This window comes from Cupriavidus sp. F041 (assembly GCF_057814235.1).
The window spans coordinates 3,231,224-3,286,887 of record NZ_JBVASY010000001.1; the positions used below are offsets into that span (position 1 = coordinate 3,231,224).

The 55,664-nt window shown below is 65.1% G+C and carries 55 protein-coding genes and 2 pseudogenes (2 of these 57 running past the window's edge); 24 read left to right on the top strand and 33 right to left on the bottom strand.

The window, feature by feature from the left end; all coding sequences use genetic code 11:
• The 3 genes from serA to ACZY0R_RS14845 form a co-directional block, all read right to left on the bottom strand.
• On the bottom strand, nt 1–222 hold the 5' portion of the coding sequence (gene serA, locus ACZY0R_RS14835; RefSeq protein ID WP_045237537.1) for a phosphoglycerate dehydrogenase. It extends 990 nt beyond the left edge of the window; only the first 222 of its 1,212 coding nucleotides appear in the window; the start codon lies at nt 220–222; its stop codon lies beyond the left edge, outside the window.
• Nucleotides 223–455: 233 nt separating this feature from the next.
• Nucleotides 456–743, bottom strand: a complete 288-nt coding sequence (locus ACZY0R_RS14840; RefSeq protein ID WP_488859111.1) for a hypothetical protein — start codon at nt 741–743, stop codon at nt 456–458.
• 15 nt (nt 744–758) lie between these two features.
• Entirely contained in the window at nt 759–1,268 is a 510-nt protein-coding gene (locus tag ACZY0R_RS14845) for a S1C family serine protease (RefSeq protein WP_488859112.1), read from the bottom strand.
• A 347-nt stretch (nt 1,269–1,615) separates the two neighbouring features.
• Here ACZY0R_RS14845 and ACZY0R_RS14850 point away from each other — a divergent pair, with 347 nt between their 5' ends.
• Nucleotides 1,616–1,801 carry a YjfB family protein gene (locus tag ACZY0R_RS14850; protein ID WP_045237536.1) on the top strand — a complete coding sequence of 62 codons (186 nt, stop codon included), beginning with the start codon at nt 1,616–1,618 and terminating at the stop codon, nt 1,799–1,801.
• On the opposite strand, the gene ACZY0R_RS14855 is transcribed toward ACZY0R_RS14850, so the two are convergent.
• From ACZY0R_RS14855 to ACZY0R_RS14885, 7 genes and pseudogenes are all read right to left on the bottom strand, one after another.
• Entirely contained in the window at nt 1,768–2,265 is a 498-nt protein-coding gene (locus ACZY0R_RS14855) for a hypothetical protein (protein WP_488859113.1), read from the bottom strand. The genes ACZY0R_RS14850 and ACZY0R_RS14855 overlap by 34 nt on opposite strands.
• A 22-nt stretch (nt 2,266–2,287) precedes the next feature.
• A complete protein-coding gene (locus tag ACZY0R_RS14860) occupies nt 2,288–2,479 on the bottom strand; it encodes a hypothetical protein (RefSeq protein ID WP_045237534.1) in 192 nt (63 codons plus the stop codon).
• Entirely contained in the window at nt 2,479–3,555 is a 1,077-nt protein-coding gene (locus ACZY0R_RS14865; RefSeq protein WP_488859114.1) for a plasmid mobilization protein, read from the bottom strand. The genes ACZY0R_RS14860 and ACZY0R_RS14865 overlap by 1 nt, the downstream gene beginning before the upstream one ends.
• A gap of 220 nt (nt 3,556–3,775) precedes the next feature.
• Nucleotides 3,776–4,342 (bottom strand): annotated as a pseudogene (locus ACZY0R_RS14870) (hypothetical protein); the annotation flags it as partial.
• Nucleotides 4,343–4,644: 302 nt separating this feature from the next.
• Nucleotides 4,645–5,001: a hypothetical protein gene (locus ACZY0R_RS14875; protein ID WP_488859115.1), complete on the bottom strand. Its 357-nt coding sequence runs from the start codon at nt 4,999–5,001 to the stop codon at nt 4,645–4,647.
• 27 nt (nt 5,002–5,028) lie between these two features.
• Nucleotides 5,029–5,603, bottom strand: a pseudogene (locus ACZY0R_RS14880) (MgtC/SapB family protein).
• Between the two features lie 525 nt (nt 5,604–6,128).
• Nucleotides 6,129–7,349, bottom strand: a complete 1,221-nt coding sequence (locus tag ACZY0R_RS14885; protein ID WP_488859116.1) for an MFS transporter — start codon at nt 7,347–7,349, stop codon at nt 6,129–6,131.
• Nucleotides 7,350–8,043: 694 nt separating this feature from the next.
• On the opposite strand from ACZY0R_RS14885, the gene ACZY0R_RS14890 reads away from it, so the two are divergent.
• Both ACZY0R_RS14890 and ACZY0R_RS14895 read left to right on the top strand, forming a co-directional pair.
• Complete coding sequence (locus ACZY0R_RS14890; RefSeq protein WP_045237530.1) at nt 8,044–9,000, top strand: chemotaxis protein; 957 nt, start codon at nt 8,044–8,046, stop codon at nt 8,998–9,000.
• A 554-nt stretch (nt 9,001–9,554) separates the two neighbouring features.
• On the top strand, nt 9,555–10,466 hold the full coding sequence (locus ACZY0R_RS14895) for a glutamate/aspartate ABC transporter substrate-binding protein (protein WP_488859117.1): 912 nt from the start codon (nt 9,555–9,557) through the stop codon (nt 10,464–10,466).
• 207 nt (nt 10,467–10,673) lie between these two features.
• On the opposite strand, the gene ACZY0R_RS14900 is transcribed toward ACZY0R_RS14895, so the two are convergent.
• Entirely contained in the window at nt 10,674–11,567 is an 894-nt protein-coding gene (locus tag ACZY0R_RS14900) for a MurR/RpiR family transcriptional regulator (RefSeq protein ID WP_488859118.1), read from the bottom strand.
• 279 nt (nt 11,568–11,846) lie between these two features.
• Between ACZY0R_RS14900 and ACZY0R_RS14905 the strand changes: the two genes are divergently transcribed.
• Nucleotides 11,847–13,343: an N-acyl-D-amino-acid deacylase family protein gene (locus ACZY0R_RS14905; protein ID WP_488859119.1), complete on the top strand. Its 1,497-nt coding sequence runs from the start codon at nt 11,847–11,849 to the stop codon at nt 13,341–13,343.
• On the top strand, nt 13,340–14,683 hold the full coding sequence (locus ACZY0R_RS14910) for an aspartate aminotransferase family protein (protein ID WP_488859120.1): 1,344 nt from the start codon (nt 13,340–13,342) through the stop codon (nt 14,681–14,683). Before ACZY0R_RS14905 ends, ACZY0R_RS14910 begins: the two co-directional genes overlap by 4 nt.
• Before the next feature lie 96 nt (nt 14,684–14,779).
• Here the strand turns inward: ACZY0R_RS14910 and ACZY0R_RS14915 are convergent, their stop codons facing one another.
• The 6 genes from ACZY0R_RS14915 to ACZY0R_RS14940 form a co-directional block, all read right to left on the bottom strand.
• A complete protein-coding gene (locus tag ACZY0R_RS14915) occupies nt 14,780–15,508 on the bottom strand; it encodes an amino acid ABC transporter ATP-binding protein (RefSeq protein WP_488859121.1) in 729 nt (242 codons plus the stop codon).
• A complete protein-coding gene (locus ACZY0R_RS14920; protein ID WP_488859122.1) occupies nt 15,489–16,145 on the bottom strand; it encodes an amino acid ABC transporter permease in 657 nt (218 codons plus the stop codon). Before ACZY0R_RS14920 ends, ACZY0R_RS14915 begins: the two co-directional genes overlap by 20 nt.
• On the bottom strand, nt 16,142–16,807 hold the full coding sequence (locus ACZY0R_RS14925) for an amino acid ABC transporter permease (protein WP_488859123.1): 666 nt from the start codon (nt 16,805–16,807) through the stop codon (nt 16,142–16,144). Before ACZY0R_RS14925 ends, ACZY0R_RS14920 begins: the two co-directional genes overlap by 4 nt.
• Before the next feature lie 117 nt (nt 16,808–16,924).
• On the bottom strand, nt 16,925–17,707 hold the full coding sequence (locus ACZY0R_RS14930) for a transporter substrate-binding domain-containing protein (protein WP_488859124.1): 783 nt from the start codon (nt 17,705–17,707) through the stop codon (nt 16,925–16,927).
• A gap of 66 nt (nt 17,708–17,773) precedes the next feature.
• Nucleotides 17,774–18,499, bottom strand: coding sequence for a GntR family transcriptional regulator (locus ACZY0R_RS14935; RefSeq protein WP_488859125.1), 726 nt, complete (start codon nt 18,497–18,499; stop codon nt 17,774–17,776).
• Between the two features lie 200 nt (nt 18,500–18,699).
• On the bottom strand, nt 18,700–20,193 hold the full coding sequence (locus ACZY0R_RS14940) for an efflux transporter outer membrane subunit (protein WP_488859126.1): 1,494 nt from the start codon (nt 20,191–20,193) through the stop codon (nt 18,700–18,702).
• Nucleotides 20,194–20,333: 140 nt separating this feature from the next.
• Here ACZY0R_RS14940 and ACZY0R_RS14945 point away from each other — a divergent pair, with 140 nt between their 5' ends.
• The 4 genes from ACZY0R_RS14945 (at nt 20,334) to ACZY0R_RS14960 (ending at nt 23,958) form a co-directional block, all read left to right on the top strand.
• A complete protein-coding gene (locus tag ACZY0R_RS14945) occupies nt 20,334–20,867 on the top strand; it encodes a winged helix-turn-helix transcriptional regulator (RefSeq protein WP_488859127.1) in 534 nt (177 codons plus the stop codon).
• A gap of 31 nt (nt 20,868–20,898) precedes the next feature.
• Complete coding sequence (locus ACZY0R_RS14950) at nt 20,899–22,008, top strand: HlyD family secretion protein (protein WP_488859128.1); 1,110 nt, start codon at nt 20,899–20,901, stop codon at nt 22,006–22,008.
• Complete coding sequence (locus ACZY0R_RS14955) at nt 22,005–23,636, top strand: DHA2 family efflux MFS transporter permease subunit (RefSeq protein WP_488859129.1); 1,632 nt, start codon at nt 22,005–22,007, stop codon at nt 23,634–23,636. The genes ACZY0R_RS14950 and ACZY0R_RS14955 overlap by 4 nt, the downstream gene beginning before the upstream one ends.
• A gap of 112 nt (nt 23,637–23,748) precedes the next feature.
• The gene (locus tag ACZY0R_RS14960; protein ID WP_488859130.1) at nt 23,749–23,958 is read left to right on the top strand and encodes a hypothetical protein; all 210 of its coding nucleotides are present in this window, start codon (nt 23,749–23,751) and stop codon (nt 23,956–23,958) included.
• 21 nt (nt 23,959–23,979) lie between these two features.
• Here the strand turns inward: ACZY0R_RS14960 and ACZY0R_RS14965 are convergent, their stop codons facing one another.
• The 6 genes from ACZY0R_RS14965 to ACZY0R_RS14990 form a co-directional block, all read right to left on the bottom strand.
• Complete coding sequence (locus ACZY0R_RS14965; RefSeq protein ID WP_488859131.1) at nt 23,980–24,690, bottom strand: TetR/AcrR family transcriptional regulator; 711 nt, start codon at nt 24,688–24,690, stop codon at nt 23,980–23,982.
• A gap of 77 nt (nt 24,691–24,767) precedes the next feature.
• Complete coding sequence (locus tag ACZY0R_RS14970) at nt 24,768–25,757, bottom strand: tripartite tricarboxylate transporter substrate binding protein (protein ID WP_488859132.1); 990 nt, start codon at nt 25,755–25,757, stop codon at nt 24,768–24,770.
• Nucleotides 25,758–25,781: 24 nt separating this feature from the next.
• Complete coding sequence (locus ACZY0R_RS14975) at nt 25,782–27,728, bottom strand: acyl-CoA synthetase (protein ID WP_488859133.1); 1,947 nt, start codon at nt 27,726–27,728, stop codon at nt 25,782–25,784.
• A 2-nt stretch (nt 27,729–27,730) separates the two neighbouring features.
• Entirely contained in the window at nt 27,731–28,537 is an 807-nt protein-coding gene (locus ACZY0R_RS14980) for an enoyl-CoA hydratase/isomerase family protein (RefSeq protein WP_488859134.1), read from the bottom strand.
• Between the two features lie 31 nt (nt 28,538–28,568).
• Nucleotides 28,569–29,753 (bottom strand): acetyl-CoA C-acyltransferase, encoded by a 1,185-nt coding sequence (locus tag ACZY0R_RS14985; RefSeq protein ID WP_488859135.1) that lies wholly within the window; start codon nt 29,751–29,753, stop codon nt 28,569–28,571.
• A 355-nt stretch (nt 29,754–30,108) separates the two neighbouring features.
• On the bottom strand, nt 30,109–30,660 hold the full coding sequence (locus ACZY0R_RS14990; RefSeq protein WP_488859136.1) for a TetR/AcrR family transcriptional regulator: 552 nt from the start codon (nt 30,658–30,660) through the stop codon (nt 30,109–30,111).
• Nucleotides 30,661–30,943: 283 nt separating this feature from the next.
• Between ACZY0R_RS14990 and ACZY0R_RS14995 the strand changes: the two genes are divergently transcribed.
• The 8 genes from ACZY0R_RS14995 to ACZY0R_RS15030 all read left to right on the top strand — a co-directional run bounded on the left by ACZY0R_RS14995 (nt 30,944) and on the right by ACZY0R_RS15030 (nt 38,735).
• On the top strand, nt 30,944–31,411 hold the full coding sequence (locus tag ACZY0R_RS14995; RefSeq protein WP_052685927.1) for an SRPBCC family protein: 468 nt from the start codon (nt 30,944–30,946) through the stop codon (nt 31,409–31,411).
• Nucleotides 31,412–31,511: 100 nt separating this feature from the next.
• Nucleotides 31,512–32,021, top strand: a complete 510-nt coding sequence (locus tag ACZY0R_RS15000; protein ID WP_488859137.1) for a (2Fe-2S)-binding protein — start codon at nt 31,512–31,514, stop codon at nt 32,019–32,021.
• Nucleotides 32,014–34,389, top strand: a complete 2,376-nt coding sequence (locus tag ACZY0R_RS15005) for a xanthine dehydrogenase family protein molybdopterin-binding subunit (RefSeq protein ID WP_488859138.1) — start codon at nt 32,014–32,016, stop codon at nt 34,387–34,389. The genes ACZY0R_RS15000 and ACZY0R_RS15005 overlap by 8 nt, the downstream gene beginning before the upstream one ends.
• Nucleotides 34,386–35,270 (top strand): FAD binding domain-containing protein, encoded by an 885-nt coding sequence (locus tag ACZY0R_RS15010; protein ID WP_488859139.1) that lies wholly within the window; start codon nt 34,386–34,388, stop codon nt 35,268–35,270. Before ACZY0R_RS15005 ends, ACZY0R_RS15010 begins: the two co-directional genes overlap by 4 nt.
• A 74-nt stretch (nt 35,271–35,344) precedes the next feature.
• Nucleotides 35,345–35,896, top strand: coding sequence for a DUF302 domain-containing protein (locus ACZY0R_RS15015; protein ID WP_488859140.1), 552 nt, complete (start codon nt 35,345–35,347; stop codon nt 35,894–35,896).
• A 28-nt stretch (nt 35,897–35,924) separates the two neighbouring features.
• Complete coding sequence (locus ACZY0R_RS15020) at nt 35,925–37,112, top strand: thiolase family protein (RefSeq protein WP_488859141.1); 1,188 nt, start codon at nt 35,925–35,927, stop codon at nt 37,110–37,112.
• 93 nt (nt 37,113–37,205) lie between these two features.
• Entirely contained in the window at nt 37,206–37,754 is a 549-nt protein-coding gene (locus ACZY0R_RS15025; RefSeq protein WP_488859142.1) for a winged helix-turn-helix transcriptional regulator, read from the top strand.
• A gap of 42 nt (nt 37,755–37,796) precedes the next feature.
• On the top strand, nt 37,797–38,735 hold the full coding sequence (locus ACZY0R_RS15030; protein ID WP_488859143.1) for a 2-dehydropantoate 2-reductase: 939 nt from the start codon (nt 37,797–37,799) through the stop codon (nt 38,733–38,735).
• Here ACZY0R_RS15030 and ACZY0R_RS15035 read toward each other — a convergent pair.
• Complete coding sequence (locus tag ACZY0R_RS15035; protein WP_488859144.1) at nt 38,732–39,697, bottom strand: AraC family transcriptional regulator; 966 nt, start codon at nt 39,695–39,697, stop codon at nt 38,732–38,734. The genes ACZY0R_RS15030 and ACZY0R_RS15035 overlap by 4 nt on opposite strands.
• A 140-nt stretch (nt 39,698–39,837) precedes the next feature.
• Between ACZY0R_RS15035 and ACZY0R_RS15040 the strand changes: the two genes are divergently transcribed.
• The gene (locus tag ACZY0R_RS15040) at nt 39,838–40,374 is read left to right on the top strand and encodes a carboxymuconolactone decarboxylase family protein (RefSeq protein WP_488859145.1); all 537 of its coding nucleotides are present in this window, start codon (nt 39,838–39,840) and stop codon (nt 40,372–40,374) included.
• Nucleotides 40,375–40,482: 108 nt separating this feature from the next.
• On the opposite strand, the gene ACZY0R_RS15045 is transcribed toward ACZY0R_RS15040, so the two are convergent.
• From ACZY0R_RS15045 to ACZY0R_RS15085, 9 genes are all read right to left on the bottom strand, one after another.
• Complete coding sequence (locus ACZY0R_RS15045) at nt 40,483–41,568, bottom strand: phosphotransferase family protein (RefSeq protein ID WP_488859146.1); 1,086 nt, start codon at nt 41,566–41,568, stop codon at nt 40,483–40,485.
• A 68-nt stretch (nt 41,569–41,636) separates the two neighbouring features.
• Nucleotides 41,637–42,422 (bottom strand): SDR family NAD(P)-dependent oxidoreductase, encoded by a 786-nt coding sequence (locus ACZY0R_RS15050; protein WP_488859147.1) that lies wholly within the window; start codon nt 42,420–42,422, stop codon nt 41,637–41,639.
• An 87-nt stretch (nt 42,423–42,509) separates the two neighbouring features.
• A complete protein-coding gene (locus ACZY0R_RS15055; RefSeq protein WP_488859148.1) occupies nt 42,510–43,979 on the bottom strand; it encodes an NAD(P)(+) transhydrogenase (Re/Si-specific) subunit beta in 1,470 nt (489 codons plus the stop codon).
• Complete coding sequence (locus ACZY0R_RS15060; RefSeq protein ID WP_488859149.1) at nt 43,976–44,311, bottom strand: NAD(P) transhydrogenase subunit alpha part 2; 336 nt, start codon at nt 44,309–44,311, stop codon at nt 43,976–43,978. The genes ACZY0R_RS15055 and ACZY0R_RS15060 overlap by 4 nt, the downstream gene beginning before the upstream one ends.
• Nucleotides 44,312–44,321: 10 nt before the next feature.
• Nucleotides 44,322–45,440, bottom strand: coding sequence for a Re/Si-specific NAD(P)(+) transhydrogenase subunit alpha (locus ACZY0R_RS15065; RefSeq protein ID WP_488859150.1), 1,119 nt, complete (start codon nt 45,438–45,440; stop codon nt 44,322–44,324).
• 265 nt (nt 45,441–45,705) lie between these two features.
• A complete protein-coding gene (locus ACZY0R_RS15070) occupies nt 45,706–46,500 on the bottom strand; it encodes a TauD/TfdA dioxygenase family protein (RefSeq protein WP_488859151.1) in 795 nt (264 codons plus the stop codon).
• Between the two features lie 53 nt (nt 46,501–46,553).
• Entirely contained in the window at nt 46,554–47,525 is a 972-nt protein-coding gene (locus tag ACZY0R_RS15075) for a zinc-binding dehydrogenase (protein WP_488859152.1), read from the bottom strand.
• A gap of 37 nt (nt 47,526–47,562) precedes the next feature.
• Nucleotides 47,563–47,928 carry a hypothetical protein gene (locus tag ACZY0R_RS15080; RefSeq protein WP_488859153.1) on the bottom strand — a complete coding sequence of 122 codons (366 nt, stop codon included), beginning with the start codon at nt 47,926–47,928 and terminating at the stop codon, nt 47,563–47,565.
• A complete protein-coding gene (locus ACZY0R_RS15085; protein WP_488859154.1) occupies nt 47,918–48,379 on the bottom strand; it encodes a hypothetical protein in 462 nt (153 codons plus the stop codon). Before ACZY0R_RS15085 ends, ACZY0R_RS15080 begins: the two co-directional genes overlap by 11 nt.
• Before the next feature lie 189 nt (nt 48,380–48,568).
• On the opposite strand from ACZY0R_RS15085, the gene ACZY0R_RS15090 reads away from it, so the two are divergent.
• The 6 genes from ACZY0R_RS15090 to ACZY0R_RS15115 form a co-directional block, all read left to right on the top strand.
• Nucleotides 48,569–48,859, top strand: a complete 291-nt coding sequence (locus tag ACZY0R_RS15090) for a UxaA family hydrolase (protein WP_488859155.1) — start codon at nt 48,569–48,571, stop codon at nt 48,857–48,859.
• Nucleotides 48,860–48,863: 4 nt separating this feature from the next.
• Nucleotides 48,864–50,018 (top strand): UxaA family hydrolase, encoded by a 1,155-nt coding sequence (locus tag ACZY0R_RS15095; protein ID WP_488859156.1) that lies wholly within the window; start codon nt 48,864–48,866, stop codon nt 50,016–50,018.
• A gap of 6 nt (nt 50,019–50,024) precedes the next feature.
• The gene (locus ACZY0R_RS15100; protein WP_488859157.1) at nt 50,025–50,729 is read left to right on the top strand and encodes a GntR family transcriptional regulator; all 705 of its coding nucleotides are present in this window, start codon (nt 50,025–50,027) and stop codon (nt 50,727–50,729) included.
• On the top strand, nt 50,726–51,778 hold the full coding sequence (locus ACZY0R_RS15105) for an Ldh family oxidoreductase (RefSeq protein WP_488859158.1): 1,053 nt from the start codon (nt 50,726–50,728) through the stop codon (nt 51,776–51,778). Before ACZY0R_RS15100 ends, ACZY0R_RS15105 begins: the two co-directional genes overlap by 4 nt.
• A gap of 88 nt (nt 51,779–51,866) precedes the next feature.
• Nucleotides 51,867–55,445 carry an indolepyruvate ferredoxin oxidoreductase family protein gene (locus ACZY0R_RS15110; protein ID WP_488859159.1) on the top strand — a complete coding sequence of 1,193 codons (3,579 nt, stop codon included), beginning with the start codon at nt 51,867–51,869 and terminating at the stop codon, nt 55,443–55,445.
• A gap of 74 nt (nt 55,446–55,519) precedes the next feature.
• On the top strand, nt 55,520–55,664 hold the 5' end (the start) of the coding sequence (locus tag ACZY0R_RS15115; protein WP_488859160.1) for a tripartite tricarboxylate transporter substrate binding protein. 833 nt of this gene lie beyond the right edge of the window; only the first 145 of its 978 coding nucleotides appear in the window; its start codon is at nt 55,520–55,522; the stop codon falls past the right edge of the window.

A 55,664-nucleotide genomic window follows, 5' to 3' on the forward strand; every position in this document is an offset into this window, starting at 1 on the left:
GATGCAGAAGCAGCCGATCGCGATGAGGTGCCTGGCGGCCTCGATTTCAGCGGCGCCCAGGTGCGTGGCCGAGCGGATGCCCAGGATCTGGTGGCCTTCGGGTGCGCGATGGAGTTCGTCGCCGGCGAGCGCGCCGGTGCGGCGTTCCACGGTGACTTGTGCTTCCTTGAAGCGCTCGACGGCGGTGTCATGGATGTTTTCAAGCAGTAGTGCGGAGGTCATGGCGATTGGGTGATGACGGCGATGGCGCGGCGTGGGTGCAGCGAGGGTGCGGTGATGCGCAAGCCCGTGCCGCGGCGGCTCCGGGTGGAAAACCTGCGCAAGTGGCGACGCGCAGGCATGCGCAATGCGAAACGTACGCCGACATGGTAACGCAGGCAGCGCAAGCCAGCCGAACACCCACATTGCCGCCAATGGCAAATCCGGCGGCAGCCGGCGTGGCGCTCGCCCGCTTGCTACTTCGTGTATGAGAAGTAAAAGGGGCTTGAAACGGAGCGCATGACGAAGCGCCCGCTGGCCTCGGTCACGCCATAGCACGCCTGCATTGCGCTGAACATCGGGTTGGCCAGGTCCAGGCAGACCTGGTTCGCCTGCGTGTCGACGCGATAACGGCCCGGCGACGAGCTTCGGCTGACGGCATTGGTGACATCGAGGCTGCCGCTTCCCCGGACTTGCATCCGGAGCGTCACGCCGGAGGGCGCGATGACGTCGACCCGGCCAAGGTGCGTAAAGTGGCTCGCCAACTCGGCTCCGGTCAGTTACCTGCCCTGCGGGCCGGCGGCGGGGCGTGGCGGGGACGCCGCCTTGGTCGCGGGGACAGCCATCGCAACCATCTCATTCCGGTAGGACTGCTGCGCCTGTGCGGAACGCGCCGGCACCTCGGCGATCCACTGCGCGGGAATGGCGAAGTTGAGATTTTGCGCGTCGGTCCGCATCAGGTAGGTGATGCCGACGAGTTGGCCGTCCGCATTGAACAGCCCGCCGTCGCTGGAGCCGGGCGAGATCGGCGCGGTGGTCTGGAGGCGGACGATGCGGTCTCGTTCATCCTTGTTCAGGGAGGAGAGCAGGCCATCGCTGAGCGTCAGTTCATAGCCGCGCGGCGCGCCGATGGCATAGACCTTCTGCCCGACCTTGAGCGCGGACAACGGCGCGATCCTCACGGCCGGGGCGGTCAGGCCCTTGGCACGCAGGATACAGAGATCCCGCTCGGCATCGGCATGCAACAGGCTGGCGGCATGCGTGATCTTCTCGCGTCCAGCGCCAGGCAATCCAGGGAGATGCCAAGCGCGCCAAAAGCCAAACACGAAATAGCGATGTTTCCCGCAATGCTTGCCGCCCGACCCATGATGTTTATTCTGCTAGCTGGTTTCGCCGGATTCAGCCGCTGCGCGGGCTCGCCGGTTGTTCCCGTCCACGGCGGACGGGCCGCTCATCATAAACGCTCCGGATGACAAGCGGGCCGGCTGCCGCCGTGCCGGCCGCCAGCCGGCCGCCGCGCTAAAGGTTTCAGGCTGGAGGCCGACAACACAAGATGCAGGAAGGTCTGCCTTCCTGCTGGTTTCAACGCCATTTTCAGCTTCAACCAAACCTTAACCACAATCAGGAAGACCCGTTCATGGACACTTCTATCATTAGCTCTGCGAGCAGCGTGGGTACCGATCCGGTGGCCTTGCTGATGCTGCGCAAGTCGCTCGACATGCAAGGGCAGAGCGCGGCAGCCCTGCTGCAATCGGTGCCGCAAGTCGGCGTCCCCGCCAGCAATCCTCCTCACCTTGGCCAGAATATCGACATCAAGGTGTGATATGAGGTGTCCGCGCCCCGGTCGGCACTGATCAGGCGCGGTCCGTCGCGCCGATCGCGCCGCGATCGGCGGCTTGGCTCTGGCCGGCAGAAGGGTCCGCCGTTGCCGCTTTCGGCTGCCGGCGCCAGCGCGAACACCAGGCGTACCGTAGTGCCATCCGGCGACGAGCGCACATCAAGCATCGCCCCGATGGTCTCGGCACGCCGGCGCATATTGCTCAGTCCCTTCCCGAGGGTGGCCGCCTGCGGCGCAAAGCCGCGGCCGTTGTCGTGGATCTCGATGACCAGCGCGTGCTGGCGGGCATCGTAGCGGTCGACCAGCAGCCAACCCATCGTCAGGCTGAATATCAGCGACACGTAGCGGGTGAGCGAGGAGTCCCAGTAGTAGTCGCCGATCCACCAGACATGGAGCAGGTCCAGTATCGAGACAAGCAGGGTCAGGCCAAGGGCGGTGGCAATCGCCACGCGTTCGCGCTCCGGATATTTCCTAGCCCTTGATCTTCTTCACGTCATTGGCGCGCAGTAGAAGGTCAAGCGTCGCTTCGAGCCTGATGACGCGCTCTGTCAGGCCCTCGATCCTTGCCTGCTGCTCCTTCACCGTGCCGGCCAGCGAGACAACCTTGTCGTTCATCTTGATGACGGTCGTGAGCGCGTCCCACACTTTGTCCGTCACGCCCATTACGCCTTCCCTTCCGACATCGCGGCGATACGCTTGTTGGACTCAGCGACGAATGACAATGCATCGTCCAGCGCTTCATTCGCCTCCTTGGTGGAAATGTTGACGCGCTCAAGCAGGGCGTTGATGTCTTCCTCATCGTTCGCGGGCGTAAAGCCTTGCGCGGCTTGCCGCATCAGCTCACTCACGTTGAGGCCGAGCCGCTTGGCGGTATTTGCGATTGCGCGCTTCTGGCTCGCCGTAACCTGTACGACAATCCGTTCAGTTGCAGTGGCCATTCCGGACTCCAATGTACATGCACATGGTATGTACATGGTAGGAGCCGGGTCTAGGCGTGTCAAGCGTGATTTGTGATGAAAAAAGCGCTTATAGCGATGGCCCATCGCGCGCAGCCACATGCGGGACGGGCCAGGTTTCATCCCGCCACGGGCTCCGCTTTCTGGCCTTCCGCCGCAGGCGTGGCCACGGCTCGCAAAGCCGCCGCTCTGGCAACCAGCCCGGGCCAGCACCGGAAGTGTCCCGTCTGGGCCGCCTCGGCATGGCCGCCCATCACCTCCAGGCGCAACAGCACGATGGGAACCGGCGCCATCGCGCGTTCCAGCGCAACCAGGAGTTGCGCGGCCCCCTGCTGCGGCGAGGCGGTCATCATGGAGGAGTACTCCGTTCTTCACGACGATGCGCTCGCCGGCCTTGAGCCCGGCGAGGATCTCGACTTGTCCGTCGGCATGCGCGCCCGTGGTGACCAGGCGCGGCTCAAAGCGGAAGGGCGCTTTTTCCACCAGCACGCGGGTGTAGAGCCCGCTTTGCAGCAGCGCCGGGTGCTTTTCGCCCGCGAAGATCACCTTGGCGAACAGGCCGGGGCGATAGCGTCCGTCCTTATTGTCGACCGCCACGCGGACCTTGACGGTGCGGGTGTCGGGGTCGAGGATCTCGCCGATGTAGCGGACCTGGCCGGTCACGGGCTTGCCGGGGTAGGCATTGAGCAGGATTTCGGCGGGCTGGCCGACGAAGATCGAAGCGATGTCTTTCTCGGACACGCTGGCCGCGAGATAGACGGTGGACAGGTCGGCCCCGGTCATGACCGGGGCGCCGGTGTCGTTCCAGAAGCCGCCCTGCGCGCCCTCGAGTTCGATGACGTGGCCGGCCAGCGGCGCCGAGTTGCGCGAGATGGGCCGCCGTGGTCTCGGCGTCGCTGCTTGCCTGCGAGTAGGCAAGCTGGGCTTGCTCGTAATCTTTGCGCGCCACGATCTCCGCCTCGAACAGCGTGCGCTGGCGATCCAGGTTCAGCTTTGCTTCGAGCAACGCTGCGCGCGCCTTGCGTGCCTCGTCCTCGGCCGCGCTCAGTTCGGCGGAATCCAGCGTAAAGAGAGGGTCGCCCTTGCGTACGACGTCGCCCAGCGCGGCGTGCAGGCGGACGATGCGCCCGGCCAGCGGCGGTACGATCTTGACCAGCTTGGCGGCGTCGGCCTCGATCGAGCCGGGCACCTCGATGGGACGCTCCAGCACCTGCTCGACAATGGTCTGCACCTGCAGCTGGGTGCGCAGCGGCGATGCCTCGGGCACCGTGATGAAGTTGCCCTCGCGCACCGGTTCGGTACTCTGCCTGGGCGTGTTGGCATGCGCGCCGAACAGGCTGTTGGCATCGCAGCCGCCCAGTACGATGCAGGCCGCGCAGGCGGCGGCGAGCGCAAGGCCTGGCGGCCGGCGCAGGGGCAAGCGTTGGCGAGTGGTGGGCGTTTGCATTGGTTTTCTCCTCGGGTGGGTGCCGCTGCCAGGGCAAGCGCGCCGCTTGTTGCCGGTGCTTCGTCGCCGCGATCGCATCAAGGCGGGATCCGCGGACGACAGGAATCGACAGGCGTGACGCATCCCCGGCGCTACGGGAGGGCAAGTCCGCGCAGGTAGCCGGTGATGGGCGAAATCGCCCGTGTTGCTTACGGGAGGGAGGCAGCGCGGAAGGAGGGGGGGATCCCACGCGCGGGCAGTCAGGATGCTGCGTCACGTAAAGGGAGCCTGGCGGATCCGGGTGGTGGGTTTCGCGGTTCCGGCAGGGAGCTGGAAGCGGAATCAGGCCAACGGGATCGCGCCATGCCTTCGGCGCCGCCCGCTAGAAGGGTCGGGGTCCATGTCTTTCCTCGGGCAATCGGTTTGGCTCGGTGGATCGGGGTGGCTCAGGCCGCGGCGAGCGCGCGCTCGGGCTGCGGAACGGTCTCCCAGCGCACCGCGCGGACCAACGGTTCCAGTCCCAGTCGTTGCACCAGCCTGACCATGCCGGGCCTGCCGCCGGGCTGGCAGTGCACCAGCACGCGCATCTCGATCAGTTCGCGCCGCTCGCATTGCCGCATGCGCAGGCGTTGCAGCGAGAGCTCGCGCGACGCCAGTTCACGGCGAATCTGCTGCTCCAGGCCCGCGCCATAGTCGTCCTTGCAAAGCAGTACCACCTGGAACAGCTGGGCGGTTGCGCCCCGGCTTGCCTGGGGGGTACGGCGGTTGGTGGTCTGGGGGAGCATCCAGTTGAACAAACGCATATCCAGCTCCTTTCTATCTCCTTGGGGTTATTCGAGCGCGCCGGCCGGAATGGCCCAGCGCACGAGGGAAACACTCTTCTCCATGCTGATGCGGCTGACGATCTGCTCCAGCTTGCCTTCATTGCCGGGCGCGGCCAGCACATCGGCGCGGACTTCGATGTGCCCGCCAGCGGCGGTGTCCTCGCTGTGCAGGGACTGCAACAGCAAGGCGGGCATTTCCGTCAGCGCATGCAGCAGCAAGCCGCGCACACGGATTTCTTCCTGGGCGGTGCAGACCGTGGTGATCCGGTAGACCATCCGCCCACGGCGGCCGAGCACCACAGCGTGGCGGCGGTATTCAGGCCACGCACGTTCAGGCCGTCGCGCATGATCACGCCGGCACCGAGAAAGCCAATGCCGGAAACGACCTGCGCGGCAATGCGCGCATGGCCTTGCGGATCGAAGGTAAAGGCGGAAACCGAAACGAACAAGGCCGCGCCGGCGGCTACCAGCGCGTTGGTGCGCAGCCCCGCCATGCGCTGGCGCAACTGCCGTTCGGTACCGATACACGCACCCAGCGCGAGCGCTTCAAGCAAGCGCAGGGCGAATTCGTGCCACACCATAAGAACTCCCGTAACAATCAGGAAGATCCGGTGAGTCTTGTCAATGACACGGGCAAACGCGGGCAGCGACAAGCTGCAACGCATGCGCGGTCAGAAGAGTGAAGCCGTATTCAAGAAGAGAGGCGGGACAGGACGTCCGGCCTCGATAGCACCGTGCCGCAAGCGGGGCACGGTCGCTGAGGGTACCGTGCTCCGGTCAGGCGGAGGTGCCGATCCTGGATCGACTACTGTCGTCGGAACAAGTGCTCACTGGCTAAGCCCTGGAATTAATAACCCGCGTACTGTAGCGGCGCGAATTGAGCGGGTCAAGCGAAAATCGCCCATTACAGGCGATTAACGGAGGTTGATGGATGAAAGAATGTTAAATGCCCGAATTTCAATCGGACAAGTACGAAAAGACATCGGAAAGTACTTTAAAAAAATATCGGTGGGACGAACCCAGGCGATCGAGGCAGACTTGTAGCGCGTCGACGCCTGTTCATCTGCCTGGGGGCATACTCGGCCGGCATATCCGCGGGCCGCGCCTCAAGCCGTCAGCCGTGCCCGTGCCCGTGCCGCCAGCACCTGGCTCAAGCCCAGCCCGGCCAGCGCCGCCACGGCCGAGAACAGGAACACCGAACCATAGCCCGCATGGCTGGCAATCACCCCCGCCAGCGGGCCGGTCAGCCCGAGCGAAAGATCGAGAAAGAGCGCATAGGCGCCGAGCGCCGAGCCGCGGTTGCTCGGGGGCACCAGCTTGACCGCCTCCATGCCCAGCGAAGGGAACACCAGGGCAAAGCCAAAACCGGTGACCGCCGCGCCCGCCAGCGCCTGGGCAGGCCCCTGCGCCAGCCAGATCAGCGCCAGCCCGGCGGCTTCCACCGCAAAGGAGCACAGCGCCACCGGATAGCCGCCAAAGCGGCCAATGCTGTCGGCCAGCAGGAGGCGCGCCAGGATGAAGCTCACCCCCAGGCTGGTCAGTGCCAGCGCGGCATGGTCCCAGCCGTGGCTGGCGTAGTACAGCGTGACAAAGGCCGTGATGGCGCCGAAGCCCACCGAGCCCAGCGCCAGGCACAGGCCGAAGGGCGTCATATGGCGGAACACGGTGCGAAACGGCATGCGCGCGCCTTTCACCGTAGGCACGGCTGCCTTGCGGCGCGCCAGTGCGAACGCGCCGGCGGCCATGATGGTGGTGACGATGCCTAGCGAGGCAAGGCCCCAGCGGGCGTCGAGCAGCACGCCAACCGGTGCGCCCAGCGCCAGCGCGCCGTAGGTCGTCATGCCGTTCCACGAGATCACCTTGCCGGTGTGGCGGGATCCCACGTCGCCGATGCCCCAAGCGATGGTGCCGGTGGTGACTAGGCTCTCGCCCGCGCCGAGCACCAGCCGGCCGGCGAACAGCCAGGCCAGGCTGAGCCAGCCGGTTTGCACGAACAGGGCGGACAACACCGCCAGCAGGCCGCTGCCGGCGCATAGCATGAGCCCGAGGGTGACGGATTTCTTGGGGCCTTGCAGGTCGCACAGGGTTCCCGCGTAAGCTCGGCTGAGCAGCGTCGCCAGGTACTGGATGCTGACCGCCAGCCCGGCCACGACCGTGCCATAGCCGAGGTCGCCATGCACGAAGCCGGGCACCACCGCCAGCGGCAGGCCGACGGCGAGATAGGCAATGAAGTTAAAGAAGACGATGGCGACGATGCGCCGGCTGATGCTGCCTTGCCGATGCTCCCCGGAATCCGGGGCGGCGAGCGTCGTGCTGTTCGAGGTCATGGTGGAGCGGGGCGGAATATCTTGGCGGTCAAAGCGGCGGCCTCAGGCAACGGATCATGGCGCGTCGCGGGCGCGCAGTGGGAATTGTCATCCTGGGGCGAATGCAAGGCGGGAAGCCGGGGAACCCGGCATGACGCGGGCGCTACTCGAGGCGCCGGACCGGAACCGTGGCGCGTGGGCGATGGACTGGCAGCATGGGCAGGGACATGGCGAGGGAGGCGGTTGGCCGGCGTGTGTCCCCAGAAACTGCCGGTGAAATCAAGGCTGCGCGGTCGTATGCGGTAGTCGCCGGCGCTGGCCGTGCGATTTTAAGCGGCTGTTTAGTTCGTGTAAATCGGTCGCGGAATTTACTGTTGCATGCACGCCAGCGGCTGGGCTGGCATTCTCTTTCAGGTGCTTCTTGCGGCATATTTATCATTGCAAGGAAGTGTCAGCCATGTCGTCGCATACCCGTCACTTTGTCCCCGGCCTGTCTCATTCCGCACTTTGGCGGTGTGCGGCGCCAATTCGCATGCCCGTCGCCGCTTTGCCGCTAAATTTCCCCAAAGATTGGCCGTTAGCCGGAGCAGTGGCCCGTCATTGCAGCGCCGCCGCCTGGGGGCAAGTGCCCCGGGCGCCTTGCAGGGCAGGCGGGCCCGGCGAAACGATCAACACCGCGCGGCGAGCCCGCGCCTTGCGGGGACAAAGGAAGCGTATGAGCAGCTCGATGAGAGACATCGACGAACGGACCAACCTGACCAACAACAACCAGTTCGAGTTGCTGTTGTTCCGCCTGGGCGAGTCGGACCAGTCCGCGAACAGCGAACTGTTCGGCATCAACGTCTTCAAGGTCCGGGAAATCCTGGTGATGCCCCAGGTCACCACCGTGGTGGGAGGCGGCCCGGCCATGCTGGGCATGGCGGATATCCGTGGCCAGGTGATCCCGGTGATCGACCTGCCCAAGATGGTCGGGTGCACGCCGCGTAGCGGCCTCAACATCCTGCTGGTGACGGAGTACGCGCGCTCCACCCAGGGCTTCGCCGTGGAAGCGGTGGAAGAGATCGTGCGCCTGGAGTGGAACCAGGTGGTCTCCGCCGAGACCAGCGTCAAGGGCGACATGGTGACCAGCATCGCCAAGCTCGATACCGATACCGAGAACCCGCGCTTGGTGCAGGTGCTCGACGTCGAGCAGATCCTGCGCGACGTGCTGCCGACGCGCCAGCCGGAAGTCGATCCCAAGACCGTCGGACCGCAGGTCAAGCTGCGCCCCGGCACCAAGATCCTGGCCGCCGACGACTCCGCCTTTGCCCGCAGCCTGATCGAGCAAGGTCTCAAGGCCATGGGCGTGCCGGTGCTGATGACCAAGACCGGCCAGGAAGCCTGGCAGCAACTGGGCGAGATCGCCGATCACGCCGCCGCCAACGGCCGGACCGTGCAGGACGAGATCGCGCTGGTGCTGACCGACCTGGAAATGCCCGAGATGGATGGCTTCACGCTGACCCGCAAGATCAAGGCAGATGCGCGGTTCAAGTCGATCCCGGTGGTGATTCATTCCTCGCTGTCGGGGACTGCCAGCGAAGACCATGTGCGCAAGGTCGGGGCCGACGCCTATGTGTCGAAGTTCCTGGCCAAGGACCTCGCGGATACGATCCGGGGCGTGCTGGCGCGTTGAGATGGACCGGATGACGGCCGCCGGCAGTCATCCACCGCAGGCCATTGCGGAAATCGCCCGGCATGTATTGCCGGTGAGACGCTGTACGCAGACGTCCGCCGGTCCCTGTTGCATTCATCACTGAAGTCGTGCCCCACCGTGCCGGTTGGGGCGCCGCTTGCCTAGTCACCTCCCCCTGCATTCGACCCATCGCTATCGTCGGCACATCCAGGCGCCGGACGATGCGTGGCATTGGCCTGTGTCCGCCGCCAGGCGGATCTGCTCTCCGACAGCCGGCCGGCGTACACCCCTATGACGGTGCTATCCATCCGTGACTCGCTCGGGCGCGCCATGCGATGGCGCTCGCATGCGGTGCGGAGCCGGCCGCGCGCCTCAACTTGATGCGCGAGTGCACCAAATGTTTCGTCGTTTTGTTCATTGTGGTGCTTGTTTCGTCACATCTGGCTTTGAAAATACGAATGTTTCATGGTTAACAAGTATGGAACAGATGTTGCTCAGTGATTAGCATTCAAGCGCGATGGCCCATCGCGTGTTTGCTAAACAAGGAGCGATAGATGAAAGCCGTTAAAGTCACCTGCCTGGGAGTGGCGCTGGTTGGATCCATTCTTGGCGCAGGCGCCGCCCAGGCTATTGACGCAGCCGCGAGCCCGACCCTGGGGCGGATCAAAGCGTCGGGGACCATCGCGATCGGACACCGGACCTCGTCAATCCCGTTTTCCTACTACGACAGCAACCAGAAGGTGATTGGGTATTCGCAGGACCTCTGCGAAAAGGTCATTGCGGAGGTCGGCAAGCAGACGGCGGTAGCAAACCTGCAGGTGCGCATGATCCCGGTGACCTCGCAAAACCGGATCTCGCTGGTGCAGAACGGGACGGTCGACCTGGAGTGCGGCGTCACCACGAACCTGAAGTCGCGGCAACAGCAGGTAGCCTTCTCTACCACCTTTTTTGTTGCGGGCACTCGCCTGCTGGTCAAGAAGGGGAGTCCGGTCCAGGACTTCCATGATCTTTCCGGAAAGGCAGTGGTGACGAACGCAGGCACCACGTCCGAACGGATCCTGCGCAAGCTCAATGACGAGAAGAAGGCGAACATCACGATTCAGAGCGCCAAGGACTATGGCGAATCGTTCCTGATCCTGCAGTCTGGCCGGGTGGCCGCCTTCATGATGGATGACGTCCTGCTTTCCGGCGTGCGGACAATGTCGCCGAACCCCACCGAATGGACGGTGGTCGGCACGCCACAGTCCTTTGAAGCCTACGGCTTCATGATGCGCAAGGATGATCCCGAGTTCAAGAAACTGGTCGACGGCGTGATCGTTGGCCTGATGAAAAGCGGCGAGATCAAGGCCATCTACGCTAAGTGGTTCAACAAGCCCGTCCCGCCAAAGAACATCAACTTCGAATTCCCGATGAGCGCAGAGGTCAGGAAGGCTTACGAGCAGCCGGGCGACGAAGCGTTCGAGTAGCGTGGCGACCCGCGGGAGCGCGCTTGGGGATGCTTCCCTTCCGCTAACTGGTGAGATGTGAGGAGAGAAGCATGAGTGTTCTGGAGAGCGCTGGCGCGGCGCGGATCGCGGCGGGTGTTCCGGTTGCCGACATGGCGACGGCCGCATCGGCATTCGCCAAGGTGACGCGGAAACAGGCCGCCCGCGCCTAGCGCCATGACGCGTTGGCTAGCCATGCTTCGCCTGTACATACGCGCCAGTCTTGTGCAATTGCCCTTCGGCAAGTTCGAGCGCCTTGATCGCGTTCTTGCCCTTCTTGGCAAGGAGTTGTTCGACCAGTGCTTCGACGACCGCCACGCCGGCGGTGATCGAGGGGAAGAACGAAGGGCTGTCAACCGAGAAAAGCAACGTGCAGTCCGCCTCCAGCGCAATCGGCGCTACCGTGCTGTCGGTCAGGGCGATGACCCGGCAGCCGGCTTGCTTCGCGGCGCCGGCGACGCGGATGATCTCCTGCGAATACGGAGCGAAGCTCACAACCACGACGGCGTCCTTGGGCGCCAGGGCGCGCAGTTCCATTTCCAGCGTGCCGGCATCTCCGTGGATCAGGTGCGCCGACGAGCGGAACAGCCGATAGATGTAGTGAAACGTGAAGGCGATCGGATAGCAGGAGCGAAAACCCGCTATGTAGACATTGGGTGCGGCGCTGAGCAGGTCTGCGGCCCGAGGCATCGACTCCGCGTTGTTGGCGCCGGTCAGGTCGAGATTCCGGTGCTGCGTATCGAGCATCTCCGCGAGCATCCGGCTCGAACCGCTTTCCCGGACCAGCTTTTTGGCCCGTTTTGCATAGGGCTGGGGGCCGCCGCGGAATGCCTCCACGAAGAGTTCGCGCAATCCTTGCCAACCCTCGAACCCGAGAAACTGCGCCAGGCGTACCAGCGTCGCGGGCTGGACCCCGGCATCCACGGCAATCTTGCGCATGGACAGGATAGGTATCTCCTGGGGATGGTCGAGCAGGTAGCGGGCGCCCCCCTGGAATTGCGGGCTAAGCGCCGCGAAGTGTTCCCGAAGCAGGGCGAGCAATTCGTCCAGGTGCTGCGGAGGCGCGGAGGGTTCGATTGGCATGGTCAGTCGCGATCAGGGTGTCTGTAACGATTGTTGCACAGGCAAGCGCCGTATGCACGGCTGCCGTCCACAAGTGCGCCTCCGCATGGATGAATCATATAAATCCTATAATTATTTTAGGAAACATATGTTGCGTGATCGGGTTGGATTTTCTATACTTCGGGCGCAATGCGCATGGGGTGTGCGCCGAGACGATTCAGCCTTGAAGGTAACGTTCGCCGCGAAGTGGGCCGCCGTTGCCAGGCCGGCCGCCATCGAGCAGCAGTAAAGGAACCGTATATGTTGGAAACACCCGGGAATTCCCTCAAGAGCGTCGACACGCTCTTTCGGCAGGCCACGCTGGTTGACGGCAGCGGCGCGCAGCGGCGTACCGCCGATGTCGCTGTGACGGGGGATCGGATCGTCGCCATTGGCGACCTGGCCAGCCTGGCGGCGAAGGAGGTGATCGATGCCAGCGGGCGCATCCTCGCCCCCGGCTTTATCGACTCCCACACGCACGACGATGGCTATCTGCTGGTGCATCCCGGGATGGAGCCCAAGGTATCGCAGGGCGTCACTACCGTTGTGACGGGCAATTGCGGCATCAGCGTGGCACCCCTGGTGACGGACGACCCGCCCCAGCCGCTTGACCTGATGGGACCGGCGGCGCTGTTTCGCTTCGCCGGATTCTCCGACTGGCTTGACGCTCTGCGGGCCGCGCCTGCAAACGTCAATGTCGTACCGTTGCTTGGCCATTCAGCGCTGCGCGTCAAGGTCATGCGGGATCTCGGCCGCGAAGCCAGTCCGGCGGAAGCGGCCGCGATGCGGCTTGAAGTGGAAAAGGCCATGCAGGCGGGCGCATTCGGCGTGTCCACCGGTACCTTCTACCCGCCGGCAGCCGCGGCGACGGAGGCGGAAATCATCGCGGTTTGTGAGCCGATCAGGCGGTTTGGCGGCGTCTATTCGACCCATCTCCGCGATGAGACCGACGATATCGTGCCGTCGATGGAGGAGGCCTTGCGGATTGGAAAGGCCCTGGATAGTCGTATCGTCTTCTCGCATCACAAGGTGGCCGGCAAGCGCAATCACGGGCGTTCCGTCGAGACGCTGGGCCTGCTGGCGCAGGCCGCCAGGATTCAGCCGTTGTGCCTGGATTGCCACCCTTATCCGGCCACATCGACGATGCTCAGGCTGGACAGGGTGCGGAAATCCTCGCGCACCATGATCACGTGTTCCAAGGGCTACCCGGAGGCGGGCGGCAGGGACTTCGACGAGCTGATGCGGACCCTCGGCCTGGATGAACAGGCATTGCTGGAAAAGCTACGCCCGGCGGCAGCGATCTATTTCATCATGGACGAAGCGGATGTCGAGCGCATCGCCAGCTTTCCGCTGACTATCTTCGGATCGGACGGGTTGCCGTTCGACCCCCGGCCGCATCCGCGTCAATCGGGCACGTTTCCCCGGATCCACGGGCGCCTGGTGCGCGAAGCCGGGCTGATGACGCTCGAACAAGCCATCCACAAGATGTCCGGGCTGGCAGCCGAGCAATATGGACTGAAAGACCGGGGCCTGGTCGCCATCGGTCATTTCGCGGATCTGGTCCTGTTCGATGCGCAGCGCGTGCAGGATACCGCGACGTTTGAGGACCCCATCCGCCTGAGCGTAGGTATTGACGGCGTCTGGGTCAACGGCAAGCGCGTGTGGGAAGAGACGCGCGTCATTCCTGCCTTCCCGGGCAAGGTCCTGGAGCGCCAGGCCAACACCATCGAGAAATCGATTCAACACCACACATCATGACCAAAGTATTCCACCGCAATCCTCGCCAGACCCTCGCCGTAGCCGTCGGGGGCAAGGGCATCGAACTCATCGACAGTAACGGCAAGCATTACATCGATGCTTCGGGCGGAGCGGCAGTATCCTGCCTTGGCCATGGCCATCCCCGCGTGATCGAGGCGATCAAGGCGCAGGTCGACACGATCGCCTACGCGCATACCTCGTTCTTCACCACCGAAGTGTCCGAAACGCTGGCCGATACCCTGGTACAGGCCGCGCCAGGCGACCTTGACCACGTCTACTTCGTGTCGGGCGGTTCCGAGGCGGTCGAGGCCGCGCTGAAGCTGGCTCGCCAATACTTCGTGGAAATCGGGCAGACCGAACGCCGGCATTTCATCGCCCGCCGCCAGAGCTACCACGGCAATACGCTCGGAGCGCTGGCCATTGGCGGCAATGCCTGGCGGCGTGAGCCTTTCCTGCCGTTGCTGGTGCCGGCGCATCATGTGTCGCCCTGCTATGCCTACCGCGATCAGGCGGCCGGCGAGACCGACGCGCAGTACGCGCAGCGCCTCGCCGACGAACTCGAGGCCAAGGTCCTGGAGCTTGGTCCGGAAAGCGTGGCGGCGTTCGTGGCCGAGACCGTGGTTGGCGCTACCGCCGGCGCGGTTGCGCCGGTTGCTGACTATCTCAAGCGCATCCGTGCCGTATGCGACAAGTACGGCGTACTGCTGATCCTTGACGAGGTCATGTCCGGCATGGGACGGACCGGCTATCTTTTTGCCTGCGAGGAAGACGGCGTCGTGCCGGACATCGTGACTATTGCCAAGGGCCTGGGCGCAGGCTACCAGCCGATCGGCGCCATGCTCGCGACCAGCCGCATCTACGACGCCATCGTGGGCGGCAGCGGGTTCTTCCAGCATGGCCACACCTACATCGGGCATGCCACGGCTTGTGCCGCGGCGCTGGCCGTGCAACGCACGATTGCCGAGGAGGGGCTGCTTGCCAATGTGCTGGCGCGCGGCGAGCAACTGCGCGCCAGGCTGCGTGAAGTGCTGGGGGATCATCCGAACGTTGGCGACATCCGGGGGCGCGGTTTGTTCGTTGGCGTCGAGTTCGTGGAGGACCGCGCATCCAAGGCGACCCTGGACCCGGCGCTGAAGGTCCACGCGAATCTCAAATCGGCCGCGATGCAGAACGGCCTTCTTATCTATCCGATGGGTGGCACGGTCGATGGCGTACACGGCGACCACGTGCTGTTTGCGCCGCCGTTCATCTGCACGGAAGAGGATATCGATCGCATCGTCGAGCGCTTTGCCCAATCGGTCGGCACCGTGCTGCCATCCTCTCGCATCGCGTTTGCCTGAGAGCAGGATGGCGCGCGGCAATTCCCGCCGAAGATCCCACCGCCAGGATGGAAACCGCGCAGGCAGCCTGCCGGCGCGGTTCCTGGCTGGCGGATGTCAGGCCGCCATGCCCAGGAATTGCTGCAGCTCTGGCGTGGCCGGATTGGCGAAGATCTCTTCCGGTGGCCCGATTTCATGTACGCGCCCCTGGTGCATGAACACCACGCGGTTGCACACCTCTCGCGCAAACCGCATTTCATGCGTCACCATCAACAGCGTCATCCCTTCGCTCGCCAGCTGACGTACCACGTTCAACACCTCCATCACCAGTTCCGGGTCCAGCGCCGAGGTAATCTCATCGCACAGCAGCGCGCGCGGCTGCATGGCCAGCGCCCGCGCGATCGCCACGCGCTGCTGCTGCCCGCCGGAAAGCTGGTCCGGATAGCTATCGAACTTTTCCCCCAGCGCCACCTTGGCCAGACACTCGCGAGCGCGGGCCAGCGCCTCGGACTCGCTGACGCCGCCCGCCACGGTCGGCGCCAGCATCACGTTGCGTCCCGCGCTCAGATGCGGGAACAGGTTGAACTGCTGGAAGATCATGCCCACCTTGCGCCGCAGCGCGCGCAGCTCAAGCTCGCTGCCGCCCAGCTTGGCGCCGGCCACGGTGATATTGCCTTCGTCAATGCTCTCCAGGCCGTTGATGCAGCGGAGCAGCGTGCTCTTTCCAGAACCGCTCTTGCCGATGATGGCGATCACCTCGCCCGGCTCCACCTTCAGGTCGATGCCCTTGAGCACTTCGTTGGCGCCGAAGCGCTTCTTTACGTTTTCAATGGCGATGAGCGACATTGAGCTTCCTTTCCAGATAACGGCTGTAGCGGGATAGCGGCCAGCACAGCGCGAAGTAGATCAGCGCGACCAGCGCATAGACGGTAAAGGGGCTGAAGGTGGCGTTGGTGATCACCGTGCCGGCCTTGGACAGTTCGACAAAACCGATGATGGACGCCAGCGCCGTGCCCTTGATGATCTGCACCACAAAGCCCACGGTGGGCGCGACGGCGACGCGCAGCGCCTGCGGCAGGATCACGTAGCGCATCTGCTGCAGATGCCCCAGCGAGAGGCAGCCGGCGGCTTCCCACTGGCCCTTGGGGATGGCTTCCACGCAGCCGCGCCAGATCTCCGCAAGGTATGCGCCGGACCAGAGCGACAGCGCCAGCCCGGCGGCCAGCCAGGCCGGGATCTCCACGCCGAACAGCGCCAGCCCGAAGAAGGCGAGGAACAGCTGCATCAGCAGCGGCGTGCCCTGGAAGACCTCGATAAAGCCCCAGGCCGCGCGGCGCAGCGGTGCGCGGCGGCTGATGCGCATCAGCAGTACCAGCAGCCCGGTCACGGCGCCGCCGGCGAAGGCCACCAGCGACAGCACCACGGTCCAGCGGGCCGCCAGCAGCAGGTTGCGCAGGATGTCCCAGCTTGAGAATTCGGTCATGGCGCCCTCCGGAACAGCGTGCCGCCGATGCCGCGCAGTACCTGGCGCAGGCCGATGGCGAGCAGCAGGTAGATGGCGGTGGTCAGCAGGTAGACCTCGAAGGCCCGGAAATTCCGCCCCTGGACGAAGTTGGCGGCAAAGGTCAGGTCCTCGGCGGCGATCTGCGAGCACACCGCCGAGCCCAGCATGACGATCACCACCTGGCTGGAGAGCGCAGGCCAGATCTTCTTCAGGGCCGGGCGCAGCACCACATGGCGGAACACCTGGAAGGGCGCCATTGCCAGGCTCGCGCCTGCCTCCAGCTGGCCGCGCGGCACGGCCGCGATGCCGGCGCGGACAATCTCCGCGCTGTAGGCGCCAAGGTTGATCACCATGGCCAGGATGGCGGCCTGCATCTCGCCTAGTTGCACGCCCGCGCTCGGCAGGCCGAAGAAGATAAAGAACAACTGGACCAGGAAAGGCGTATTGCGGATGAGCTCCACATAGCCACCCGCGATGGCCGCCAGCCAGGCAGGGCCCTGGGTGCGCGCCCAGGCGCAGGCAATGCCAAGGGCTACCCCCAGCACGCCGCCCACGATGGTGAGTTCAGCCGTGACGGCGATGCCGTGCGCGAACACGCCGGCATAGTCGAAGGCTGAAAGGAAATCGAATTGATAGGACATGCGAATGCGTTCGTTGGGGGCGCGCCGCGGGTGCGCTCATGCGCGCGAGGCTGGCGCTGTACACCGTGCCGGAGCGGTGGTCCGTCCGGCGCGGCTTTCCGTTTCAGGGCATCGGTATCAAAGCGTGGCCGGCAGCGGCATGCCCAGCCACTTCACCGTCAGCGCATTGAGTTCCCCGTCCTTCTTCACGTCCGCCAGGATCGCGTTGACCTTGGCCTGCAGCTTGGGTTCGCCCTTGTTCAGGCCGATGAAGCAAGGCGAGTTCTTGATCAGGAACTTGGGCTCCGGCTTCTTGGGCGGGTTCTTGGCGAGGATGGCGGCCGCGACCACGTTGCCCGTCGCCACCAGTTGCACCTGGCCGGACAGGAAGGCACTGATGGTGCCGTTGTTGTCTTCGTAGCGCTTGATGGTGGCGGTGGGCGGGGCGATCTTGCTCAGCTCCAGGTCCTCGACCGCCCCGCGCGTCACGCCGACGGTCTTGCCGGCCAGGTCGGCGGCGCCGGCCACTTTCTGGTCGGCCGTGCCGAACACGCCATTATAGAACGGCGCATAAGCTTCGCTGAAGTCGATGGCCTTCTCGCGCTCGGGGTTCTTGCCCATGCTGGAGATCACCAGGTCCACCTTCTTCGTCTGCAGGTAGGGCACGCGGTTGGTGCTGGTCACCGGCACCAGTTCCAGTTTCACCCCCATCTTTTTGGCGATCAGCGCCGCCACGTCGATGTCCAGCCCTTGCGGCTTCATCTCGGCGTTGACCGAGCCGAAGGGCGGGAAGTCCTGCGGAACCGCGACCTTGAGCACGCCGGCCTTGATCACGTCATCGAGCGCTTCGGCGCCGGCAGTCTGCATCGAGAGGGCGAGGGCGGCGGCACCGAGGCCGAGGAGGAGTTTCGAGAGTTTCATAAAGGGTCCTTGCAGGCTTGCCGTTGAGGTGATGAGGTTGGTGAGGTACGAATGAGAGTCGGTGCTTCAGGCACGCGGCCCCAGCGGGCGCAGCGCCTGGCGAAGCGGATCGGGCGGGACTTCCGGCGTGGCGGCGCTGAGGCCAGCCTCCACGTGGCGGAGATGCGCATCCATCAATGCAATGGCGCGTTCGGTGTCGCCCTGGGCCAGCGCCGCCACGATCTGCACATGCTCGGCGCAGGATTCGTTGGCCTGGTGGCTGGACTGGTAGCGCATGGCGATCAGCGTGGTGCGCGCGGTCAGGTCGCGCAGCGTGTCGGCCAGCAGCACATTGCCCACGCACTCGCCCAGGCACACATGGAAGTCGCCCAGGAGGTAGCTGCGCAGGGCCGTGTCGTCGCCGCGCAGCGCGCGCTGCTCCTGCGCCACATGCGCTTGCAGCCGGTCAATGGCAGCCGCCGAGACCGGTGCCGCATAGCGCAGCAAGCCCAGTTCGATCGCGCGCCGCGCGGCAAAAGCCTGGCTGGCCTCCTGCCGGGACGGCTCGATCACGAACCAGCCGCGCCGGGCCGACACCGTGACGATGCCGCGTGCCGCCAGTCGAGTCAGCGCTTCGCGCACCAGGGTCCGGCTAACGCCGAACAGCCCTGCCAGCGCCTGCTCGCCCAGTCGGGTGCCGGGGGCCAGCCGCTGGGCCAGGACCGATTGTGTGATGCGCTCGGCGATCCCGGCGGATGTGCTGCCGCGCACGTGGCCGGGGGCGTCGGAAAAGGATGGGATGGCGAAGGTCATGGCAGGCTAAGAGGCAAGAGGTATGCCAGCCTGATATACAAGCATGGTGCACATGTTTTGTACGCAATAAGCCGGTCAACGGCCAGGCGTACGCACCAGTTGTGCGCGGCTTTGTGCCGGGTGAGTGCGGCGGCACGGGAATGGTGCGTGGATGTCTGTGGTGGCGCGGCGCCAGGGGCGCCACCCACCAGCCACGCTTGTCACCAGCCGCCGCCAAGCGCCCGGAACGTCGCCACCGCCGCGCGCGCGTTGTCGGCATGCACGCGGGCCTGCTGGTCGCGCGCGGCCAGCAACTGGCGTTCCTCGTCCAGCACCTCGAACAGGCTGACGGCACCACCCTTGTAGGCGTCTTCGGAGGCGCCACGCGCCCGCACGTGGGCGTCGATCTCGGTGGACAGTTCCTTGCCCTGCAACTCCAGTTCGGTGAGGGTGACGATGGCGTTCTCCACGTCTTCCGTGGCGCGCAACATGGCCTTGCGGTAATTGACCAGCGCTTCGGCATTGGCGCCCTTGGCCTGCGCCACCTCGGCATCGACGCGGCCGAAATCGAACAGGCGCCAGCGCAAACCGGCCGCCGCCAGCGGCTGGAACGCTGCAGCGGAGAACAGCTTGCCGGCGCTCAGGCTCTCGAAACCGAGCAGGGCCGACAACGACAGCTTGGGATAGTACTCGGCGGTGGCCGCGCCGATGCGGGCGCTGCTGGCCGCCAGCCTGCGTTCCGCGGCGATCACGTCTGGGCGGCGGCGCAGCAGGTCGGCGGGCCCCTGGGCCACGGAGATGGCAGGCACCGTCATGCCGTCCGGCAGCGGGCCAAGCTCCGCGGCGTAGGTGCCGGGCTGGGCACCCATCAGCACATCGAGCCGGTTCAACTGGGTTTGCAACTCGATGCGCAGCGGCGGGATGGTTACTCGCGCCTGTGCCACCAGCGCTTCCGCCTGGGCCACCTCGCGGCTGGACGACAGGCCGTCGCGCAAGCGCAGGCGCACCAGCTCCAACAGCCTGGCGTTGGTCGCGACCTGATCCTGCGCAATGGCGATGCGCTGCTGCGCGCCGCGTACCCGGAAATAGGCATCGGCGGCTTCGGCCGCGACCGAGATGCGCACCCCGAGCTGGTCGGCCTGCGCGGCCTGCGCTTCGGCGTCGGCCGCTTCCGCGCCACGCCGCAGGCCGCCGAACAAATCGATCTCCCAGCTTGCGCCGGCGCCTACATCGTAGAGCGCGAAATTGCGGTTGTAGCCCGGGAACTGGCTGCCGATCTTGCCCAGCGGGCTTTCCAGCGATTGCCGTTCCTTGACTGCCTGCGCCGACAGGCTGCCCTGCGGCAGCAACTGCGCGCCGGCCTCGGCGGCAACGGCGCGCGCCTGCTGCACGCGGGCCAACGCGGCGGCCAGGTCCAGGTTCTGGTCCAGCGCGCGCTGGACGATGCGCGTCAGCGCGGGATCGTCGAAGCCCGTCCACCAGTTATCCAGCGCGGGGGCGGGCCGTTGCGCCTCGAGCGCGGCCAGCGTATCGGCATGCGGGTAGCTTGCCGCCGTGTCGGTGGCGGGCACCCGGTAATCCGGGCCTACCGCCGCGCAGGCGGCCAGGCCCACCGCTGCCAGCGTTGCCGCTGCGAGCGCCGTGGCCCGGGTCGCAAGCGTGCGGAGGTGCGGATGCGCCGGGGCTGTTTCGGTGCGGGGCAGGGTACGACTCATTTCCATCTCCATCGGTTATTCCGGAAGCGGCGTGTCCGCCGCCGCAAAGACTTTGTTTAACAAGTTACTTGCATGATGCTATCCGCAACTCTATACTAACTTTCATCTTGATAGCAACCTGATTTCCGGAGGTCGCGAACATGCAGAAAAAGCCGCTCGACAATGCACCTTGTCCCATCGCCCGCAGCCTGGCGCGGGTGGGCGAGCCGTGGAGCATCCTGATCCTGCGGGAGGCGTTCTATGGCGCGAGCCGCTTCGACGACTTCCAGAAGCAACTGGGGATCGCGCCCAATATGCTGGCCCGCCGCCTGGAGACGCTGGTGCGCGAGGACCTGCTGGAGCGGCGCCAGTATTGCGAGCGGCCGCCGCGCTTCGAATACCTGCTGACCGCGCGGGGACGTGAATTCCGGCCGGTGATGCTGGTGCTGCTGGCCTGGGGCAACCGCCACTTCTCGCCCGAGGGCGAGAGCGTGCAACTGGTGGACCGGCACACCGGCGCCACCGTCACTCCGGTCCTGGTGGATGCGGCGACCGGGCATCCCATTACCGAAGCGGATCACATGGTCATGCCAGGGCCGGCTGCCAGCGAGCGCTTGCGCGCCAAGCTTCACAAATCGGCAGCCGCGTGCGCGGACGCCACCCCGAACGTCCCGCACGCAGCGGGCCAAATCTGAAAGCATCAAAACGACAGCAAGAGGAAGCGTCATGACAAGCGACATCGCCGCCGAGCGTGCTGGCTCGGAGCCCATTCCCGTCTCTAAACCTCGGCTCAGCCCCAGGCGCCTGCTGATGACCGGCGCGCTCGTCGCCGCCGGCCTGGGCGCTGCGGCTTACGGCCAGCACTGGTGGTCGCACGGCCGTTTCCTGCAAAGCACCGACGATGCCTATGTGGGCGGAGAGGTGACGGTGATCGCGCCGAAGGTGCCGGGCTACCTGGCCGAAGTCACGGTGACCGACAACCAGCAGGTGCACGCAGGCGACTTGCTGGCCCGCATCGACGATCGCGACTACCGTGCCGCGCTGGCCAAGGCGGAAGGTGCGGTGGCGGCCCAGCAGGCGCTGCTGGCCAACCTCGACGCCACCCGGTCCCTGCAGGAGGCCGTGATCAGCCAGGCCCGGGCGGCGGTGACGGCGGTGGATGCCGACACCGCGCGAGCCCGCGACGACCAGGCCCGTTACCAGAGCCTGGCGGCCAAGTCGGCCGTATCGATCCAGAGCTCGCAAAAGGCAGACTCCGATTACAAGCAGTCGCTGGCCAACACGCAGAAGGCGCAGGCCAGCCTGCTCGCCGCGCAGCGCCAGGTCGACGTGATCGCCACGCAGAAGCTGCAGGCCCAGGCGGCGCTCGCGCAGGCCACCGCGGAGCGCGATATCGCCAAACTGAACCTTGGCTACACGGAGTTGCGAGCGCCCATCGACGGCACTGTTGGCAACCGCCGCGCCCGCGTGGGCGCCTACGCCGCCGGCGGCACGCAATTGCTCTCGATCGTGCCGGCGCGCGGGCTGTGGGTCGATGCCAACTTCAAGGAAGGGCAGCTTGCGCATCTGCGGCCGGGCATGCGCGCCACCGTGGAGGCCGATGTGCTGCCGGGGCGTGTTTTCCACGGCCGCGTGACCAGCCTGGCGCCGGCCACCGGCGCGCAGTTCAGCGTGCTGCCGCCGGAGAACGCCACCGGCAACTTCACCAAGATCGTCCAGCGCGTGCCGGTGCGCATCATGCTGGAGGAAAACGAGGCCACGCTGGCCATGCTCCGGCCCGGCCTGTCGGTGGTCGCCGAAGTCGATTCCCGCGCGGACGCGCAGGTGCAGCCATGAGCACCGGCGTCCTCGCCGCGCCCGGGCAGGGCGCGCAGCCGGCCGAGACCAAGCCTTCACCCCCGGCATTCTCCGCGGCCTCGATGACCACGGCCGCCAAGGTGTTCGCCTTCGCCACCATGTGCGTGGGCATGTTTATCGCCTTGCTGGATATCCAGATCGTCTCGGCCTCGCTGCGCGATATCGGCGGCGGGCTCTCGGCCGGCACCGATGAAACCGTGTGGGTGCAGACCAGCTACCTGATCGCCGAGATCATCGTCATCCCGTTGTCGGGCTGGCTGTCGCGGGTAATGTCCACGCGCTGGCTGTTTGCCGCGTCGGCGGCCGGGTTCACGCTGACCAGCCTGCTGTGCGGCATTGCCTGGAACATCCAGAGCATGATCGCCTTTCGCGCCATGCAGGGCTTCCTGGGCGGCTCGATGATCCCGCTGGTGTTCACCACCGCCTTTGCGTTCTTCGCCGGCAAGCAGCGCGTCATCGCCGCCGCCACGATCGGCGCGCTGGCTTCGCTGGCGCCTACGCTCGGACCCACCGTGGGCGGCTGGATCACCGACAACTTCTCCTGGCACTGGCTGTTCTTCATCAACCTGGTTCCCGGCATCTTCGTCACCGTAGCCGTGCCCATGCTGGTGCGCGTGGACCGGCCCAACTGGTCCCTGATACGCGGCGCCGACTACCTCGGCATGACCTTGATGGCGCTGTTCCTCGGCTGCCTGCAATACACGCTGGAGGAAGGCCCGCGCTGGGACTGGTTCGGCGACGACGTGATCCGCGCCACGGCTTGGATCTCGGCCATTGCGGGCGTCGGCTTTGTCTGGCGCAGCCTGACCTATGCGCAGCCGGTGGTGGATTTGCGCGCGCTCAAGGACCGCAACTTCGCGCTGGGCTGCTTCTTTTCCTTCATGGCCGGCGTGGGCATTTTCGCCACCATCTATCTCACGCCGCTGTTCCTTGGCCGCGTGCGCGGCTTCAGCGCGTTGCAGATCGGGCTGGCGGTGTTTTCCACCGGCGTGTTCCAGGTCATGTCGATCCCCGTCTACGCCTTCTTCGCCAACCGTGTGGACCTGCGCTGGCTGATGATGTTCGGGCTGGGCTGCTTTGCGTTCTCGATGTGGCAGTTCGCGCCCATCACGCATGACTGGGGCGCGCAGGAATTGCTGCTGCCGCAGGCATTTCGCGGCATGGCGCAGCAGTTCGCGGTGGCGCCGGCGGTCACGCTCACGCTCGGAGCGCTGTCGCCAGAGCGGCTCAAGCTGGCGTCCGGCCTGTTCAACCTGATGCGCAACCTGGGCGGCGCGATCGGCATCGCCGGTTGCGCGACGATCCTGAACGACCGCACCAACCTGCATTTCCAGCGCATCGCCGAGCACCTGAACTACCGCAACGAGGCGATGGGCGCGCTGCTGCAGACCGTCGGCAGCAATATGGCCGCGTGGAGCAACGACATCGCCGACGCGCAGAGCGCGGCGCTCAGGCAACTGTGGGCGCTGGCGTGGCGCGAGGCGCAGACGCAGACCTTTGGCGATGCCTTCCTGGTCATCATGGTCTGCTTTGTGATCACCACCGCGATGGTGCCGCTGATGCGCAAGGTGGCGGCGCCGAAAGCGCCGTCGGCCGACGCGCATTGAACCAGGCGGGCGAGGGTGGTGCCTGTACCGCCCTTGGCAGCTCGATGACACCGGGCCGGGCGTCGGGCATTGCAGCGACGCCGGCTCTCCAACCCCTAACCGGAGATTCAAGATGAAACCCAGTCTTCACAACGCGCTGGCCTGCGCGGCGCTGTTTGCCGCCATGGCATGCAATCCGGCGCACGCAAGCACGGAGCAGCCGCGCGACAGCGGCGTAGGATGCGCCCGCACCGACAATCGCTACTGCAAGGCCCCGCATGATTTTGCCGCCGGCGATACGCGCGCGGAACCGCAGGCATCCCCGTCGGCGGCCGGGCGCTGATCCGTGGCCGCGGCGAGCCCGCTACGAACGCGGGGCGGCTCGCCGTGCCTTGGGCTTCGCGACTGCCGGCTCCGGCGCGGCGCAAGCAGTGGCCTTTGCCTTACCGGCAGCTAGCAGGCCTGTCAGGACGAACTGTTGCACGGCCTGCCGCCACTGCGGCAGCGTCACCTTCGGGCGTGTGCTGGGTCCGGTGGGCTTGGCGCTGAAGAACATGCTGACGCCGTGCATGGCCGACCAGGCGCAGCGCACCATCATGTCGTCGAATTGTTCCGCCAGGCCGTTTTCAGTGAAGTAGTCCTGTACTGCGCCAAACAGGAGCTGGTAAGACGCGCTGCCCGCTTCCAGCAGCTCGGGGTAGTTCTCCTTGCCCACGATCTGCGGACCGAACATCAGGTAGAACAGGGCAGGGTGCTTGACGGCGAACTCGATATAACCGTCCATGACGGTGAGCAGCCTGGCTTCGGCCGTCATCTCGTCAGACAGCCGGGCTCGGCGCGTTGCCACCAGCTCGCGGAAGCCGTCGGCGGCAATCGCGGCGAGCAGGCCTTCCTTGTCGGCGAACTGGTTGCGCGGCGCGCCGTGCGAAACGCCGGCGAGCCTGGCCGCCGAACGCAGCGTCAGCCCATGGACGCCTTCGGCGGCCAGGATCTCCCTGCCGCAGCGGATCATTTCTTCCCGCAGGTTGCCATGGTGATAGCTTTGGCGTGCCGGGGGCGTGGTAGCGTTTGTCATGTGTTGCCGTTCGCGGTATCGTCAGGCCTCCATGTTAGCGCTAATGAACACCGGACCCTCGCAGGCCCGGCCGGCGCCTACTGCAGAGTGATGTGTTTCTCGGCGACGACCTTGGCCCAGCGGTCCGCGTCCTTTCGGATCTGGGCGTCGAACGCGGCGGCCGTGGTACCGCTTGGTTCGGTTCCCAGTTCGAGCAGCTTGGACCTGACCTCGGGCAGGGCGACCGCCTTCGACACCTCCGCACTGAGCCGATTGACGATGGCGTCGGGTGTGCCCGCCGGGGCAAACAGGCCGAACCAGCCGACATCGGCAAACTGCGGATAGCCTTGCTCGACGAAGGTCGGGACGCTCTCCAGGCCCTTCCAGCGCCGCGGGCCTGTCACGCCGATAGCGCGGACAGTGCCCGCCTGGACATGCGGCTTGATCGAGAGGGGATCCACGAACAGGCCGTTGATCTGTCCGCCGATCAGATCCTGGATCGCTGGGGCCGATCCCTTGTAAGGAACGTGCAGCATGTCGAGCCCGGTTGCCGAGGCGAGCAGCTCACCCCAGAGATGGGAGCCGGTGCCGGTGCCGAACGAGCCGAAATTGAGCTTGGTGACCGATGTCTTGCCATATGCGAGATAGCTTTTCAGGTCTGTCACCGGCAGCTTGCGGTCCACGACGAATACGACCGGCGACGCGGTAATCTCCGCCACGCCCCTGAAGCTCTTGATCGCGTTGTACGGGAGATCCTTGAACAGGGCCGGCTGGATGCTGTGCGCGGAATTGTTCATCAGCAGGGTATAGCCATCCGGCGCGGCTTTCGCCGCGATCGAGTAGCCCACCACCGTCTGACCGCCCGGCCGGTTGTCCACGATGACCGGCTGGCCCAGCTGCCGCGACAACGCGGCGCCGAGGGTGCGGGCGATGATGTCGGTGCCCCCGCCAGCGGCATAGGGAACGATGATCCGGATCGGATGCGCGGGGTAGTCCCCCGGCTTCTCGGCTAGCGCGGGATTGGCCGCCAGCAGCAGGGTGCTGGCGACACCGGCCGCAACGCGCGCGGCCGTGTCGGATAGGGGCATGGCTGTCTCCTTCGTTCTTTGTGTCTACTCGTACACCACCGAGTACTTGATTGTCAGCGTGGCGAATGCGGCATTGATAGTAGCCGTCGCTGCCTCCCGCTCGGCTACGCCCAGCGTGGCGGGCAGCACCAGTGTTGAAGTCAGGCCCTGGTCGCCCCGATCCTCGACGCGGATGTCCTGCACGGGTACCGCAACGTCCGTGGCGGCATCCGACAGCATCTGATACTGGGCGCGCCGGATGGCGTCGCCGCGCAGGACATTCTTCTGGATCTTTCCGACCGCCGTCTTGGGGATGACATCGACCAGGTAGAACTGTTTCGGCACCGCGGCGCGCTCGGGAATCACCTCGTAGGCGTAGTGTTTCAGGCGCCCGAGCGGGTAGTTGCTTCCCGCTTTGAGCGCAATGTATGCCACCGGCAATTCGCCCGCGTGCGCGTCCGGGATGCCGATCGCGGCGGCATCGAACACGGCTGGGTGACGATAGAGCGCTTCCTCGATCATGCGCGGGTCGATATTGTTGCCGCCGCGGATGATCAGGTCCTTGGCTCTGCCGGTTAGCCAGAAGTAGCCCTCCGGATCCATATAGCCGAGGTCGCCGGTGTTGAACCAGCCGCCTTCGAACCAGATGTTCTGGTTGTGCTTCGGTTCCAGGTAGCCGTTGAAGATATTGGGCCCGCGTACCACCACCACGCCGGGCTCGCCCGGCGCGCAATCGCGCACGATGCGATGATCGGCCACCTTTACCGCCTTCATCTGCTGATAGGCCTTTCGAAAGCCGATCGAACCCGTGCGGGCCTCGCCATAGCGCGGGTTGCAAGCGCTCAGCGCGGTGCCTTCGGTCAGGCCATAGCCTTCGATGATCACCGATCCGGTCTTCTTCTCGAAGGCCTCGGCGATCGCCGTGGAAAGCGGAGCGGTGCCGCAACTCGCTGCCTGCAGGGAACTGATGTCGGCGTCTTCGATCGGTATGTTCAGGAGCATATTGACGACGCTTGGCACCATACCGAGCGCGGTGACGCGGAATCGCTCGATGATGCGCCAGATGTTGCGGATCACCGAAGGATCGCGCCAGCCGCCGGAGGTCAGCATGACCACCGAAGCGCCTCGGGCCAGCGGCATCAGGCAATTGGTCAGGACGCCCGTGACGTGGAACATCGGGACGCCGCAGACGCGCACATCACTCGGCTGTACGTCGTACTGCATACCGCTGACCCAGGCCATGAAGACCTCGTTGCCATGCGTGTGCAGGGCGAGCTTGGGCGTGCCTGTGGTGCCACCGGTATGGAACATCGAGGCGGTGTCGTCCGGTGAAAAACGGCGTCCGCTGTCAAGCGTCTCCGCATTGAAACGCGGCAGTTCGGCATCGAGGTCGACAAACGCGCTTTCGCTGGCCTGGCCTCCGCCCGCCTTGATCCAGTGCCGCACGCCGGGCAAGTCCTGCCGGATCAGCATGGCCTTGTTCCATGCCTCGATATCCGGATCGGGGCCGTAGACGATGACCGCCTTTGCCCCGGCATTGCTCAACAGGGTACGGATGATCTCCGGCTCCAGCATCCAGTTGACGGGGCAGGCAATACCTGTCGCCTCGCTGCCCCAGATCGCGTACTGCGATTCCAGCGCAACCGGCATGAGAATGCCGATCACGTCGGTCGGACCGAGGCCGAGCGCGCCCAGCAGGTTGGCAGTCTGGGTGATGCGACCGAACAGCTGCCCGTGGGTGACCGTGGTGGTGCGGTCGAGCTCATCGCCGGATGCGAAATGGTACAGCGCGGGTGCGTCCGGCGCACGATCGCGCGCCATGCGCAGCAGCTCATAAGTGCTGGCGGGCAGGTTGCGCCCGGCGAGCGGCGTTTGCTCGAAACGCTCGATATCGGCGATCGACCGGACCTGCAGTCGTGGCTCATAGAGATCAAGGTGGCCGGTGCTCGCCGCGTGCACGGTGTTCTCGGCTTCCATGGTTGCGTGTCTCATGATCAGGTTCCCCGGTAGACCGGACGGCGCTTGTTGAGGAAGGCATCGCCACCCTCATGCATGTCGTCGGTGCTGAAGAGTGTGGCGAAGGCGAGCTGTTCCATCATCAGCGCCGTTTCCAGGCTCGCGTCCTGGCCATTGTTGATCATCAGCTTGGCCATGGCGATGGAGTGCGGCGATTTCTCGGCGATGCGATGCACATAGGCCTTGGCCTCATCCAGCAAATTTGCCGCGGGTACAACCTTGTTGATCAGCCCGATACGGTAGGCCTCGTCCGGCTTGATGATCTCGCCGGTAAAGATCATTTCCTTGGCGCGGGTCGCGCCCACCAGGCGAACGAGGCGCTGGGTACCCCCGCGTCCCGGGATCAGGCCGACATTGGTTTCTGTCTGCCCCATCAGGGCGTTGTCGGCGGCCACGCGGAGATCGCAGGCCATGGCGAGCTCCAGGCCGCCGCCGAAGCAGGGCCCGGCAATGGCCGCAACCACCGGCACGGTGCTGTGATGAATCAGCGCCCACAGGTCGGGTGCGCCGCTGGTCGGGCTAAACGACTCGATCGGGCGACGCTTGAGCATTTCGACGAGATCGCCCCCGGAGACGAAGGCCTTGGTGCCGCCCCAGAGGACGATGCCGCGGATGGTCTTGTCCGCCATCAGCGAGGCCATCGCCGCGTAGATGTCATTGCGCAGCGCGCCGTTGAGCGCGTTGTACTTCTCGAGGCGGTTCATCGTCACGATGCCGCAGCTGCCGTCCCGGTCGACGAACACGGTGTCGTACTCGGTGATACTGGCGGTCGGATTGCTTGTCATTGCTTTGTCTCCTGATGTACTGACGTGCCGCTTAGTGGATGAACTCGAACAGGCCGGCCGCACCCATACCGCCGGCGGCGCACATGGTCACCACGCCATACTTCGCCTTGCGGCGCCGGCCCTCCAGCAGGATGTGGCCTACCTGGCGCGCGCCGGTCATGCCATAGGGGTGGCCGATCGCAATGGCGCCACCATTGACGTTGACGCGCTCTTCCGGCAGCCCGAGCTGGTCGATGCAATACAAGGCCTGGCAGCCGAACGCTTCGTTGAGTTCCCACAGGTCGATATCGTCGATGGTGAGTGCATTGCGTTCCAGCAGACGCGGCACGGCGCGCACCGGGCCAATGCCCATCTCGTCCGGTTCCACGCCCGCGGTGGCCAGGCCGATGAAGTAGCCTAGGGGCTCCAGGCCGCGCCGCTCCGCTTCCTTCTCCGACATCACCACGAGTGCCGCTGCGCCGTCCGACAACTGGCTGGCATTGCCGGCGGTCACCTGGTATCCCTCACCTTTCACCGGGGGCAAGGCGCTGAGCTTTTCCAGTGTGGTGTCCGGCCGGTTCCCTTCGTCCGCTTCGAGCAGGCACGCCTCGGTGACCGTTTGACCGGTCGCCTTGTCCGTTACGCCCTTGATCGTGGCAAGCGGCACGATCTCATCCCTGAACAGCCCGGCCTGCTGGGCCTTGTCGGTAAGCTGCTGGCTGCGCAGCGAAAAGGCATCGGACCGTTCCCGCGACATGCCATAACGCTTGGCCAGAATCTCGGCGGTATCGATCATGTGCAGGTACACATCCGGCCGGTGCTCGGCCAGCCAGGCTTCCTGCCGGGCCGTCTTGAGGGTGACCGGCTGCGACTGGCTGATCGATTCGACGCCGCCCGCCACCATGACCGGGACCTTGTCGATCAACACCCGCTGAGCGGCGAAGGCCACCGCTTGCAGACCGGAAGCGCAGAAGCGCGTGAGCGTCGTCCCGCTCACCGAAACCGGCAGGCCAGCGCGAATGCCGGCCGCGCGGGCGATGTTGCCGCCCGTGACGGCAATTGGCTGGCCGCAGCCAAAGATGATGTCCTCGACTTCGGCGCCTTCGAGCCGCGCCCGGCTGACCGCGTGCTCGATCGCGTGTCCTGCCATGGTGGCCCCATGCGTCTGGTTGAAGGCTCCGCGTCCGGCTTTGCCGATAGGGGTGCGGGCGTACGAAACGATGACTGCGCGAGACATAAGTTCTCCTTTGGTATTGACAGGCGCATGCGCATTTCCAATTTGGGCGCACGGCAAATATAGACAGTGGATACATGTGGGCGAATCGAGCGGAGAATGGCATGAGGCAAGTTAATTCCTTCTCCGCGACGACCGATTGACTTCATCGGTGTATCCACTGTCTACATGCTAGTGATCGAGTATCGCGAGGTCAAGGCATCAACGCCGGGACGCGGGTTAACCTCGATCAGGCGGTGTGTTCGTGAGAGGGGCGGGTGCCGGCGATCGACGCGATCGCGTCGATCGCAAGCGGGGAAATGCACGACGACGAAGCCGCCGTGATGTGGAAATTGAAGGGGGGGGGCGCGTTCCGTTCTTATCGAGATGCCTGTACGGCCTCCACGATTTCCGTGGACAACGCTTCCGCGCGTACGGCACGCGCGAGCACCAGGCCGCCTACCATCGTGGCGAGCATGACAATTGCATCTTCGCGCGCGGACTGGCTCTCGTTTCCCGCGATCAACCGGATCAGCGAGTCGACCCGGGCCTCGAATCGCCGGCGCGTCCTGGCATCGAGTCTTGCAACGTCAGTGCCCAGGGCGGCGATCGCGCAACCTCGTTCGGTATGGTCGCGATGCTTCTTGCTCATATAGGAGTGAAGGATGGCACGCTTGCGCTGCCTCTGTGGTGCCTCGGACGCGGCCTCTCCGAGAAAGGCCATGGTCTGGTCGAACGCAGCGTCGATCGCATCGGCGACCAGGTCGTCCTTGGAGTCGAAGTGCGCATAAAAGCCGCCATGGGTAAGGCCAGCACTCTTCATCAGCTGCGCAATGCCGACACCATTGACACCGTGTGCGCGAAACTCGGTGGAGGCCGTTTCTACGATCTGCTTCCGGGTTTCGGCTTTGTGATCCGGTGGGTAACGCACGATTGGACTCCGTCACATAGAAAATTGGCTCGGCTACCGACCTCATCGCAACGCATGAGGAAATCGGACTCTGCGTTCATTGAACGTCCCTCTGTAGTCTATAGTATGACGATCATCATTGCATAGTGGTAATGGAGACAGCGGAGGGGAAGGAGCATGCGGCGTCGCGTGGCCCTTTTCCCTAGGGTTAGCACTGAGGTCGAAATCCTTCGCATTTCTTGACGATGCCGGATCGCATGCCTACGATGTAGACACAGGATACATTGGTGCGGAGGAGATGAAATTGGAGCTGACTGGCACACAGGTAATCAAGGCGCCCCGGGCGGAAGTGTGGCGGCGTTTGAACGATCCGCTCACGCTACAAAAGTGCTTGCCGGGATGCGAGCAGTACGAAAAGGCGGATGACGACAGCTACGACGCGGTGATCGTGGCTGCGATCGGCCCCATCAAGGCCCGCTTCAAGGGGACCGCGCGATTCTCCGATCTGCGGGAGGGCATTGGCTATCGTATCGAAGGCAGCGGCACGGGCGGGATAGCGGGCTTCGGCAAGCTTGGCGCCGATGTCCACCTGGAGGACACTGATGGCGGCACCTCTCTGCACTATGCCGCTGTCGCCCAAATGGGCGGCAAATTGGCCCAGATCGGTTCGCGGCTGGTGGGCGCGGTAGCCAACAAGTTCCTTGCGGATTTCTTTGCGCGGTTCGAGCGGCTGGTGATGGAAGGCGGTGACGGGGGCCGTGCGATGTTGTGACGAAGCGTGGCCCCATCGGCTTTCTTCGTTCTTTAGTATGATGATCATAATTCTATAGGTCGCCGCCTCAGGGAATGGTGAAGGGGCCAAAGGAGATAAGGTGGAAAAAGTGCAGCTACACAACACCATCAATGATGCGAGCGAGACGCGTGAGGTGGAGCCGAGACAACTCCTGGTCCACATGCTTCGGGACTCGATGCGCCTGACCGGGGTGCATATCGGTTGCGATACCTCCCAGTGCGGCGCATGCACGGTGCTGCTCGATCAGGAGACCGTCAGGTCTTGCACGGTGCTTGCCGTGCAGACGGAGGGGGTATCGATCCATACCATCGAAGGCATGGAATGCGACCCGACCGTCACAGCGCTAAAGCAAGCATTCAACGAACTGCACGGTCTCCAGTGCGGATTCTGTACGCCGGGCATGCTGCTTGCCGCGCGGGCGCTGCTGCTGCGCGTGCGCGATCCATCGGAGGACGCGGTAAGGGAGGCCCTGCACGGCAATCTGTGCCGCTGTACCGGCTACCAGAATATTGTCGATGCCGTGTTGCTTGCTGCTGCAACGCTGCGGGAAGGCGAGGCGGTTGCCATCGGGGAGGCCTGCCATGAGTGAAGGCTTGCATGACGCCACGCGGACCTATATCGGCAAGTCCATCAAGCGCAGGGAAGACCATCGGCTGATGGGCGGCCGAGGGAAGTACACCGATGACTTCCAGTTCCCGGGCATGGTATTCGCCGCTTTCGTGAGGTCACCGTTTGCCCATGCGAACGTTCTCCGCATCGACACGGCCGGCGCGCTGGCGTTGCCCGGGGTGGTGGGTGTCTTGACCCATGCGGATATCCAGGGAAAAGTTGGCGATATCCGTCCGAACTGGGTGGTGGGCGATTCGAAGGTGCCTGCCCATCCGCCATTGGCCGCCGATCGGGTGCGCTACGCTGGCGAGGCCGTGGCGATGGTGCTGGCCGCAACGCGCGAACTGGCGGCTGACGCGGCGGAACTGGTGACGGTTGACTACGACGAGTTGCCGGTGGTGGTCGATGCGGAGGCGGCGCTGCTGCCGCAGGCGCCCCAACTCCACGCCAATGTGGCGGGCAACCTGATCGGTGTCTACCGCGTCAAAGGCGGCAGCTATGAGGACGCGGTCAAGGAGGCTGACCGCGTGGTCTCCATCCGGCTGGTCAACCAGCGCCTGATTCCCAGTCCGCTGGAGCCGCGCGCGCTGTGCGCCAGTTACGATCGGGCCGACGAGCGGCTGACGTTCATCGTACCGACCCAGGTGCCGCATATGTCGAGGCGCTGGCTTTCCGAAGCGCTGGGCTGGCCCGAGCATCGCATTCGCATCGTCGCGCCCGACATCGGCGGCGGGTTCGGGGCAAAGATGCATTTCTATGCGGAAGAGGTGCTGGTGGCCTTTGCGTCCAGGCATTTCGGCCGTCCGGTGAGTTGGACCGAGTCGCGCAGCGAGAATCACGTGGCCACCACGCACGGCCGCGCGCATGTGGAGTATGTCGAAGCAGCGGTCAAGGATTCCGGCAAGGTGCTGGGCATCAAGGTGCGGTCGTTCGCCAACCTTGGGGCCTATCTGTCCAATATGGCCACCGGCATTCCGACGGTCAACACGGCCAGCTATGTCACGGGCAATTACCAGATCACCTCGGTCGACGTCGAAGTCAACCTGGTCACGACCAATACCACGCCGGTCGATGCCTATCGCGGAGCAGGGCGGCCCGAGGCGGCCTATATCGTCGAACGGATGATGGACGCGGTGGCAGGGGCGCTGGACATCGATCCGGTCGAGCTACGTCGCCGCAACCTGGTGCGGGCCGACCAGTTTCCCTATCAGCCGCATAGCAGTGCGCGCGGCAAGTGGGACAGCGGCGACTACCAGGCTTGCCTGGATAGTGCCACCGAGCTGATCGACTACGCGGGCTGGCGGCAACGGCAGGCCGCGATGCGCCTGCAGGGCAAGTACATTGGCATCGGCGTGACCTGCTATCTGGAACTCGTTGGCATGGGCATCTCCGCCATGCTGCAGAAGGTCGGCTTCGATCGCGGCGGCTGGGAGAGCGCCCACATCCGCGTGCATTCCGATGGCAAGGTGACGTTGTTCAGCGGATCGATGCCCCAGGGGCATGGCCACGCCACCAGCTATGCCCAGATCGTGGCGGAAGTCCTGCAGTTGCCGATGGATGATGTCGATGTGGTGCAGGGGGACACCGATCGCGTGCTTGCCGGCCATGGCACGTTCAACTCCCGTTCCATGCCCGTAGGCGGTTCCGCTGCCTACGTTGCGGCCGGAAAGATCCTCGCCAAGGCGCGCACGATCGCGGCAGTCATGCTGGAAACCGCCGCAGAGAACGTGCGCTACGCCGACGGCGAGTTCAGGGCCGCCGAGGGGGGGAAGACCGTTGCATTCTCGCAGGTTGCGCGCATGGCTTATGTCGCCAGCAAATTGCCCAGGGACGTCGAGCCCGGACTGGAAGAGCGCGTGTTCTACGAGCCCACCTCGATGGGCGCGCCCAATGGCTGCCATGCGGTCGTTGTGGAGGTGGATGCCGAAACCGGGATGGTGAAGATCCTCGATTATGTCGCGGTCGACGACGTCGGCGTGCTGATCAATCCCATGCTCTGCCATGGCCAGATGCATGGCGGGATCGCGCAAGGTATCGGGCAGGCGCTCTTCGAAGAGGCGAAGTATGACGAGGCGGGCCAGTTGCTGTCAGGCTCGCTGCTCGACTATGGCTTCCCGCGGATCGAGCAGGTTCCCCGCATGCGCACCAGCTTTCATGTCTCGCCCTCGCCCACGAACCCGCTGGGGGTCAAGGGCATTGGCGAAGCGGGTTGCGTCGGCGCGCCGCCGGCGGTGGTGGCGGCGGTATGCGATGCCTTGAAACCATTCGGCATTTCCCATCTCGATATGCCCCTGACGCCGCCCAAGATCTGGCGCGCGATCCATGAGGCCAGCAGGAGCGCGGCATGATTCCTTACGAAGTCGAATATGTCCGAGCCAGCAGCGTGCAGGATGCGCTCTCGCTATTGTCCGGCGATGCCGATGCGAAGCTCCTGGCCGGAGGCCATTCGCTGGTGCCCATGATGAAGCTGCGGTTGGCCAGGCCTTCGTTCCTGGTCGATATCGGCCGTCTTCCCGAGTTGAGGGGCGTCGAGGTCCACCCTGATTACATCTCGATCGGCAGCGCCACCACGCATGCCGAACTGGCGGCCGACAGCCAGCTCACGGCGCTGGCTCCGCTGTTTGCCCTGGTTGCCCATGTCATCGCGGACCCGGCGGTACGGAATCGCGGAACGATCGGCGGATCCCTGGTGAATGCCGATCCGTCGGCGGATTGGCCGGCCGCGGTGCTGGCGCTCGAGGCGGTCATGGAGGTGGTTGGCGCTAAAGGAACGAGGCGCGTTCCGGCGCGGGAGTTCTTTGTGGGCTTCATGGCCTCGGCAGTACAGCCGGACGAGATACTCACCCGCATCCATATTCCGTTGCCGGCCGCGGTCCGGGTTGGCTACCGGAAATTCCGCCATCCGTCGTCTGGCTACGCCGTGGCTGCCGCAGCGGTCGCGCTACGCTTCACCGGGGACAAGTGCGTGGGCGGGACGATCGGGATCACTGGCGTAGCCGACACACCGTTTCGCGCCCATGCCGCCGAGACCTTGCTGGGCGAAGGCTTGGGGGGCGGCCAGGATGGCATTGAGCGTATCGCCACCGCGGCGTTCGACGGCGTGGCTCCCCTGGAGGACAGCTTTGCCGATGCGGGGTACCGGCTTCAACTCGGTCGCGTCATGCTGAAGCGGGCGCTGGCGGATGCTTGCGCAGGCAACCGGGAAGGCAAGACATGTTCCGAAACCTGAAAACCCTCGGCCCTGCTTCGGCGCTGACGCTCGCGCTGGCTAGCGGGGCTGCAAACTGTGGAGAACCGACCTCGATGAACCCCACCGCGATGACCCCGGCCGCCCTGATCAAGTTCGCCTCGTCCCGGCAGGTGAGCGTCACGCACGAGGATCTTGAAATCAGCGTCGGCTATGAACACTTTACCCGCAACTTCGAAGCCATCCTCGGCAGGTTCGATCCCACGGTTTCTGCCGCGCTTGCCAGCGACCCCGTCGCGGCGGAGGCGCGAATCAGGCAGATGGAAGGCGAGCAGGGCCTGATGATCTTTGCCGTGCAAAACCACGGCGCCCTGTTCGCTCTCGCCGGAGCGCAGCGCAAGGCCAGGCGCTATCACGTGGGCAACCCGAGGATAGCGTTCCAGATGACGCGCCACGACATCCGCGCCGGACTCTACGCTCCGCTGTCTGTGCTGGTCTACGAAGCGCAGCCGGGCGCGGTGAGGGTGGAGTTCGACCAGCCGTCGACGCTGTTCGGGCAGTTTGGCGACGCCGACGTCCTGGCGGTGGCGCGCGCGCTTGACAGCAAGCTCCAGAAGGTGATCGAGCATGCGGCATTGCTGGCCGCCCAACAGCAGGCGGGGCAATAGCAGATGTTCACAAACAAAGGAAGATGTGATGAAAGCAAGAGAAGTCGTGTTATGCCACCCCGTCCGTACTGCGATCGGGTCCTATAACGGTTCGCTGAAGGCAACACCTGCGACCGAACTCGGCGCGGCCGTCATCCGCGAGACGGTCCGCCGCTCCGGGCTGGACCCGGAACGGATCGGCAGCGTGGTGTTCGGCAATGTGATCCAGGCGGGCAACCGGATGAATCCGGCACGGCAGGCCGCCATCGGCGCGGGCCTGCCGGTGTCGTTGCCCGCGATGACCGTCAACCGCGTGTGCGGGTCCGGCGCGCAGGCCATCGCCAGCGCCGCAGATGAAATCTGGCTTGGCTATGTCGACGTGGCGGTTGCCGGCGGCATGGAGAACATGGACCAGGCCCCCTACCTGATGCCCGCCGGCCGCTGGGGCAGCCGCATGGGCGACGCGGTGCTGCAGGACAGCATGCTGCGCGACGGGCTGGTAGATGCCTTCTCGGGCGAGCACTCGGGCTGGCATACCGAGGATCTGGTGACCCGCAACAAGATTGGCCGCGATGAACAGGACCGCTGGGCGGAGCGCTCGCAGAGCCGCTTTGCCCGCGCGCAGGAACAAGGCCGTTTCGTGGAGCAGATCGTTGACGTTCCAGTGAAGGCGAAGGGCGGGACGGCGATGTTCAGCGTGGACGAGGCAAACCGGCCGGACACCACATTCGAGATTCTCAGCAAGCTTCGCCCCGCGTTCCGCAAGGATGGCACCATCACCGCGGGCAATGCGCCGGGGCTCAATAGCGGCGCGGCTGCCATGCTCGTCGCCGAACGCTCCCTGGCGGAGAGCCAGGGCATGGCACCGATGGCGCGGCTGGTGGCCTACGGCGTCGGCGCGGTCGAGCCGGGTCTGTTCGGCCTTGGCCCCGTGCCCGCCGTGCGCCAGGCGCTGCAGCGCGCGCAATGGACGCTGGGCGATATCGGGCGGATCGAGATCAATGAAGCCTTCGCGGCGGTGCCGCTGGCGGTCGCGGGCGAACTCGGGCTGCCGCTCGACATCATCAACGTGGAAGGGGGCGCCATCGCGCATGGCCACCCGATTGGCGCGACCGGGGCAGTGCTGACCACGCGCCTGCTCTATTCGATGCGCGCGGATGGGGTACGCCGGGGCATCGTGACGCTGTGCATCGGGGGTGGGCAGGGCATTGCGCTGGCGCTTGAAATCCTGGATTAAGCGGCACCGGCAGGGCGGTTTTTCCGGCATGGCGGTGTTTCAAACCAGCTATCATGTTGAAAGTATCACGATGCCGGATTGGAGCCCTCGACCATGCAAAGAAAGACCTTCAGGAACATGCAATGCCCCATCGCCCGTGGCCTGGAACGGGTTGGCGAGTGGTGGAGCATGCTGCTGATGCGCGAGGCGTTCTATGGCGCACGGCGTTTCGACGACTTCCAGAAGAACCTGGATATCGCCCCCAATATGCTCACGCGCCGCCTGACCGCGCTGGTGGAGGAGGGCTTGCTGGAGCGCCGCCAGTACTCCGAGAAGCCGCCGCGCTATGAGTATGTCCTGACCCAGTGCGGGCGCGACTTCCTGCCCGTGCTGCTGGCCATGCTGGCCTGGGGCAATAAGCACTTTGCGCCGGAAGGTCCCAGCGTGGAGTTGCTCGACAAGGAAACCGGCAAGGTCGTCGAACCGGTGCTGGTGGACGCCGGCACGGGTGAGCGCCTGAGTTTCGCGCGGCACGCGCTGGTGCCCGGTCCTGCCGCCGGAGACGGCATGCGCCGGCGGCTCGAATCCGCTGCCGGCTACTTGTCGGGCGGCGAGGACGCGGCGCAGGCAGGCGGCGAGCTTGCCGGGAGCGGCGCCTCATAGGCAGTTTTTTTATTTATCCCATCCATCGAAGCGGGGAACGTCATGAAGATTCTGGTCCTGGGCGCTGGCGCCATGGGCGGTTACTACGGTGGACGGCTGATGCAGGCGGGGGCCGATGTCACGTTCCTGGTGCGGCCACGGCGCGCCGAGGTGCTGGCCAGGGACGGCCTGGTCGTGCGCAGCGAGCTTGGCGACATCCATGCCACCGTAAAGACCGTGCTCTCCGGTGACGTCGGGGCGGACTACGATCTCGTCCTGCTGGCCTGCAAGACCTACGACCTGGCCAGCGCGATGCAAGCGCTGGACCCGGCGCTGGACGGCACCCACGGCAAGGGCGCGGCGATCCTGCCGCTGGTCAATGGCCTGCGCGCGTATGAGACGCTGGATGCGCGCTACGGCCGGGAAAGGGTGCTCGGCGGTGTCTCTTACATCGCGACCACGCTGGACGCTTCCGGCGCGGTGGTGCACCAGGGGGCGGTCGACAGACTCGTCGTGGGCGCCCGTGCTAAACCGGCGCAAGCCCTGGCCGGCGCATTTCATGCGCTCGCCGCGAGCACGCCTGGCACGCGCGAACTATCGCCGGCGATCGACCAGGCGCTGTGGAACAAGTGGGTGATGATCTCGGCCGGTGCGCTGATGACGTGCCTGATGCGCGGCACCGTCGGCGAGATCGTCAAGACGGCCGACGGACGGGCGCTGATGCGGCAGGCCATGGACGAGTGCGCGGCGGTGGCGCGCTTGTCCGGCCATGCGTTGCCCGAGCCGGTGGCCGATGCGATGGCCGCGCGGCTGCTGGACGAGACCTCGACATGGGCCGCCTCGATGATGCGCGACATCGCGCAGGGCGCGCCCCGCCTGGAGGCGCTCGACATTGTCGGCGACATGGCGCAGCGCGCTGCGCGCCTTGGGCATGACGCGCCGCTGGCGCGCATCGCCTATGCCCACCTGCAGGTCTACGAAGCCCGGCGCGCCGCGGCCTAGCCCCTGGCGTCCGCCGCCACGGCGGCGGCGGCGCGGCGTTCCCGCGCCTCGCGCCGGAACGCGCCTGGCCCCATGCCGAAATACGCCTTGAAGGCCCGCCCGAATGCCGCCTCGGAGGCGTAGCCGCAATGCTCGCCGATGCTGGCCGCGGAATCGCGGTCTTGCGTCAGCAGGCGGGCGGCCATTTCCATGCGCAAGGTGGTGACCAGCTGCAGCGGTGTCTCGCCGCTGAGCTGCGTAAAGCGCCGGGCAAAGGTCGCGCGCGACACATTGCACACCTCGGCCAGCGACGCCACCGACCACGGCTCGGCGGGTGCGCGCAGCACGGCATCGATCGCCCTGGACATGCGCACGTCGGCCATCAGCGCCAGCAGGCTGTGCGTGACCCCGCCCTGGGCGATCAGGGCGCGCAGCAGCAAGGTCAGCAAGGCGGTGGAAAGCTGCGCGATGACCGCCATGCCGCCCGGCTCCGGCGCCTGGGCTTCGTTGCGCATCATGTCGATCAAGGCATCCAGCCAGGCGCAATCGGCGCGTTCGGCGGTGGCGATGCGCAGCACGGGGGGCAGGTTGCGCAACAGCATGGTGCCCGGCAAGCCCAGCACAAAGGTGCCGCACAACATATCCAGCGGACGCTCGTCGCCGGGCACCGTCACTTCCGTCAGCAAGCCGTTGAAGCGCGTCCGCTGGGCCGGCATGTCCGCGCCGCCGGGCGCTGCGCCGTCCGGCAGGCTGCGCAGCGTGTGCGCGGTGCCATGGGGAAACAGCAGCACATCGCCCGCGCCCAGGGCAATCGCATCCTGCTCCACCAGCGCGCGCGCCTGCCCGCCCAGGATGATGTGATAGGGGAGGTGTCCGGGCGGTGCCGCCGCGTTGTCCACGTGCCAGTTGCCGGCGAAGAGGCAGTGCAGGTCCACGGTGCCTGCGGGAGCCAGCATGCGCACCAGTTCGGTCAAGGCGTCCATGACGGGATGTTGAGACGATGGGGCAAGATATTGCGACTATTGTATGCGGTAAATAACAAGATGGAAGCCTAGACTTCAGTTCATGGAAGCAGCGCAACAAACACGGCGCGATCCATTGACCAAACTAACCGGAGTCCATCATGTCCCGTCTTCACACCATCAACGCCACCGAAGCCACCGGCCAGACCGCCCAACTGTTCGGCGCGATCAAGAGCGCCGTCGGCAAGGTGCCCAACGCCTATCTGGTCATCGGCAGCAATGCCCCCGAGGTGCTTGCCAACGTGCTGCAAACCGGGGCGTTGCTGAAGAACTCCACCCTCAGCGCCCGCGAACTGGAGGCCATCAATCTCTCTGTCAGCGAAGCCTCGGCTTGTGACTACTGTGTCGCCGCGCACACCATGACCGGCAAGATGGCGGGCTACAGCGCGGAGCAGACACGCGAACTGCGCGCCGGCAGCTACCCGGAAGACAGCAAGATCGACGCCCTGGTCCGCTTTGCGCTGGCCCTGGTGAAGACCGCCGGCACGTTGCCCGCCAGCGCTGTCGCCAATGTGCGCGAAGCCGGCTATACCGACCGCCAGATCATCGAGGCCATCCAGGCGGTCAGTGCGATCCTGTTCACCAATATGGTCAATCGCGTCAACGATACGGTGGTGGATTTCCCGAAGGTGGCGTGAGGGGGAGGCCAGCCGGGGATGGCCGGGCGAAGCGCCCGGCTACCCGCTGGCCTGCAAGCGGACTGGCACGATCAGGCCGCTTCATGCGCTGGGAAGACGATGCTAGGCTCAATTGCCGCCGCCTAACCGCGTTGCCCCGTAGCGGGTCGCATATTCCCAGCCCAGTTCTGCAAGCGGCCTTGCCTTGCGGCCGGTTTCCAGCGCATCCGCGGCTGCCGCATTGCCACCTTCCGCACGCCGCGCAATACCGTTCATGATGGCGGCCAGCCTGAAGAAGTTATAGGCGAGGTAGAAGTCCCAATGTTCCATCTCCTGCATGCCGTTGGCATTGCCATACCATTGAATGTAGGTGGCCTCGTCCGGAATGCCCAGGTCGTGCAGGTCCAACCCGCCAATGCCGCGCCAGAGCGATGCCGGGATATGCCAGCCCATGCACTGGTAGGCAAGGTCGGCCACCGGGTGGCCTAGCGTCGATAGTTCCCAATCCAGGACACCGAGTACGCGCGGCTCGGTTGGATGAAAGAGCAGGTTGTCCATGCGGAAGTCGCCGTGGACAAGGCTGGTCTGGTGTTCCGGCGGAAGATGGCGTGGAAGCCAGTCCGCCAGGGCCGCCAGCGCGGTATTGCCGTCCGTGCCGGTGTCCTGGCACTGGCGTGCCCAGCGGCTCACTTGGCGTGCGATGTAGTTTCCGCTTTTGCCATAGTCGGCGAGACCTGCCTTTTGATAGTCGACCCGATGCAATGCCGCTATCACCCGGTTCATTTCCCGGTAGATCGCCGTGCGTTCCCCACGCGACAGGCCGGGCAGCGACTGGTCGAACATCACCCTGCCTTGCAGGAACTCCATGACGTAGAAGGGGCTGCCCAGGATCGACGCATCCTCGCTGTAGAGGAACAGTCGCGGGACGGGCACTTCGCTTTCCCGCAGTGCATGCATCACGCGATATTCGCGGTCAATGGCATGGGCGGACGACAACAGCTTGCCGGGCGGTTTGGTGCGCAGTACATATTGCTGCCCTTCGCACCAAATCCGATAGGTGGGATTGGACTGGCCGCCGGCCAGCCGTTCCGCCATGAGCGAGGGCCGCTCGATCAGGCCCTGTCCGTGCAGCAAGACTGCCAGCCTGGTGCAATCCAGATCCGGCGGGTGTTTATCCGCCGGGGCGGTCTCGCGTTGCGCGCTGGCATGCGTCATCGTGTCTGTCTCCCTGTGCCCCGAGCCACCACGGGGTCTCTTCGATTGGTTGTGTCGTTCGCTTCAGGCTAAAGCGTGCTGACCATGTGCCCGCCATCCACCGGCAATACGGCGCCAGTGATGTAATCCGAAGCGTTCGATGCCAGCAGGAGCAGCGCGCCGTCGAGTTGCTCCGGCTGCCCAAGCCGGCGTTGCGGGATCCGTTTGACCAGTGCCTGGCCGCTATCGGTCTCGAAAAAGCTCCGGTTGATGTCGGTTTCGAAATACCCCGGTGCCAGCGCATTGACGCGGATACCATACCGCGCCCATTCCAGCGCGAGCGACCGTGTCAGGTGAATCAGTCCAGCCTTGGCCGCGGTATAGGCGGGCACTTGCTGGGCAACGCGCATACCAAGGATCGAGGCGATGTTGACGATGCTGCCGCCCTTGCCGCCATCGCGCATCATCTGCGCCGCATGCTGTGCCACCCGCCACGCGCCGCTCAGATTGGTGTCGATCACGCTCTGCCATTCGTCCTCCGCCACCTCGATGGCGGGACGCGTGACAGCAATGCCTGCGCTGTTGACCACGATGTCGACCGTGCCCAACGCGCTGGCCGCAGCCGAGAAGGCCGACGCCACCGAGGCGGGGTCCCTGACGTCGAGCGAAACCACGCAGCCTTCAGCGCCTTCCTCGCGGAGCGCGGCAAGCAATGGCTCGCCTTCGCCGACGCGCCGTCCGGCCAGTGCAACCCGGCATCCGGCACGCGCCAGGGTCAGGGCGAAGTGCCGGCCCAGGCCGCCGAATGCGCCAGTCACCAGCGCGACCTTGCCCTCCAGGTCGGCAAACGGGTTAGGGGCGGGATGCGCTTTCATGCAAAATCTCCTTTGATTGCCAGAATGGATGCCGGTGTTGCCCGGCCACCCGTCGCCTACGGGCTATGGCGGCCAGCCAAAGCTGCCTCAGGCCGCCTTGCCCATGTCTTCGACCACCTTCTTGGCGTCGCCGAACACCATCATGGTCTTGTCCATGTAGAACAGTTCGTTGTCCAGGCCCGCGTAGCCCGCCGCCATCGAACGCTTGTTCACGATGATGGTCTTGGCCTTGTAGGCTTCCAGGATCGGCATGCCGGCAATCGGCGAGCCGGGATCGGTCTTGGCGGCCGGGTTCACCACGTCGTTGGCGCCCAGCACCAGCACCACGTCGGCCTGGCCGAACTCGCTGTTGATGTCCTCCATCTCGAAGACCTGGTCGTAAGGGACCTCGGCCTCGGCCAGCAGCACGTTCATATGGCCCGGCATGCGGCCCGCCACCGGGTGGATGGCGTACTTCACCGTCACCCCCTTCTCGACCAGTTTCTCGGTGAGTTCCTTGAGCGCATGCTGTGCGCGCGCCACCGCCAGGCCGTAGCCAGGGACGATGATCACGGTCTCGGCATTGCTCATCAGGAAGGCCGCGTCGTCGGCCGAGCCGGCCTTGACATTGCGCTGTTCCGCACCGCCGGCCGTGGCGGCTGCCGCGGTGTTGCCAAAGCCGCCGAGTAGCACGTTGAAGAACGAGCGGTTCATCGCGCGGCACATGATGTACGAGAGGATGGCACCGGAGGAGCCAACCAGCGAGCCGGCAATGATCAGCATCGGGTTGTTGAGCGAGAAGCCAATGCCGGCGGCCGCCCAGCCCGAGTACGAGTTCAGCATCGACACCACCACGGGCATGTCGGCGCCCCCGATCGGGATGATGATCAGCACACCCAGCACGAAGGCAATCGCCAGCATCAGCAGGAAGGGCATCCAGGCCTGCGACAGGAAGAAGGCCACGCCGAAGCCGATCATCGCCACCGCCAGCAGCAGGTTGAGCATGTGCTGGCCGGCGAAGGACACCGGCGCGCCCTGGAACAGCCGGAACTTGTAGCGCCCGGCCAGCTTGCCGAAGGCGATCACCGAACCCGAGAAGGTAATGGCGCCGACGAAGCAGCCAATGAACAGCTCGATGCGGTTGCCCAGGGGGATGTCATGCGAGCCCGCTGGCGCAATGCCGAAGGCGGCTGGCTCAGCCACCGCCGCCACCGCGATGAAGACGGCGGCCAGGCCGATCAGCGAATGCATGGCGGCCACCAGTTCGGGCATCTTGGTCATCTCGACCTTCTTGGCCACGTAGGCACCGATGCCGCCGCCGACCACCAGCGCGCCGAAGATCAACGCCAGGCCTTCGGCGACCGACGACGGGTCCGTGCTTGCCGCCGCGAAGTCGTTCTTCAGTTTGGCAATCAGCACCAGCGTGGTTACCGCCGCGATGGCCATGCCGGTCATGCCGAAGGCGTTGCCGCGTCGTGCGGAACTGGGATGCGAGAGGCCCTTGAGCGCCTGGATGAAACACACCGAGGCCAGCAGGTAGAGCAGGGTGACGAGGTTCATGCTCACGAGATTGCTCATGCCGCGGCCTCCTTGCCATGGGCACCCGCCGGCTTGGTCTTGGGTTCCTTCTTCTTGAACATCTCCAGCATGCGCTGCGTCACCAGGAAGCCGCCGAACACGTTGACCGCGGCGAGCGCCACCGCCAGCGCGCCCATGGTGCGGCCCACGGGCCCCTCGGTCAGGCCGGCCGCCAGCATGGCGCCGACGATGATGATGGCCGAGATTGCGTTGGTCACCGCCATCAGCGGGGTGTGCAGGGCGGGTGTGACCGTCCAAACCACGTGGTAGCCCACGTAGATCGCCAGTACGAAGATGATCAGGTTGATCACCGTGTGGTTCACCATTTCCATCGACTTCTCCTCAGCTTGTCAGTTCCAGTTCACGGCTCTTGGTCATCAGGCAAGCCGCTACGATGTCGTCTTTCAAATCGATGGCGAGCTTGCCATCCTTGTCGGTGATCAGCTTGAGGAAGTCGAGCACGTTGCGCGCGTAGAGCGCGGAAGCGTCCGCCGCAACCATGCCGGCCAGGTTGGTGTGGCCGATCAGCGTGACGCCATGGCGCTCCACCACTTCGTCGGCCACCGTGAGCGGGCAGTTGCCGCCCTGCGCCGCGGCCAGGTCGACCACTACCGAGCCCGGCTTCATCGCCTTCACGGTCTCTTCCTTGAGCAGCACCGGCGCCTGGCGGCCCGGGATCAGCGCGGTGGTGATGACGATGTCGGCGGCCTTGGCGCGCTCGTGCACCAGTTCGGCCTGGCGCCGCATCCAGTCGGGCGGCATGGGGCGGGCATAGCCGCCCACGCCCTGCGCGATCTCGCGCTCTTCGTCGGTGACGAAGGGCACATCGAGGAATTTGCCGCCCAGCGATTCGATCTGTTCCTTGACGGCGGGACGCACGTCGGAGGCTTCGATCACCGCGCCCAGCCGCTTGGCGGTGGCGATGGCCTGCAGGCCGGCCACGCCGGCGCCGAGGATCAGCACGCGCGCCGCCTTGACGGTGCCGGCGGCGGTCATCAGCATCGGCATGAAGCGCTGATAGTGGTGGGCAGCGACCAGCACGGCCTTGTAGCCTGCGATATTGGCCTGGGAGGAGAGCACGTCCATGCTCTGCGCGCGGGTGGTGCGCGGCGCCGCCTCGAGCGCGAAGCCGACAATGCCGGCGGCAGACATGCGGGCATTGTTTTCCGCATCGAACGGGTTGAGCATGCCGACCAGCACAGAGCCTTCGTTCATCCGGGCCAGCTCGGCCGGGGTCGGGGCGCGGACCTTGAGCACCAACTGCGCGCCCAATGCGTCGGCGGCGCTGCCGATGCGGGCGCCGGCCGCCTCGTAGGCAGCGTCGGGCTGGCTGGCGCGCAATCCCGCACCGGCTTGCACGATAACCTGGTGGCCCTGTGCTACATATTTCTTGACCGTCTCCGGGGTGGCGGCAACGCGTGCTTCGCCTGCCCGCACTTCTGTCGGGATACCCATCTGCATTGTGTATTCTCCTATGCTCTTGTCTTGCCGTCGCGCGGCCTCGTGACCGGACTGCCCGGCGCCTTCAATTCAAGAAGCGCTTCCCCACGCAGGGCCTTGGCGGATCATGGAGAACCCGCGTGGCTCGCGTGAAGCCGTTGCTAGCATCTGGGGACAGGGTCTCGATCCGGACTTGCTGGAAAGAAACCGCCGACAGCATGGGCACCGGCCGCGAATGCGCCGCCGCCGGGCCCGCTGCTTGTCAACAGGTCAACAGGTCCACATGTCAACAGGGGACTTCGCCTTCGAGCGTCACCCGGTTCAGGATGCGCTCGGCCTCGCCGTAGTCGTGTACGGCGTAGTGCATGGTGCACCGGTTGTCCCACATCACGACATCGCCTTCCTGCCACATATGGCGGTAGACGTTATCGGGGCTGGTCGAGTGTTCGTAGAGAAAGTCGAGCAAAGGCCGGCTTTCGGCGGGCGTCATGCCCTCGATGGAGTGAGCCGTATCGGGATGCCCCACATAGAGCGCCTTGCGGTGTGTCTCCGGATGGGTGCGCACCAGCGGGTGGACCGCCGAGGGCACCGCATCCGACCCCGTCATCCTGGCGAGCCGCAGTCCCGTGAAGCGCACGCGCAGGCCTTCGAGCATGCGTTGCATTGCGGGCGACAGACGCTCGTAGGCCAGATATTGATTGCACCACATCGTGTCTCCGCCGCGCGGGACCACCACCGCGGAAAGAATGGAGATCTTGGGCGGCACCTCGGTATAGATGGAGTCGGAGTGCCAGGCCTCGGTGGATGCCGTCTCCTTGGGAATTTTGGTGACCTGGGCGAGCTCCGGGAAGTCCGAGAGGCCTTTCAGCAACGGGTTACCCTGAACTGGCTTGCCCCAGCGCCGGGCGAAGGCAATCTGCGCCTCGGGCTGAAGCTTTTGGCCGCGGTAGACCAGCACGCCGTATTCAAGGAACGCCCGATGCAGCACTTCGAAGGTCGCGTCGCTCACCGGTTCGTTCAGATTGACGCCTTCCACCGACGCGCCAACCGAGCCGGTGAGCGGTGTGATCTGGATACTCATGGATGTCTCCTGTTCGTTTCTCGAATCTGTAGGGGGAATACTGGAATACTGGATTACTCGACGACAAGAACGATCTTGCCGACGTGCTGGTCTTGCTGCATATAGGCGTGCGCTTCGCCAATGGCAGTCATCGGGAAGGTACGGTCGATCGGCAGGCGGATCCGCCCAGCCGCCAGGAACGGCAGCATGTCGCGCGCACAGGCCTGGATGCATTCCAGGCGTTCCTGCTCGGAGCGGGTACGGAATGTCACGCCAACCAGCGTGAGCCGCTTGAGCCAGAGCAGGCTCAGGTCGATCTGCGCCGTGTTCGAACCCAATCGGGCAATATTGACCAGCCGTCCCTTGACCGCGAGGCTCTTCATGTTGTCTTCGAAGACCGGGCCGCCGACGGTGTCAATAATGAGATCCACCCCGCGATTGTCGGTGGCCGCCATGACGGCATCGACCTGGGATTCGCTCGATGAATTTATGCCCACATCAACACCGAACTGGCTCAGGCGATCGAGCTTGGCGGCCGACCGCGATGTGGCGATCACCGGCTTGGCGCCCATCAGCGAAGCGATCTGGATCGCGGCCATGGCCACGCCGCCGGACGCGCCATTGATCAGTACTGCCTCGCCGGCGCGCAACTGGCCATTGGTCACCACTGCGTCGTGGGCCGTGATGAAGACATTGGGGAACGCCGCGGCGTCGATCCAGGAAAGACCATCGGGCACAGCCATCAGCGCCAGTGGATCGGCAATCACATACTCGGCCTGGCACGCACGGCCGTGGCCCATGACCCGATCCCCCGCGCGCCACCCGTGCACGCCTTCGCCGACCGCTTCCACCTCCCCGGCAAATTCGACGCCCGCGGTGATCGTATTGCCCGTGCGCAATTCGCGGGCCTGGTTGATTTCGCCCCGGTTAAGACCGGCGGCACGCACCCTGACCAGAACCTGGCCGGCGCCAGCAACCGGAGCTGGGATGTCCTGTATTTCCACTTTGCCGCCGGTAGGGCTCGGTATGACTCGTACTGCTTTCACTGCGGTCTCCTTTTCATATGGTGCTGCAGTAGATTGATCACTCGCTGGCGAGGGCCTTCGCGCGGATCAGCGCCAGCAATTCAAGGGCGCGCTCGGCGGCGCGCTCGCCGCCCGCCAGGTTGCCGCGGACAAATGGCGGCCGGATATCCTCGATTTCGGCCAGCATCTGCATCAACTCGCCGTCCGCGATACTGAGCCGTCGGAACTCGTTGATGGTCAGCAGGTAAGTGTGAAAGACGTCGCTATCCGGCCGGTTCGCACGCAGGCGATGCAGCGCGGCGTTCAACCAGTGCGTGCCCGCCAGCATGGCGGCCTCGATCTTGATCTCGTAGTCGGCTGGGCCGCACTTCTGCAGCGAGCGCTCGATCCGGCGCGCGATGGCGAGGTGGGCGTCAACGTGCATCGTTTTCTCCTTGCATCCGGCAGGCCAGTAGCCGCAGGCAACGGGCAAGGGCAGCATCGCATTCCCCGGCAATGGCCGCCGTCGGCGCCACCCCCTCGCGCAGGCAGGGATCCCGATGGCGTTCGACGATCTCCATCTCATGCATCATCGCCGCCACATCCTCCGGGACAGGGTCATCGATCTTCGGCCTGCCCACGTGCAGCACATCGCCGAGCGGGCCGAATGCCGCACGCAGCGATCCGTCCGGCTGTGGCACCAGGTAGGCGCCTGGCTGCGTCGGGAACACGTCGTCGTCCAGCGTGACGGCGGCATGATGGAGTGCTGCATTCACGGCGTGCGTGCCAGCCGTCATCCCGGTCCAGAACCACAGCTCGAAGTCCTGTAGAGGATCGAGGCGTTCGCGCAATGCTTCGAGTTTCGCAATCTTCTCCATGTGGGAAGCCACCTTCATGCCTTGTCTCCTGAATTGGCGGGCACTGCTGTGCCGCCCTTGTTGTGAAGATAGGCACAGCGCGCCTTGCTGTCAAGAACTTCTATATAGGACTTTAACTTTTTGACTAGTGGATTCCCCCAGTAAGCCTTGACATGCTGGCTTTCCGTTAACTACAGTACATCAAACACCTATATAGGAATCCAGCAAATGCCACGTGCCATCGTACTCAACCAGGCGGACAACGTCGCCACGCTGCTCGATGCCGGCCGTGCCGGCGAGCCCTGTACCTTGCAAGGAGAGGCATCGGGCCAGATGACCCTGCTCCAGGATGTGCCGTTCGGCCATAAGGTCTGTATCGCGGATACCCCGCAGAGCGCCAATGTCCTGAAGTACGGCCAGGTCATCGGGCGGGCCAGCCGGAACCTGAAGGCTGGCGAACACATGCACGTGCACAACATTGAGTCGACCCGCGCCCGCGGCGATCTGGAAAAGAGGTAAGCAAATGGCAATGACATTCCTTGGCTACCGCCGCGAGAACGACGCAGTTGGCGTACGCAACTGGGTAGCGGTGATTTCCGTGATGGACAACTGCAACCCGGTCACGCGCACCATCGCGCAAACCGTCAGCGGCTGCATCCCCGTCACCACCTTGTTCGTGCGTGGGCAGTTCGGCGCGGACCTGGATTTCGCTTATGAGTCGCTGGCGGGACTGGGACGCAATCCCAATGTCGCCGCAGTCCTGCTGGTGGGGCTTGAAGATTCGTCGACGGAGGAGGTGGCACGCCGTATCAGGACTACGGGGAAACCCGTGGAAACGGTGCATCTGCAACCGAATGGCACGATCGACTGCATTGCCGCCGGCACCCGCAAGGCCTTGAAGCTTTCGCTTGCGGCCTCGCGTGCCAGGCGCGAACCCTGCCCGGTTTCGGCCCTTGTACTGGGCGTCGAGTGCGGCGGTTCGGATACCACCTCCGGCCTGAGCTGCAATCCGACGATCGGCCGTCTGGCCGACCGGGTGATCGAAGCAGGCGGCACCATCATTATTTCCGAGACGTCCGAGTTCATCGGCGCGGAGCACCTCTTCGCAGAACGCGCCGTCGACGATTCGGTGAGGGATGCCTTCGTCAAGGCGGTCCGCGGCATGGAGAACCTTGCGATCGAGCGCGGCGTCGACATGCGCGAATCCCAGCCATCGCCCGACAACAAGCGCGGCGGGCTGACCACGGTCGAGGAGAAGGCGCTGGGCGCGATGGCCAAGGCCGGGTCGAGCCCACTGGTCGGCGTGCTGCGCTACGGCGAGACCCCGGTAAAAAAAGGCCTGCATTTCATGGACGCTCCGGCGGCGGCAGTGGAAAATCTCAGTGCACTTGCCGCCGGCGGTTGCCAGCTCACCTTCTTTGGTACGGGGGTCGGCAATCCGATCGGCAGCATGGTCGCTCCGACGGTCAAGGTTTGCGGCAACGTCAATACGCTGGAAACCATGGCCGATAACATTGATTTCGACGCGAGCGGGATCCTCGAGAAAGGACAGAAAATTTCTGATGTGGGCGATCGGCTGTATGCCTACGCCATGGATGTGGCGTCAGGCACCCGTCTCAGCAGCGAGATACTCGACATCAGGGAAACCGCAATCAGTCGATTTGCACTTAGCCTCTGAGTCAACATGACAAAGCTGATCAGCGTCTCCGACGCCATTATCCGTTCCATTGAATCCGGCGCGCTGCGCGAGGGCGACAGGTTGCCTTCCGAGGGCGAGCTTGCCACGGCGCACGGCGTCAGCGTGGGCACCATTCAGAAGGCGCTGGCGCGTCTTTCGAACTCCGGACTGATCACCCGCGAGCAGGGCCGCGGCACCTTCGTCTCGGGCGCCAGGGTCGCGCCTGCCGATGTGCGCTACCTGCGCTTTCGCGATGCCGAGGGAAACGAGCTGCCATCCTATGTCCATGCGCGCTCGGTCAAGCGGCTCAAGCGCAAAGGGCCGTGGTCGGAGTTTCTCGGTGGCGAAGCCTTCGTTCGCATTGAACGCATCATCAATGTGGGCGGGCGCTTCGACCTGTACAGCGAGTTCTGGCTGCGCGAGGAGGAATTCGCGCAACTGGGCGGCGTTGAACGCGACGAACTCGAGAAAAATCTGCGGGAACTGCTCGGGCAGCGCCTGGCGCTCCCGACGCTGCGCGTGGACCAGTGGGTGCGATTCGACGAAATCCCGTCGGCAGCAGCCCGCGAGCTTGGTCTCGAAGCCGGGCAGCCGGGCTTCGTCATGGAGCTGCGTGGCTATACGCTGCGTGACCGCCCCCTGTATTACCAGACGGTCTATTCCGGCCCGTTTTCAGAGCGCCTCATGGTGGTGCGGGAGAAGGCCTCATGAGCACGCATTGGAATGTTCAGGCGCTTGAGCACTGGACGACCCGGGTATTCGAAGGCTGCGGCGTGCCGCCGGAGCAAGCGGCCGAAGCCGCCGCCATCCTGGTACGCAGCGAGTTGCGGGGCTACAAGACGCACGGCATGACGCGCCTGGCGTCTTATGTGGAGCGGCTGCGGGCGAACGAGTTCAACCCCGGGCCGGAGATGGCATATCGATCCTTCCCCGGCGGCATCGTGCTGCAGGCCGATGGCGCCATGGGACAGATCGCCGGTCCTTATGCGGTGCGCCTGGGACTGGAAGCCCTGGAGACCAGCGCTTCCGTACTGATCGTGCTGCAATCGTGCGGCCATCTGGGAGCGCTCGGCATCCACGCCCTGCTGGCGGCGGAGGCCGGCGCCTTCTCCATGATCGGGCAACGCACGCCGCCGGCGCTCGCGATGGAGGGATTCCCGCGCGCGGCGATCGGGCACAACCCGATTGCGTTCGGTTGCCCGCTGCCGGGGCAAGCGCCGATCGTATTCGATGTGGCGTGCAGCGTGGCCGCGCGTGGCCATATCCTGCTCGCGGCACGTGAGGGAAAGCCGATCCCGGAAGGGTGGGCGCTGGATGCGGACGGCCGGCCCACCACCGATGCAAAGCGCGCGCTGGGCGGGTCACTGCTGCCCATGGGCGGGCACAAGGGCATCGGCATTGCCATGATGGTGGAGTGCCTCGCCGGTGCTCTGGCGGCCACCGCCGCGTCTCACGCACCGGAGCCGGACAATATCCCGCATGGCCGTGCCGCCGCCATGCAGGACGGATTCCTGTGGATGGTAAAGCCGGAATCCTTCGCCGGGCAGGCGCCCTTTGGCGACTATATGAAGCAGTGGACCGACACCTACCTTTGCGCGGGCGGCGATGACGCGCGGCTGCCTGGCAATCGTGGCGACGCCCTGGAGCGCGAGGCACGCGAGCACGGCATTGTGCTGCCCGCCGCGATCGCGCAGGAGCTAAGCGCGCTTGGCGAACGGCTCGGCGTGCGGTTTCCGACATCAGCATCAGCATCAGCATAAGCACCGAAGCGCCAGACTTACCGGGTCATTGCGAGCCCGGCGGGCGATGGCCGCCCTCCCCACAACATAATTGGCGAGTACCAGTCCTATGAATGCTCCTCTCTCAGACGCCTCACGCAAGGCCATGGAAATCGTCACGCTCGACGACAAGTACGCACTGGACACGGGGCGCGCTTTCATGAGCGGCGTCCAGGCACTGGTGCGCCTGCCGCTGCTGCAGCGCAAACGCGATGCACTGGCCGGCCACAATACCGCCGCATTCATTTCGGGTTACCGGGGCTCTCCGCTTGGCGGATACGACCAGGCGTTGTGGCAGGCCAAGAAGCACCTCGCGGACAATCATGTCGTCTTCAAGCCCGGCGTCAACGAGGAACTCGGCGTGACCGCGGTGTGGGGCTCGCAGCAACTCGAGTTCGATGCCGAGAGCAAGAAGTACGACGGCGTCTTTGGCATCTGGTACGGCAAGGGCCCGGGGGTGGACCGCAGTGGCGACGCGCTCAAGCACGCCAATCTGGCGGGCACGGCGCCGCTGGGTGGTGTGATCGCACTGGCCGGAGACGACCACGTGTCCAAGAGCAGCACGCTCGCGCACCAGAGCGACCACACGTTTATCGCCTGCGGGCTGCCGGTGTTCTTTCCTGCCAGCGTGCAGGACATTCTGGACCTGGGAGTGCACGCCTTCGCCATGAGCCGTTTCAGTGGCTTGTGGGCCGGCATGAAGACCGTGCAGGAGGTGGTGGAGGCGGGCGCATCGGTGGTGACCGATGCCGACCGGGTGCGCATCCTGCTGCCCGAGGACTTTGCCAGGCCGGAGGGCGGCCTGCATATCCGCTGGCCCGACGATCCGCTGGCGGCGGAAGCGCGGATGATGGAGATCAAGTGGCCGGCGGCGCTTGCCTATATCCGCGCCAACCGGCTCAACCGCAATGTGATTGAAGGGTCGGACGACCGTCTCGGCATCATCGCCAGCGGCAAGGCCTACAGCGATACCCGGCAGGCGTTGGCCGACCTTGGCCTGGACGATGCCTTGTGCCGCGCCATCGGTGTGCGGCTCCATAAGGTGAGCGTGGTGTGGCCGCTCGAGCCGGCGAGCGTGCGCGAGTTCGCGCACGGCCTGCGCGAAATCCTCGTGGTCGAGGAGAAGCGCCCGATCATCGAGCAGCAGTTGAAGGATGAGCTGTACCACTATCGCGCCGACGCGCGGCCTGCCGTGATCGGCAAGTACGAGCCGGCCGACGGTGAAGGCGCCGGCGGTGAATGGAGCCACCGCAAGCCGGCGGAAAACTGGCTGCTGCGCGCCAAGGCCGACCTGACCCCCGCGCTGATCGCCAAGGCCATCGCGGGCCGGCTGAAGAAACTGGGCGTGCCCCCGGATGTCGCCGCGCGGATGGACGTGCGCCTGGCGCAAATCGAGGCCAAGGATCGCCAGTTCCCCCAGGGCGACAGCCGCGGCACTGACCGTCTCCCGTGGTTCTGTCCCGGTTGCCCGCATAACACCAGCACGCGTGTGCCGGACGGATCGATTGCCATGGCCGGGATCGGATGCCACGGCATGGTGGTCTGGATGGACCGTTCGACCACGTCGTGGACACAGATGGGCGGCGAGGGCGTGCCCTGGATGGGGCAGGCGCCGTTCAGCAAGCGCGCGCACATGTTCGCCAATCTGGGCGACGGCACGTACAACCACTCCGGATCGCTGGCGGTGCGGCAATCGATCAATGCCGGCGTCAATATCACCTACAAGATCCTCTACAACAGCGCCGTTGCCATGACGGGCGGGCAACCGGTCGACGGGCAACTGGACGTGCCGGGCATGACGCGCGAACTGGCGTCGGAGGGGGCGAAGCGCATTGTCGTGGTGACCGACGAGCCGCAGAAGTATGCCGTCGTCAAGGACCTGGCGCCTGGCGTCACCATACGCCACCGGGATGAGCTCGATGCCGTGCAGCGCGAGTTGCGGGTAGTCGAGGGTGCCACCGTGATCATCTACGACCAGGCGTGCGCCACCAAGAAGCGGCGGGAACGCAAGCGCGGCACGATGGTCGATCCGGACAAGCGCGTCATCATCAATGAGCTGGTTTGCGAAGGCTGCGGCGATTGTTCGGTCGAGAGCAACTGCGTTGCGGTACAGCCGCTCGAGACCGAGTTCGGCCGCAAGCGGGAGATCAACCAGAACACCTGCAACAAGGATTTTTCCTGCGTCAAGGGTTTCTGCCCGAGTTTCGTCACGGTGGAGGGCGGCAAGCTCAAGAAGCCGGAAGCGGCGCGCAAGACGAAGCTCTCCGATATGCCGGTACTGCCCGAGCCGAAGCTGCGGGATGCCGCCAAGGCCCAGCGCATCGTGGTGGCGGGCGTCGGCGGTACGGGGATCGTCACCATCGGCCAGGTACTCGGCATGGCGGCTCACCTGGAAGGCAAGAGCGTGATCACGCAGGATGCCACCGGCATGGCGCAGATGGGTGGCGCCACCTGGAGCCACATCCAGATTGCCAACGAGGCCGACGCCCTGCACGCAACGCGCGTCGATGTCGCCATGGCGGACCTGGTGATCGCCTCCGATACGGTGGTCGGAGCCAGCAAGGCAACGCTGGCGACCATGTTGCACGGCCGTACCTTCGTCGTGCTCAACAGCCACGTGACGCCGACTTCGGCCTTTGTCCGCGATCCGGACTGGCAATCTCACAGCGACCAGGCCATTGCGGCGATTGCGCAAGGTGTCGAGGCCGGCCATTTCGGCATCTTCGATGCCGAGCAAGTGGCAACGCAATTGCTCGGCCAGTCGATCTACTCCAACCTGATGCTGCTCGGCTACGCCTGGCAGAAGGGCAGGGTGCCGCTGTCGCGTGAAGCGCTGATGCGCGCGATCGAACTCAACGCCGTGCAGGTCGACAACAACAAGGCGGCCTTTGAGTGGGGCCGGCACTGCGCGCACGATCTGGCCAAGGTGCCGGTGCGATCCGCCGATGCCCAGGTGGTTCAGTTCGTCAGGAAGCCATCGCTGGGCGATTTCATCGACAAGCGCGCCGAGTTCCTCGTCAGCTACCAGAACCGCGCCTATGCCGCGCAGTATGAGGACTTTGTCGCCAGGGTGCAGGCGGTGGAGTCGCGCCTTGGCAGCAGCAAGGTCACCGAAGCGGTCGCACGCTACCTGTTCAAGCTGATGGCTTACAAGGATGAGTACGAGGTGGCGCGGCTGCATACCGACCCGGCCTTCATCGGGAAGGTAGCCGCGATGTTCGAGGGCGATTTCAAGCTGGTCCACCATCTCGCGCCGCCGTTGATGGCCAGGAAGAACGAGAAGGGCGAACTCGTCAAGCGGCCGTTCGGTCCGTGGATGCGCACTGCCTTCCGCGTGATGGCCCAGCTGAAAGGCCTGCGTGGCACCCCGTTCGACGCGTTCGGCTACACCGGGGAACGCAAGGTGGAGCGAGCGCTGATTGGCGAGTACCGCAAGAGCATCGAAGCGCTTCTGCCGACGCTGTCGCAGCAGAATCTCGATCTGGCACTGGAAATCGCACGCCTTCCGGAAGACATCCGCGGCTATGGCCATGTCAAGGCGCGCAATCTGGTGGCGGTGCGGGCCAGATGGGAGCGCTTGATGGCGCAGTGGCGTGACGCACAGGGCGCCCCGAGCGAAGCCAGGCCGAAGCGCAAGGCCAATGCCTGAGTCAAAGGCAGCGTGCCAATAGGCAAATTTGTGTGTAGAGCATCATCAAAGCACTATAAAGACTGGAGACCGTGATGAACTTCGTACTGCGCCGTGCAGGCCTGCTTCTGTCCGCCATAGCACTGGCTGCTACCGTCCCCGGCGCGTGGGCGCAGGGTGGGTACCCAAACAAGCCGATCCGCATCATCGTACCGTGGCCGGCTGGCGGCGGCGTCGACT

Bases quoted from the DNA above. Each gene is read 5' to 3' on its own strand.
- ACZY0R_RS14875 (WP_488859115.1), bottom strand. From the start codon at position 5,001: ATGCGTTTGTTCAACTGGATGCTCCCCCAGACCACCAACCGCCGTACC.
- ACZY0R_RS14910 (WP_488859120.1), top strand. From the start codon at position 13,340: ATGACCAAAGTATTCCACCGCAATCCTCGCCAGACCCTCGCCGTAGCC.
- ACZY0R_RS14955 (WP_488859129.1), top strand. From the start codon at position 22,005: ATGAGCACCGGCGTCCTCGCCGCGCCCGGGCAGGGCGCGCAGCCGGCC.
- ACZY0R_RS15095 (WP_488859156.1), top strand. From the start codon at position 48,864: ATGGCAATGACATTCCTTGGCTACCGCCGCGAGAACGACGCAGTTGGC.
- ACZY0R_RS14895 (WP_488859117.1), top strand. From the start codon at position 9,555: ATGAAAGCCGTTAAAGTCACCTGCCTGGGAGTGGCGCTGGTTGGATCC.
- ACZY0R_RS15085 (WP_488859154.1), bottom strand. From the start codon at position 48,379: ATGAAGGTGGCTTCCCACATGGAGAAGATTGCGAAACTCGAAGCATTG.
- ACZY0R_RS14920 (WP_488859122.1), bottom strand. From the start codon at position 16,145: ATGACCGAATTCTCAAGCTGGGACATCCTGCGCAACCTGCTGCTGGCG.
- ACZY0R_RS14980 (WP_488859134.1), bottom strand. From the start codon at position 28,537: ATGACAAGCAATCCGACCGCCAGTATCACCGAGTACGACACCGTGTTC.
- ACZY0R_RS15045 (WP_488859146.1), bottom strand. From the start codon at position 41,568: ATGACGCATGCCAGCGCGCAACGCGAGACCGCCCCGGCGGATAAACAC.
- ACZY0R_RS15105 (WP_488859158.1), top strand. From the start codon at position 50,726: ATGAGCACGCATTGGAATGTTCAGGCGCTTGAGCACTGGACGACCCGG.
- ACZY0R_RS15070 (WP_488859151.1), bottom strand. From the start codon at position 46,500: ATGAGTATCCAGATCACACCGCTCACCGGCTCGGTTGGCGCGTCGGTG.
- ACZY0R_RS14860 (WP_045237534.1), bottom strand. From the start codon at position 2,479: ATGGGCGTGACGGACAAAGTGTGGGACGCGCTCACGACCGTCATCAAG.
- ACZY0R_RS14925 (WP_488859123.1), bottom strand. From the start codon at position 16,807: ATGTCCTATCAATTCGATTTCCTTTCAGCCTTCGACTATGCCGGCGTG.
- ACZY0R_RS15065 (WP_488859150.1), bottom strand. From the start codon at position 45,440: ATGCAGATGGGTATCCCGACAGAAGTGCGGGCAGGCGAAGCACGCGTT.
- ACZY0R_RS15100 (WP_488859157.1), top strand. From the start codon at position 50,025: ATGACAAAGCTGATCAGCGTCTCCGACGCCATTATCCGTTCCATTGAA.
- ACZY0R_RS14970 (WP_488859132.1), bottom strand. From the start codon at position 25,757: ATGCCCCTATCCGACACGGCCGCGCGCGTTGCGGCCGGTGTCGCCAGC.
- ACZY0R_RS15055 (WP_488859148.1), bottom strand. From the start codon at position 43,979: ATGAGCAATCTCGTGAGCATGAACCTCGTCACCCTGCTCTACCTGCTG.
- ACZY0R_RS14965 (WP_488859131.1), bottom strand. From the start codon at position 24,690: ATGACAAACGCTACCACGCCCCCGGCACGCCAAAGCTATCACCATGGC.
- ACZY0R_RS14905 (WP_488859119.1), top strand. From the start codon at position 11,847: ATGTTGGAAACACCCGGGAATTCCCTCAAGAGCGTCGACACGCTCTTT.
- ACZY0R_RS15015 (WP_488859140.1), top strand. From the start codon at position 35,345: ATGAACCCCACCGCGATGACCCCGGCCGCCCTGATCAAGTTCGCCTCG.
- ACZY0R_RS15010 (WP_488859139.1), top strand. From the start codon at position 34,386: ATGATTCCTTACGAAGTCGAATATGTCCGAGCCAGCAGCGTGCAGGAT.
- ACZY0R_RS15080 (WP_488859153.1), bottom strand. From the start codon at position 47,928: ATGCACGTTGACGCCCACCTCGCCATCGCGCGCCGGATCGAGCGCTCG.
- ACZY0R_RS15040 (WP_488859145.1), top strand. From the start codon at position 39,838: ATGTCCCGTCTTCACACCATCAACGCCACCGAAGCCACCGGCCAGACC.
- ACZY0R_RS15090 (WP_488859155.1), top strand. From the start codon at position 48,569: ATGCCACGTGCCATCGTACTCAACCAGGCGGACAACGTCGCCACGCTG.
- ACZY0R_RS14915 (WP_488859121.1), bottom strand. From the start codon at position 15,508: ATGTCGCTCATCGCCATTGAAAACGTAAAGAAGCGCTTCGGCGCCAAC.
- ACZY0R_RS15050 (WP_488859147.1), bottom strand. From the start codon at position 42,422: ATGAAAGCGCATCCCGCCCCTAACCCGTTTGCCGACCTGGAGGGCAAG.
- ACZY0R_RS15020 (WP_488859141.1), top strand. From the start codon at position 35,925: ATGAAAGCAAGAGAAGTCGTGTTATGCCACCCCGTCCGTACTGCGATC.
- ACZY0R_RS15025 (WP_488859142.1), top strand. From the start codon at position 37,206: ATGCAAAGAAAGACCTTCAGGAACATGCAATGCCCCATCGCCCGTGGC.
- ACZY0R_RS15005 (WP_488859138.1), top strand. From the start codon at position 32,014: ATGAGTGAAGGCTTGCATGACGCCACGCGGACCTATATCGGCAAGTCC.
- ACZY0R_RS14960 (WP_488859130.1), top strand. From the start codon at position 23,749: ATGAAACCCAGTCTTCACAACGCGCTGGCCTGCGCGGCGCTGTTTGCC.
- ACZY0R_RS14940 (WP_488859126.1), bottom strand. From the start codon at position 20,193: ATGAGTCGTACCCTGCCCCGCACCGAAACAGCCCCGGCGCATCCGCAC.
- ACZY0R_RS14850 (WP_045237536.1), top strand. From the start codon at position 1,616: ATGGACACTTCTATCATTAGCTCTGCGAGCAGCGTGGGTACCGATCCG.
- ACZY0R_RS14865 (WP_488859114.1), bottom strand. From the start codon at position 3,555: ATGACCGGGGCCGACCTGTCCACCGTCTATCTCGCGGCCAGCGTGTCC.
- ACZY0R_RS14985 (WP_488859135.1), bottom strand. From the start codon at position 29,753: ATGTCTCGCGCAGTCATCGTTTCGTACGCCCGCACCCCTATCGGCAAA.
- ACZY0R_RS14935 (WP_488859125.1), bottom strand. From the start codon at position 18,499: ATGACCTTCGCCATCCCATCCTTTTCCGACGCCCCCGGCCACGTGCGC.
- ACZY0R_RS14950 (WP_488859128.1), top strand. From the start codon at position 20,899: ATGACAAGCGACATCGCCGCCGAGCGTGCTGGCTCGGAGCCCATTCCC.
- ACZY0R_RS14885 (WP_488859116.1), bottom strand. From the start codon at position 7,349: ATGACCTCGAACAGCACGACGCTCGCCGCCCCGGATTCCGGGGAGCAT.
- ACZY0R_RS15035 (WP_488859144.1), bottom strand. From the start codon at position 39,697: ATGGACGCCTTGACCGAACTGGTGCGCATGCTGGCTCCCGCAGGCACC.
- ACZY0R_RS14930 (WP_488859124.1), bottom strand. From the start codon at position 17,707: ATGAAACTCTCGAAACTCCTCCTCGGCCTCGGTGCCGCCGCCCTCGCC.
- ACZY0R_RS14890 (WP_045237530.1), top strand. From the start codon at position 8,044: ATGAGCAGCTCGATGAGAGACATCGACGAACGGACCAACCTGACCAAC.
- ACZY0R_RS15030 (WP_488859143.1), top strand. From the start codon at position 37,797: ATGAAGATTCTGGTCCTGGGCGCTGGCGCCATGGGCGGTTACTACGGT.
- ACZY0R_RS14975 (WP_488859133.1), bottom strand. From the start codon at position 27,728: ATGAGACACGCAACCATGGAAGCCGAGAACACCGTGCACGCGGCGAGC.
- ACZY0R_RS14945 (WP_488859127.1), top strand. From the start codon at position 20,334: ATGCAGAAAAAGCCGCTCGACAATGCACCTTGTCCCATCGCCCGCAGC.
- ACZY0R_RS15060 (WP_488859149.1), bottom strand. From the start codon at position 44,311: ATGGAAATGGTGAACCACACGGTGATCAACCTGATCATCTTCGTACTG.
- ACZY0R_RS14900 (WP_488859118.1), bottom strand. From the start codon at position 11,567: ATGCCAATCGAACCCTCCGCGCCTCCGCAGCACCTGGACGAATTGCTC.
- ACZY0R_RS15110 (WP_488859159.1), top strand. From the start codon at position 51,867: ATGAATGCTCCTCTCTCAGACGCCTCACGCAAGGCCATGGAAATCGTC.